Annotated in this window: 62 protein-coding genes (1 of these 62 running past the window's edge); 37 read left to right on the top strand and 25 right to left on the bottom strand. The window is 68.6% G+C overall.

The window, feature by feature from the left end:
* The 5 genes from VEC04_RS08025 to VEC04_RS08005 form a co-directional block, all read left to right on the top strand.
* A protein-coding gene (locus VEC04_RS08025; protein ID WP_324775618.1) for a sigma-54 dependent transcriptional regulator crosses the window boundary here: on the top strand, positions 1–801 show its 3' portion. The gene continues 618 nt to the left of window position 1, outside the view; only the last 801 of its 1419 coding nucleotides appear in the window; its start codon lies off the left edge, out of view; its stop codon occupies positions 799–801.
* Entirely contained in the window at positions 798–1661 is an 864-nt protein-coding gene (locus tag VEC04_RS08020) for a D-amino-acid transaminase (protein ID WP_324775616.1), read from the top strand. Before VEC04_RS08025 ends, VEC04_RS08020 begins: the two co-directional genes overlap by 4 nt.
* A gap of 85 nt (positions 1662–1746) precedes the next feature.
* On the top strand, positions 1747–1992 hold the full coding sequence (gene hfq, locus VEC04_RS08015) for an RNA chaperone Hfq (RefSeq protein WP_055830158.1): 246 nt from the start codon (positions 1747–1749) through the stop codon (positions 1990–1992).
* Positions 1993–2120: 128 nt separating this feature from the next.
* Complete coding sequence (gene hflX, locus VEC04_RS08010) at positions 2121–3422, top strand: GTPase HflX (RefSeq protein WP_324775610.1); 1302 nt, start codon at positions 2121–2123, stop codon at positions 3420–3422.
* A gap of 98 nt (positions 3423–3520) precedes the next feature.
* Positions 3521–4468, top strand: a complete 948-nt coding sequence (locus VEC04_RS08005; RefSeq protein ID WP_324775608.1) for an acyl-CoA thioester hydrolase/BAAT C-terminal domain-containing protein — start codon at positions 3521–3523, stop codon at positions 4466–4468.
* Here VEC04_RS08005 and VEC04_RS08000 read toward each other — a convergent pair.
* Genes VEC04_RS08000 through VEC04_RS07990 form a run of 3 tightly spaced genes read right to left on the bottom strand, consistent with a single transcriptional unit; the run spans position 4465 to position 7297 of the window.
* Complete coding sequence (locus tag VEC04_RS08000; RefSeq protein ID WP_324775606.1) at positions 4465–5142, bottom strand: HAD family phosphatase; 678 nt, start codon at positions 5140–5142, stop codon at positions 4465–4467. The two genes, VEC04_RS08005 and VEC04_RS08000, sit on opposite strands and share 4 nt — an antisense overlap.
* Positions 5139–5924 carry a nucleoside triphosphate pyrophosphohydrolase gene (gene mazG / locus VEC04_RS07995; RefSeq protein WP_324775604.1) on the bottom strand — a complete coding sequence of 262 codons (786 nt, stop codon included), beginning with the start codon at positions 5922–5924 and terminating at the stop codon, positions 5139–5141. Before mazG ends, VEC04_RS08000 begins: the two co-directional genes overlap by 4 nt.
* Positions 5921–7297 (bottom strand): MFS transporter, encoded by a 1377-nt coding sequence (locus VEC04_RS07990; protein WP_324775601.1) that lies wholly within the window; start codon positions 7295–7297, stop codon positions 5921–5923. Before VEC04_RS07990 ends, mazG begins: the two co-directional genes overlap by 4 nt.
* A 144-nt stretch (positions 7298–7441) precedes the next feature.
* Between VEC04_RS07990 and VEC04_RS07985 the strand changes: the two genes are divergently transcribed.
* From VEC04_RS07985 to ygiD, 3 genes are all read left to right on the top strand, one after another.
* Positions 7442–8347: a M15 family metallopeptidase gene (locus VEC04_RS07985; RefSeq protein WP_324775599.1), complete on the top strand. Its 906-nt coding sequence runs from the start codon at positions 7442–7444 to the stop codon at positions 8345–8347.
* Positions 8344–8811, top strand: coding sequence for a hypothetical protein (locus VEC04_RS07980; RefSeq protein WP_324775597.1), 468 nt, complete (start codon positions 8344–8346; stop codon positions 8809–8811). The genes VEC04_RS07985 and VEC04_RS07980 overlap by 4 nt, the downstream gene beginning before the upstream one ends.
* 70 nt (positions 8812–8881) lie before the next feature.
* A complete protein-coding gene (ygiD, locus tag VEC04_RS07975; RefSeq protein ID WP_324775596.1) occupies positions 8882–9640 on the top strand; it encodes a 4,5-DOPA dioxygenase extradiol in 759 nt (252 codons plus the stop codon).
* On the opposite strand, the gene VEC04_RS07970 is transcribed toward ygiD, so the two are convergent.
* Positions 9637–10032 carry a DoxX family protein gene (locus VEC04_RS07970; protein ID WP_324775594.1) on the bottom strand — a complete coding sequence of 132 codons (396 nt, stop codon included), beginning with the start codon at positions 10030–10032 and terminating at the stop codon, positions 9637–9639. The genes ygiD and VEC04_RS07970 overlap by 4 nt on opposite strands.
* Positions 10033–10108: 76 nt before the next feature.
* Positions 10109–11668 (bottom strand): AMP-binding protein, encoded by a 1560-nt coding sequence (locus tag VEC04_RS07965; RefSeq protein ID WP_324775592.1) that lies wholly within the window; start codon positions 11666–11668, stop codon positions 10109–10111.
* 162 nt (positions 11669–11830) lie between these two features.
* On the opposite strand from VEC04_RS07965, the gene lipA reads away from it, so the two are divergent.
* The 15 genes from lipA (at position 11831) to lpdA (ending at position 25162) form a co-directional block, all read left to right on the top strand.
* Complete coding sequence (gene lipA, locus VEC04_RS07960) at positions 11831–12793, top strand: lipoyl synthase (RefSeq protein ID WP_324775590.1); 963 nt, start codon at positions 11831–11833, stop codon at positions 12791–12793.
* Positions 12794–12800: 7 nt separating this feature from the next.
* Positions 12801–13271: a type II toxin-antitoxin system RatA family toxin gene (locus VEC04_RS07955; RefSeq protein ID WP_324775588.1), complete on the top strand. Its 471-nt coding sequence runs from the start codon at positions 12801–12803 to the stop codon at positions 13269–13271.
* Entirely contained in the window at positions 13268–14380 is a 1113-nt protein-coding gene (locus VEC04_RS07950) for an NAD(P)/FAD-dependent oxidoreductase (RefSeq protein ID WP_324775586.1), read from the top strand. Before VEC04_RS07955 ends, VEC04_RS07950 begins: the two co-directional genes overlap by 4 nt.
* A complete protein-coding gene (locus VEC04_RS07945) occupies positions 14373–14903 on the top strand; it encodes a GNAT family N-acetyltransferase (protein ID WP_324775583.1) in 531 nt (176 codons plus the stop codon). The genes VEC04_RS07950 and VEC04_RS07945 overlap by 8 nt, the downstream gene beginning before the upstream one ends.
* A 31-nt stretch (positions 14904–14934) precedes the next feature.
* The gene (locus VEC04_RS07940) at positions 14935–15450 is read left to right on the top strand and encodes a GNAT family N-acetyltransferase (RefSeq protein WP_324775581.1); all 516 of its coding nucleotides are present in this window, start codon (positions 14935–14937) and stop codon (positions 15448–15450) included.
* Positions 15451–15576: 126 nt separating this feature from the next.
* On the top strand, positions 15577–15759 hold the full coding sequence (rpmF, locus tag VEC04_RS07935) for a 50S ribosomal protein L32 (RefSeq protein ID WP_056449735.1): 183 nt from the start codon (positions 15577–15579) through the stop codon (positions 15757–15759).
* Positions 15760–15870: 111 nt separating this feature from the next.
* Positions 15871–16479, top strand: a complete 609-nt coding sequence (locus VEC04_RS07930; RefSeq protein ID WP_324775577.1) for a hypothetical protein — start codon at positions 15871–15873, stop codon at positions 16477–16479.
* An 11-nt stretch (positions 16480–16490) separates the two neighbouring features.
* The gene (locus tag VEC04_RS07925) at positions 16491–17870 is read left to right on the top strand and encodes an MFS transporter (protein ID WP_324775575.1); all 1380 of its coding nucleotides are present in this window, start codon (positions 16491–16493) and stop codon (positions 17868–17870) included.
* 38 nt (positions 17871–17908) lie between these two features.
* Positions 17909–19186: a phosphopyruvate hydratase gene (gene eno, locus VEC04_RS07920; RefSeq protein WP_324775573.1), complete on the top strand. Its 1278-nt coding sequence runs from the start codon at positions 17909–17911 to the stop codon at positions 19184–19186.
* 103 nt (positions 19187–19289) lie between these two features.
* Positions 19290–19607 carry an FtsB family cell division protein gene (locus tag VEC04_RS07915; RefSeq protein WP_414642662.1) on the top strand — a complete coding sequence of 106 codons (318 nt, stop codon included), beginning with the start codon at positions 19290–19292 and terminating at the stop codon, positions 19605–19607.
* 126 nt (positions 19608–19733) lie between these two features.
* Positions 19734–20762, top strand: a complete 1029-nt coding sequence (pdhA, locus tag VEC04_RS07910; protein WP_324775568.1) for a pyruvate dehydrogenase (acetyl-transferring) E1 component subunit alpha — start codon at positions 19734–19736, stop codon at positions 20760–20762.
* Positions 20763–20765: 3 nt separating this feature from the next.
* Positions 20766–22142, top strand: a complete 1377-nt coding sequence (locus VEC04_RS07905; protein ID WP_324775566.1) for a pyruvate dehydrogenase complex E1 component subunit beta — start codon at positions 20766–20768, stop codon at positions 22140–22142.
* Positions 22139–22456 carry a DUF5076 domain-containing protein gene (locus tag VEC04_RS07900; protein ID WP_324775565.1) on the top strand — a complete coding sequence of 106 codons (318 nt, stop codon included), beginning with the start codon at positions 22139–22141 and terminating at the stop codon, positions 22454–22456. The genes VEC04_RS07905 and VEC04_RS07900 overlap by 4 nt, the downstream gene beginning before the upstream one ends.
* The gene (locus tag VEC04_RS07895; RefSeq protein WP_324775563.1) at positions 22453–23748 is read left to right on the top strand and encodes a pyruvate dehydrogenase complex dihydrolipoamide acetyltransferase; all 1296 of its coding nucleotides are present in this window, start codon (positions 22453–22455) and stop codon (positions 23746–23748) included. The genes VEC04_RS07900 and VEC04_RS07895 overlap by 4 nt, the downstream gene beginning before the upstream one ends.
* A 10-nt stretch (positions 23749–23758) precedes the next feature.
* Entirely contained in the window at positions 23759–25162 is a 1404-nt protein-coding gene (gene lpdA, locus VEC04_RS07890) for a dihydrolipoyl dehydrogenase (RefSeq protein ID WP_324775561.1), read from the top strand.
* A 4-nt stretch (positions 25163–25166) separates the two neighbouring features.
* Here the strand turns inward: lpdA and VEC04_RS07885 are convergent, their stop codons facing one another.
* From VEC04_RS07885 to VEC04_RS07875, 3 genes are all read right to left on the bottom strand, one after another.
* Positions 25167–25505 carry a beta/gamma crystallin-related protein gene (locus VEC04_RS07885; RefSeq protein WP_324775559.1) on the bottom strand — a complete coding sequence of 113 codons (339 nt, stop codon included), beginning with the start codon at positions 25503–25505 and terminating at the stop codon, positions 25167–25169.
* A 122-nt stretch (positions 25506–25627) separates the two neighbouring features.
* Complete coding sequence (locus VEC04_RS07880) at positions 25628–26044, bottom strand: hypothetical protein (protein ID WP_324775557.1); 417 nt, start codon at positions 26042–26044, stop codon at positions 25628–25630.
* Positions 26045–26090: 46 nt separating this feature from the next.
* A complete protein-coding gene (locus tag VEC04_RS07875; RefSeq protein WP_324775555.1) occupies positions 26091–26522 on the bottom strand; it encodes a response regulator in 432 nt (143 codons plus the stop codon).
* 174 nt (positions 26523–26696) lie between these two features.
* Between VEC04_RS07875 and VEC04_RS07870 the strand changes: the two genes are divergently transcribed.
* The 3 genes from VEC04_RS07870 (at position 26697) to VEC04_RS07860 (ending at position 31852) form a co-directional block, all read left to right on the top strand.
* Positions 26697–30011: an EAL domain-containing protein gene (locus VEC04_RS07870; protein ID WP_324775553.1), complete on the top strand. Its 3315-nt coding sequence runs from the start codon at positions 26697–26699 to the stop codon at positions 30009–30011.
* 49 nt (positions 30012–30060) lie between these two features.
* On the top strand, positions 30061–30465 hold the full coding sequence (locus VEC04_RS07865; protein WP_324775551.1) for a response regulator: 405 nt from the start codon (positions 30061–30063) through the stop codon (positions 30463–30465).
* A 139-nt stretch (positions 30466–30604) separates the two neighbouring features.
* Complete coding sequence (locus VEC04_RS07860; RefSeq protein WP_324775549.1) at positions 30605–31852, top strand: pilus assembly protein TadG-related protein; 1248 nt, start codon at positions 30605–30607, stop codon at positions 31850–31852.
* Here the strand turns inward: VEC04_RS07860 and VEC04_RS07855 are convergent.
* The 3 genes from VEC04_RS07855 to VEC04_RS07845 are packed head-to-tail and all read right to left on the bottom strand — an operon-like array spanning position 31849 to position 33762.
* Positions 31849–32376, bottom strand: a complete 528-nt coding sequence (locus VEC04_RS07855) for a hypothetical protein (protein WP_324775547.1) — start codon at positions 32374–32376, stop codon at positions 31849–31851. The genes VEC04_RS07860 and VEC04_RS07855 overlap by 4 nt on opposite strands.
* Entirely contained in the window at positions 32373–33251 is an 879-nt protein-coding gene (locus tag VEC04_RS07850) for an NAD(P)-dependent oxidoreductase (RefSeq protein ID WP_324775545.1), read from the bottom strand. The genes VEC04_RS07855 and VEC04_RS07850 overlap by 4 nt, the downstream gene beginning before the upstream one ends.
* A gap of 10 nt (positions 33252–33261) precedes the next feature.
* Positions 33262–33762: a flavin reductase family protein gene (locus tag VEC04_RS07845; protein ID WP_324775543.1), complete on the bottom strand. Its 501-nt coding sequence runs from the start codon at positions 33760–33762 to the stop codon at positions 33262–33264.
* 141 nt (positions 33763–33903) lie between these two features.
* Between VEC04_RS07845 and VEC04_RS07840 the strand changes: the two genes are divergently transcribed.
* Positions 33904–34806 (top strand): flagellar motor protein MotB, encoded by a 903-nt coding sequence (locus VEC04_RS07840; protein WP_324775541.1) that lies wholly within the window; start codon positions 33904–33906, stop codon positions 34804–34806.
* 124 nt (positions 34807–34930) lie between these two features.
* The gene (locus tag VEC04_RS07835; RefSeq protein ID WP_324775539.1) at positions 34931–35665 is read left to right on the top strand and encodes an arginyltransferase; all 735 of its coding nucleotides are present in this window, start codon (positions 34931–34933) and stop codon (positions 35663–35665) included.
* Here the strand turns inward: VEC04_RS07835 and VEC04_RS07830 are convergent.
* The 4 genes from VEC04_RS07830 to recO all read right to left on the bottom strand — a co-directional run bounded on the left by VEC04_RS07830 (position 35662) and on the right by recO (position 40477).
* On the bottom strand, positions 35662–36681 hold the full coding sequence (locus VEC04_RS07830) for a M48 family metallopeptidase (RefSeq protein WP_324775536.1): 1020 nt from the start codon (positions 36679–36681) through the stop codon (positions 35662–35664). The genes VEC04_RS07835 and VEC04_RS07830 overlap by 4 nt on opposite strands.
* 3 nt (positions 36682–36684) lie before the next feature.
* Positions 36685–37263 carry a LemA family protein gene (locus tag VEC04_RS07825; RefSeq protein WP_324775535.1) on the bottom strand — a complete coding sequence of 193 codons (579 nt, stop codon included), beginning with the start codon at positions 37261–37263 and terminating at the stop codon, positions 36685–36687.
* Between the two features lie 241 nt (positions 37264–37504).
* Positions 37505–39706: a DNA topoisomerase IV subunit A gene (gene parC, locus VEC04_RS07820; RefSeq protein WP_324775533.1), complete on the bottom strand. Its 2202-nt coding sequence runs from the start codon at positions 39704–39706 to the stop codon at positions 37505–37507.
* A gap of 39 nt (positions 39707–39745) precedes the next feature.
* Positions 39746–40477: a DNA repair protein RecO gene (gene recO, locus VEC04_RS07815; RefSeq protein WP_324775531.1), complete on the bottom strand. Its 732-nt coding sequence runs from the start codon at positions 40475–40477 to the stop codon at positions 39746–39748.
* A gap of 105 nt (positions 40478–40582) precedes the next feature.
* On the opposite strand from recO, the gene VEC04_RS07810 reads away from it, so the two are divergent.
* On the top strand, positions 40583–41539 hold the full coding sequence (locus tag VEC04_RS07810) for a hypothetical protein (RefSeq protein ID WP_324775529.1): 957 nt from the start codon (positions 40583–40585) through the stop codon (positions 41537–41539).
* An 18-nt stretch (positions 41540–41557) separates the two neighbouring features.
* Here the strand turns inward: VEC04_RS07810 and VEC04_RS07805 are convergent, their stop codons facing one another.
* Positions 41558–42016, bottom strand: coding sequence for a nuclear transport factor 2 family protein (locus VEC04_RS07805; RefSeq protein WP_324775527.1), 459 nt, complete (start codon positions 42014–42016; stop codon positions 41558–41560).
* Positions 42017–42163: 147 nt separating this feature from the next.
* On the opposite strand from VEC04_RS07805, the gene VEC04_RS07800 reads away from it, so the two are divergent.
* From VEC04_RS07800 to VEC04_RS07765, 8 genes are all read left to right on the top strand, one after another.
* On the top strand, positions 42164–42511 hold the full coding sequence (locus VEC04_RS07800) for a metalloregulator ArsR/SmtB family transcription factor (protein WP_324775525.1): 348 nt from the start codon (positions 42164–42166) through the stop codon (positions 42509–42511).
* Entirely contained in the window at positions 42495–43001 is a 507-nt protein-coding gene (locus VEC04_RS07795) for an SRPBCC family protein (protein WP_324775523.1), read from the top strand. The genes VEC04_RS07800 and VEC04_RS07795 overlap by 17 nt, the downstream gene beginning before the upstream one ends.
* Positions 43002–43042: 41 nt before the next feature.
* The gene (locus VEC04_RS07790; protein ID WP_324775521.1) at positions 43043–43525 is read left to right on the top strand and encodes an SRPBCC domain-containing protein; all 483 of its coding nucleotides are present in this window, start codon (positions 43043–43045) and stop codon (positions 43523–43525) included.
* Between the two features lie 52 nt (positions 43526–43577).
* Positions 43578–44018, top strand: a complete 441-nt coding sequence (locus tag VEC04_RS07785) for a VOC family protein (protein ID WP_324775519.1) — start codon at positions 43578–43580, stop codon at positions 44016–44018.
* Positions 44015–44410, top strand: a complete 396-nt coding sequence (locus VEC04_RS07780; RefSeq protein WP_324775517.1) for a DoxX family protein — start codon at positions 44015–44017, stop codon at positions 44408–44410. Before VEC04_RS07785 ends, VEC04_RS07780 begins: the two co-directional genes overlap by 4 nt.
* Positions 44407–44892 (top strand): SRPBCC family protein, encoded by a 486-nt coding sequence (locus VEC04_RS07775; protein ID WP_324775515.1) that lies wholly within the window; start codon positions 44407–44409, stop codon positions 44890–44892. Before VEC04_RS07780 ends, VEC04_RS07775 begins: the two co-directional genes overlap by 4 nt.
* A gap of 62 nt (positions 44893–44954) precedes the next feature.
* Complete coding sequence (locus tag VEC04_RS07770; protein WP_324775513.1) at positions 44955–45914, top strand: alpha/beta hydrolase; 960 nt, start codon at positions 44955–44957, stop codon at positions 45912–45914.
* A gap of 8 nt (positions 45915–45922) precedes the next feature.
* The gene (locus tag VEC04_RS07765; RefSeq protein ID WP_324775511.1) at positions 45923–46582 is read left to right on the top strand and encodes a dihydrofolate reductase family protein; all 660 of its coding nucleotides are present in this window, start codon (positions 45923–45925) and stop codon (positions 46580–46582) included.
* A 4-nt stretch (positions 46583–46586) separates the two neighbouring features.
* Here VEC04_RS07765 and VEC04_RS07760 read toward each other — a convergent pair whose 3' ends face one another.
* The 9 genes from VEC04_RS07760 to VEC04_RS07720 form a co-directional block, all read right to left on the bottom strand.
* Positions 46587–47768, bottom strand: a complete 1182-nt coding sequence (locus VEC04_RS07760; RefSeq protein WP_324775509.1) for a serine hydrolase domain-containing protein — start codon at positions 47766–47768, stop codon at positions 46587–46589.
* A 49-nt stretch (positions 47769–47817) separates the two neighbouring features.
* Entirely contained in the window at positions 47818–48765 is a 948-nt protein-coding gene (gene era, locus VEC04_RS07755; protein ID WP_324775507.1) for a GTPase Era, read from the bottom strand.
* Entirely contained in the window at positions 48762–49478 is a 717-nt protein-coding gene (gene rnc, locus VEC04_RS07750; RefSeq protein ID WP_324775505.1) for a ribonuclease III, read from the bottom strand. The genes era and rnc overlap by 4 nt, the downstream gene beginning before the upstream one ends.
* Positions 49478–50383, bottom strand: a complete 906-nt coding sequence (lepB, locus tag VEC04_RS07745; protein ID WP_414642661.1) for a signal peptidase I — start codon at positions 50381–50383, stop codon at positions 49478–49480. Before lepB ends, rnc begins: the two co-directional genes overlap by 1 nt.
* 379 nt (positions 50384–50762) lie before the next feature.
* Positions 50763–51164 (bottom strand): holo-ACP synthase, encoded by a 402-nt coding sequence (gene acpS, locus VEC04_RS07740; protein WP_324775503.1) that lies wholly within the window; start codon positions 51162–51164, stop codon positions 50763–50765.
* Positions 51161–51910: a pyridoxine 5'-phosphate synthase gene (locus VEC04_RS07735; protein WP_324775502.1), complete on the bottom strand. Its 750-nt coding sequence runs from the start codon at positions 51908–51910 to the stop codon at positions 51161–51163. Before VEC04_RS07735 ends, acpS begins: the two co-directional genes overlap by 4 nt.
* Positions 51911–51921: 11 nt before the next feature.
* Positions 51922–52506, bottom strand: a complete 585-nt coding sequence (pyrE, locus tag VEC04_RS07730) for an orotate phosphoribosyltransferase (RefSeq protein ID WP_324775500.1) — start codon at positions 52504–52506, stop codon at positions 51922–51924.
* Positions 52493–52825 (bottom strand): hypothetical protein, encoded by a 333-nt coding sequence (locus tag VEC04_RS07725; RefSeq protein WP_324775498.1) that lies wholly within the window; start codon positions 52823–52825, stop codon positions 52493–52495. Before VEC04_RS07725 ends, pyrE begins: the two co-directional genes overlap by 14 nt.
* A gap of 5 nt (positions 52826–52830) precedes the next feature.
* The gene (locus tag VEC04_RS07720; protein WP_324775496.1) at positions 52831–54987 is read right to left on the bottom strand and encodes a bifunctional (p)ppGpp synthetase/guanosine-3',5'-bis(diphosphate) 3'-pyrophosphohydrolase; all 2157 of its coding nucleotides are present in this window, start codon (positions 54985–54987) and stop codon (positions 52831–52833) included.
* Positions 54988–55070: the final 83 nt, after the last annotated feature.

Genomic DNA, 55070 nt, shown 5'->3' with positions numbered 1-55070 from the left:
CCGGAGCGGCTCGACCTCGAGCTGTTCGGCGAGGAGGGCCACGACGGCCGCCCCAGCAAGATCGGCGTGTTCGAGCGGGCTCACAACGGCACCCTCTATCTGGACGACGTCGGCGACATGCCGCGCGAGAGCCAGAGCCGCATCCTGCGCGTGCTCGTCGAACAGCGCTTCCGCCGGGTCGGCGGCGAGCAGGATGTCCAGGTCGACGTACGGGTGATCACCTCGACCTCGCGCGACCTGAAGCAGGAGATCGCCGAGGGCCGGTTCCGCGAGGATCTGTTCCACCGGCTCAACGTGGTGCCCATCCGCGTGCCGGCCCTGTCGGAGCGGCGGGAGGATATCCAGGAACTGGTCGACTATTTCATCGAGACTCTGTCGACCTCGCAGGGCCTGCCCCGGCGGCGGCTCGGCGACGACGCCATCGCCGTGCTGCAGGTCCATCCGTGGCCGGGCAACGTGCGTCAACTGAGGAACAACGTCGAACGGCTGCTGATCCTCGCCACCGGCGATCCGAACGAGCCGATCGGCGCCGACGCCCTGCCGCAGGAGGCGACCAACGCCGGGACCAGCGGCTCGCTGGGAGCCGAACGGATCGTCGCCCTGCCGCTGCGCGAGGCCCGCGAGGTGTTCGAGCGTGAATATCTGGCGGCGCAGATCATGCGGTTCGGCGGCAACATCTCGCGCACCGCGGCCTTTATCGGCATGGAACGCTCGGCCCTGCACCGCAAGCTAAAGTCGCTCGGCGTCTCGCCGGCGCGCGGCGCGGTTGACGAGGAGGAAGAGGGGGGCGTCGAGGCATGAGCCGCGTCGCCTACGTCAACGGAACCTACCGGCCGCACGCCGACGCCACCGTCCATGTGGAGGACCGTGGCTTCCAGTTCGCCGACGGCGTCTACGAAGTCTGGTCGGTGTTCGACGGCCGGCTGGCCGACTTCGACGGCCACATGACCCGGCTGCACCGCAGTCTGAACGAGCTGCGCATCCCGATCCCGATGACCCGCGAGGCGCTGGCCCGGGTGCTGGCGGAGACTGTGCGGCGCAACCGCGTGCGCGAGGGGCTGGTCTACATCCAGGTCACTCGCGGCACGGCCCGGCGCGATCATCCGTTCCCGCCTGAGGGGACGCCGCCCAGCGTCATCGTCACCGCCCGCTCCCTGCCGCTGTCGAAGGGCAATGCGGCGGCCGAGAAGGGCGTGGCCGTGATCACCCAGCCGGACATCCGCTGGGGCCGTTGCGACATCAAGACCGTCGGCCTGCTCCCGAACGTGCTGGCCAAGCAGGCGGCGAAGGAACGCGGGGCGGCGGAGGCCTGGATGGTCGACGAGATGGGGCTGGTCACCGAAGGCTCCTCGACCAACGCCTGGATCGTCGACGAGACCGGCAAGCTGCGGACGCGCGACACCCAGTCGAACATCCTGCACGGGATCACCCGCGCGGCGGTGATGCGCATGGCCGCCGCCGAGGGGCTGGAGGTCGAGGAGCGCGCCTTCTCGGTGGACGAGGCGAAGCGGGCGAAGGAGGCCTTCTACACCTCCGCCAGCGGCTTCGTGATGCCGGCGGTGTCGATCGACGGGACGAAGATCGGCGACGGCGAACCGGGACCGGTCGCGACGAAGCTGCGGGCGCTCTATATCGAACAGGCGCGCCACGACGCCATCTAGGCGTTGCGACCGGCGCGGGGGCGTTTATGGTGCGGCGGCCGGCGCTGACCGGCCAGTGAAACAACAAGAACAGGCTGAACCTGCCATGTCGCAAGACAAGTCCAAGAACCTTCAGGACACCTTCCTCAACAGCGTCCGCAAGACCAAGACGCCGCTGACCATCTTCCTCGTCAACGGCGTCAAGCTGCAGGGCATCGTGACCTGGTTCGACAACTTCTGTGTGCTGCTGCGCCGGGACGGCCAGTCGCAACTGGTCTACAAGCACGCCATCTCGACCATCATGCCGTCGGCGCCGGTGCAGTTGTACGAGCCCGAGGCCGACGAGGACTGAGGCCGCTTCAAATCGGCTCCGGGCGCACTATCTCTGCACTCTGTCCGGCTCGCGCCGGATCGTATGACAGCGCCGGCGGTTGATCGTCCGGGCGCACGTTCCCGAACAAGAAAGCGAACTTCCCAGACTTGGCCAGCCAACTGATCGACCACGCCGTCCCGCTGATCCGGGCCATCGTCATCCACCCGGACGGCCGCAGCGAAAGCTCGCGGCTGGCTGAAGAACGGCTTGAGGAGGCCGTCGGCCTCGCCCGCGCGTTGGACCTCGACGTCCGCGCCGAGGAGATCGTGCGGGTCCGCAAGCCGACGCCGGCGACGCTGTTCGGCTCGGGCAAGGTGGACGAATTGGCGGCGCTGGTGCGCGCGGCCGAGGCCGAGGCCGTGGTCGTCGACGACGACCTGTCGCCAGTGCAGCAGCGCAATCTGGAGAAGGCCTGGGACTGCAAGGTCATCGACCGCACCGGGCTGATCCTCGAGATCTTCGGCCGCCGGGCGCGGACGAAGGAAGGCCGGCTGCAGGTCGAGCTGGCGCGGCTCGATTACGAGCGCTCGCGGCTGGTGCGGACCTGGACCCACCTGGAGCGGCAGCGCGGCGGCACCGGGAGCACGGGCGGCCCCGGCGAGACCCAGATCGAGCTCGACCGGCGCCTGATCGCCGACCGGATCGTCAAGCTGAAGACCGAGCTGGAGGAGGTGCGCCGCACCCGCGGCCTGCACCGCAAGCAGCGCCAGAAGGCACCGTTCCCGACGGTCGCGCTGGTCGGCTACACCAACGCCGGCAAGTCGACGCTGTTCAACCGGTTGACCGGCTCGGAGGTGCTGGCCAGGGACCTGCTGTTCGCCACCCTGGACACCACCCAGCGCACCATCCGCCTGCCGCAGGGCCGGCCGGCCATCGTGGCTGACACCGTCGGCTTCATCTCCGACCTGCCGCACGAACTGGTCGAGAGCTTCCGCGCCACGCTGGAGGAGGTGGGCGAGGCCGATCTGATCCTGCATGTCCGCGACATCGCCAGCCCGGACAGCGAGGCGCAGCGCAAGGACGTCGAGGCGGTGCTGAAACAGATCGCGACGCCGGAGGGCAAGACGCGCCGGGTGCTGGAGGTCTGGAACAAGATCGACCTGCTGGACGAGCAGGCTCGCGAGACGGTGCTGGGTCAGGCGGAGCGGCTGCGGAGGCAGGGTCAGGCGGTGGCGGTGTCGGCCTGGACCGGGGAGGGGATCGAGGCCTTGCGCGAGACGATCGCGGGTCTGATCGACGACGATCCGGAGACCGAGCTGGTGCTGGACCCATCGCAAGGCGAGGCGCTGGCGTGGCTGTACGAGAACGGCCGCGTCACCGGTCGGGAGACCGACGAAGAAGGCCGGACGCACATTGTGGTGCGGCTGCATCCGGCGGCGCTGGGGCGGTTCGAGCGGCAGTTTCAGTAACCGGACTTGCCGGGACGCCTGGGCTTCAGCGTCGCGTAACACCGGCTTGCCATGCCAGACACTTTACGCTCTAAAGTGCTTCGCATTGGAGCACGACGATGATCTTCGCCTCTCTCGCCGCCTCGGCCGCCCTGGCCGTGGCCGGCGGCCAGACAGCCGTCGCCCCGCCTCCGCCGCACCCACAGACGGCCCCGGTCCCGATACCTGCCACCGAGATCGTCCGTGAGGACGGACTGGTCGCCGAATATTTCGCGGCGAGGGGCGAGCCGGTCTCTCCCGGCGCTGTGGTCGTGCTCGGCGGATCCGAAGGCGGACTGCGGGGCGCCCGCAACCTGGCCCGGCGCCTGGCGGGCGAGGGATTCGCGAGCATCGCCGTCTCCTATTTCGGCGAAGAGGGGCAGCCGACCAAACTCGACGGGATTCCGATCGAGAGCGTCAGCCGCGCCATCGACTGGCTTCAGGCGCACGATGTGCGTGGCCCGGTGGCGGCCGTTGGCGTCTCCAAAGGCGCGGAACTGGCGCTCCTGTCGGCCAGCCGCGAGCCGCGCATCAAGGCCGTCGTCGCCGCCGTGCCCTCGCATCTCGTCTGGCAGGGGATCGACATGGCCGGTGGACAGACCGGTTCGTCGTGGAGTGCGGATGGTGCGCCGCTGGCCTACACGCCCTATGACCTGAGCAACGGCTTCACCAGCATCTTCAACCTGTACCGGGACAGTTTGCCTGGCGCCGTGCCGGATAGCGAAATCCCGGTCGAAGCCATCGCCGGACCCGTCATGCTGGTCTCCGGCGAAGCGGACGGCCTGTGGCCCTCGACCGAGATGGCGCAACGGATCGAACAGCGGCTGCGGGAGAAGCGTTTTGCTCATCCGGTCGTCAACCTGTCCTATCCGGATGCGGGACACGCCGTGTTCGGCCCTCCGGTGGCGGCGGACACGCCCGGACTGCAGAACATCCTGTCGCTGGGCGGCACGATCGACGGCCTGATCGCGGCCCGCGCCGACGGCTGGCCCCAAGTGCTGGCGTTCCCGAGGGAGGCGCTGGACTAGGGCTGCGGACCTTCGTCCAGCAACCTCCCGATCATGCGATAGTCGCCCACGACGTGATGAGCGCCCGCCTGCTGCAGGCGTTGCGCATGACCCTCGCGGATGTGCCCGCCGGCGCACAGGCCGACGACCGTCATGCCGGCCGCCACGCCGGCCCTCACCCCGGTGGGTGTGTCCTCGATCACCAGCGCCCGGCTGGGATCGACGCCCATTTTCGCGGCCGCATGGAGGAACAGATCCGGGTGCGGCTTGCCGCGCGTGACGTGGACGGCGGCGCTGAAGATCGAGCCGCCGAAGGAGGCCGCCGCGCCGAACCGTTCGAGCCCCATCTCGATCCACGAAACCGGACTGGAGGAGGCGATGCAGCGTCCCTCGCCACGACCTGCAAGAAAATCGAGAAACCCGGCGACCGGCTGGAGTTCAGAGGCCGCTCGCTCATGACAGCGCCGGGTCCATTCGCCATGGGTATGATCCGGGCAGGGGCCGCCCAGCCGTTCCTCGATCAGCGGCACACAGTCGAGCCAACGCCGCCCCATGTAGATCGACAGAGCGTCGTCGAGGCTGGTGGGGAGGCCGCACTCCGTCAGCAGTTCGGACAGGACCTGGTTGTTCAGTAACTCGCTGTCCGCGACCACGCCGTCGTAGTCGAAGATGATCAGGTCATAGGCGGGCTTCACGCTCGCTCCGCCGCCTTCGCCGCGTCCCACAGCCCGTCCATCTCGGCCAGATCCGACTGCTCCGGCGTTCGCCCGTCCTTCGCCAGTTCCGCCTCAATGAAGCCGAAGCGGCGGACGAATTTGGCGTTCGCGCCGCGGAGGGCGTCCTCCGGCTCCACTCCCAGTTTGCGCGCCAGGTTGGCAACCACGAACAGCAGGTCGCCCATTTCGTCGCGCGCCCTCTCCAGGTCGCCGGCGGTGATTTCGGCGCGCAGTTCGGCGACCTCCTCGTCCAGCTTGTCGAAGACCTCGTCGGTCGAGGGCCAGTCGAAGCCCACGCGGGCGGCGCGTTTGGTCAGCTTGGCGGCGCGGGCGAGGGCGGGGAGGCCGACAGGGACATCGTCGAGCACGCCGTGCTGCGCCCTCGACTTGCGCTCGTCGGCCTTGATGTCCTCCCAGCGGGCCTTCTGGGCGGCGCCGTCGGCCTTGGCGGCCTCGTCGCCGAACACGTGCGGGTGGCGGCGTTCCAGCTTGTCGGCGATGGCGTTCGCCACATCGTCGAAGGCGAACAGGCCCTGTTCCTCGGCCATGCGGGCATGGAAAACGACCTGGAACAGCAGGTCTCCAAGTTCACTCTTCAGATCGCCGAAATCGCCGCGCTCGATGGCGTCGGCAACCTCGTAGGCCTCTTCCAGCGTATAGGGGGCGATGGTTGCGAAGGTCTGCTCCACGTCCCACGGGCAGCCGCCGACCGGGTCGCGCAGCTTCGCCATGATGGCGTTGAGCCGGTCGATGGGACTCACACGGCCTCTCCATCGCGGGCGGCCAGCCGCGCCCGGATATCGGCGTGCTTCTCGGGCGTCAGCGGATAGATGCGCAGCACCAGCGCAGAGATCAGCAGCAGGACGACCGGAGCGGCGATGAACAGCCACTGCAGGCCGAGGATCACACCCGGATCGTTGACCGCGCCGGGCGCCGCGTCGAAGCCGATCCACTCCAGCACGGCGAAGGCGCCGACCGAGACCGCGTAGCCCAGCTTGGAGGTGGCGTTGAGGATCGAGAACAGCAGACCGGTCCGGTCCGCGCCCGTGTCTAGCCGGATGGCGTCGGATGCGTCCGCCATCATGGCCCTCAGCAGCAGGTCGGCGGCCCCGAAAGCCAGGCCCGTGCCGAACATGGCGCCGAGGGCGGCGGGGAAGGCGCCGGCCGGAACCAGCAGGGTCGCGGCGGCGAAACTGACCGCGAAATAGATGCTGCCGATGGCCAGCGCCCGGTGCTTGCCGATCCGGGTGGCGAGGACGGCCCAGATGGGCGCGCCGACGAGCCCGGCGACGAAATAGACCAGCAGCAGGAGCGAGGTCTGCTCGCGCTCGAAACCGCGCGCCTGCTCGAAGAAGTAAAAGAACAGAACCCCGATCAGGCCGCGGGCGGCGCCCAGCATCAGGTCCGACAGCAGCAGGCGGCGCAGCACGGGCCTGACGATCAGGGCCAGCGTTGCGCCCAAGCCGCCGTGCGGCGGCGGCGTGACGTTCTTCGGCTCGGGCGTGAAGACGAAGGTGATCAGCAGGGCGACCGGCAGAAGGGCGACGATGAAGCCTCCCTGCATCCGCACCGCCTCGATATAGGAATAGCCCATGGCCTGGGCGCCGACGGGGACCAGCAGCACCGCCAGCACGCCGATGATGTTGGCCACCTGCCAGAAGCCGTAGATGCGCGACCGCTGGTCGTAGTCGGGCGACAGCACCGAGGCCCAGCTCATCTGGCTGAGCAGGCTGATCGAATAGCCCAAATACATGACCACCAGCCAGACCGCGAGGTGGGTCGCGCCGGCTCCCCGGCCGACGAAGAACAGCATGGCGACCGAGCCCATCAGGATGGGCGCGCCGATGGCCATCCACACGCGATAGCGGCCCCATTTGGTCGAGGTCCGGTCGATGACCATGCCGAGGAACGGGTCCACGACGATGTCGGCCAGCCGGACGATCAGGAAGATCAGGCTGACCGCGGCCAGCGGCACGCCGACGTGGCTGGCGTAGAACTCGGGCAGGGTGACATAGACGGGCAGGCCGAGCGCCGCGTAAGGCAGGCAGCTGGCGGCGAAGGCTGCCAGCGTCATGTTGGACCGCCGGACGGGCGCCAGGGCGGGGCGGGCAGGCGAGGCAGGGGCGTCGGTCATGGACGAATCCGAAGCGCGGCGGATGAGTCGCCCGCAGCGTCACCATGCCGACTTTGAGCCTCGCGCGCGAGCCGCGCGGCCGTCCTGTCCTTCGGCGGGCGAAGGGCCTTGCCGTGGACACACGGCTAGGGCCACCATCGGGGCATGTCGAAGCGCGTCCTCCTGTCGATGCTGGCCACCCTGCCGCTCCTGCTCGGGGCGATGGCGGGCGCGGGCGAGGCGCGGGCGCAGGGCCGGCCCAACGCGGCCGAGGTCTGCGACGCCGGCCAGATCGAATGGGGCGCCCCTGCGCTGGCCAACGCCATCTCGCACTATTCGCTGGAATGGACGCCGTTCGGCGCCGCTGAATGGGGCTGGGAGACCTATCTGCCGCTGATCCAGAAGGAACTGGGCACGGCCTGCGCGCCGGGTTCGCCGCGTTTCGCCCGGGCGCTGGCGGAGTTCCAGTACGCCCATGGTCTGCCCGCGACCGGCTGGTTCGACCCGGCGACCTTCCAGGTCTTCCGCGGCGTCTGGCAGGAGCGGCGGCCATTCATCATGGCCCGGGTGCGCGAGGAGCCGTGCCCCGAGCCGCCGCCGCTGTACCAGCTGGGCTATCTGGTCGAATCGGAGGAGCACGCCGACCGCCTGACCCGCCTGTTGAGGCGCGACGTGCTCGACGCCTACCGGCGGATGGTGGCGGCCGCGCGCGCCGAGGTCCCGGAAGTGGCGGCGAACCCGGAACTGCTGCAGATCTTTTCCGGCTTCCGCGATCCCGAGGCGGACGCCGCCCGATGCGCCGCCCAAGGCAACTGCGACGGCCTTCGCCGAGCCGTCTGCTCGCCGCACCGCACCGGCACCGCCGTGGACCTGTATGTCGGCCAGATGGCCGATCTCGGCGTCGACAACACCTCGCCGGCGAGCCGGCTGCACATGACCCGAACCGCCACCTACCGCTGGCTGGTCGAGAACGCCGGGCGGTTCGGCTTCGTCCCTTATGTCTATGAGCCATGGCATTGGGAGTGGGTCAGCCCCACCGGCGGCTATGTGGCAGCCGTCGCCGCCCCGTGATCCGGCCGCTGACCGCCGGAGAGGCCGGTCTGGCGCGCGAGGCGTTCGGCGACGCCCTGCGTTGCGAGAGGGTGCGCTTCCTGGCGGCGCCGTGGCCGTTCAATCGCGCCTTCGTGCCGGGCCGCTGGTTCGGACGGGAGTGGATCGTCTGGCCCCGGCGGAGCCTGCCGGCCGACATCGCCTCGGCGCCGCTGAAGCTTCAGGCCGTGCTGGTCCATGAACTGACCCATGTCTGGCAGGCCCAGCAGGGGGTGAACCTGCTGACCGGCAAGCTCCGCGCCGGCGACCGGCCGGCGTCCTACGAATATCCGGTCGGCATGGACTGCAACTGGGGCGGCCTGAACATCGAACAGCAGGCGATGGTGGTGGAACATCGCTTCCGCCTGCTCCATGGCGGCGTGGCGCCCGCTCCGGCCGAGTTCTACGACCGGGTCTGCCCGCTGGGGCCGCGGATCGGACGCTGACGCCGGACGCTTGCCTCAGCGGCACTTGATCCTACATCTGACACACATGTTGTTACAGATGGAGAACGCCATGACCCGGCAGCCCGCCCTTTTCTTCGGCCACGGCTCGCCCATGAACGCCTTGGGCGGTTCCTATGCGGACGCCTGGCGCGAGCTCGGCCGCGCCATCGGCAGGCCGGAAGGCATGGTGATGGTCTCGGCCCATTGGGAAACGGACGGGCCCGCCGTGACGGCGCAGCCTGAGCCGGAAACTATCCACGATTTTGGCGGCTTCCCGGCAGAACTGCATGCGATGCAATATCCCGCGCCGGGTTCGCCCGAGCTGGCCTCGCGCGTCGCCGCACTGACCGGCGCCGCTCCGACGACCGAATGGGGACTGGATCACGGGACCTGGTCGGTGATGGCCCACGTATGGCCCGAGGCGGACGTGCCGATCATACAGCTTTCGCTCGACCGCCGGCTGGACGCCCGCGGCCATTTCGAACTCGCACGGCGGCTGACGGCGTTGCGGGACGAGGGTGTGGTGATCGCCGGCTCCGGCGACTTCGTGCACAATCTGCGCACCTGGAAGCGGGCCGGCGGCGAACCCTACGCTTGGGCGACGCAGTTCAATGAGGCCGTCAAGGCGGCGCTGGTCCGCGGCGACGACGACGCCCTGATCGACTGGGTCGGACTGGCCGAGGACGCGCAGCTGAGCGTGCCCACCGACGAACATTTCCTGCCGCTGCTGTACGTCGCCGCCCAGCGGCTGCCGGGCGACGACGTCAGCTTCTTCAACGACGTCATCGAGGGCGGCTCGATCTCGATGACGGGCGTGCGGATCGGCTAGCCCTTCTTGCGCATCGCCGCATCGACGCTCCAGGGACCGGCCCCGGCGGCGGCGAAATACAGGAAAACGAAGCAGTACAGCACGATGGTCTCACCGCCGTTCACAAGCGGGAACGGGCTCTGCATCCCGTGCACGGTCCAGTAGCCGACCGCGCAAAAGCCTGCGGCCAGGAAGGCGACGGGGCGGGTGAACAGGCCGATCAGGAACAGCGCGCCGAACAGCAGTTCCAGCGGTCCGGACAGACCGGCGAGGCTGAGACCGGGCGCAGGCAATCCGTCCATTGCGGGGAAGCCGAGCACCTTGGCCGTACCGTGGCTGACGAACAGCAGACCCGTAACGATGCGCAGCACGCTGAGCAGCTGCGGCTGGTAGCCGGAAAACCGGTCGAACATGGATTCCTCCCTCAGTGGGAAGGCCAGTCTGAAACCGAGTCGGTGCCAGTTACAACAAAATGTCCGCTGCCGGACCCTAGGCGGCCTTGTCGAGCTCGACCATCTGCTGGATCGCCACATAGTCGGTCTTGCCCGTGCCGAGGACCGGCACCTCGCCCACGCGCATGATCTTCTTGGGCACCGCGAGTTCCGGCGCGCCGTGGCTGCGGGCCCATTCAGCGAGGCGCGAAACGTCGGCGTCCTTGCGGTCGGTAACCAGCACGAGCTTCTCGCCCTTGCGGCTGTCGGGCACCGAGACCACCGCGTGGCGGGCCTCGGGCCAGACGGCGCTGGCGAGTCCCTCGACGGCGGTCAGCGAGACCATCTCGCCGCCGATCTTGGCGAACCGCTTCACCCGCCCGAGGATGCAGACGTAACCCTCGTCGTCGATCGAGACGATGTCGCCCGTGTCGTGCCAGCCGCCTTCCAGCGGCTCGATCTCCATCGGATCGTCGGGCGACAGATAGCCCTCCATGACATTGGGCCCGCGGAGGTAGAGACGGCCGCCCTCGTCGATACCGGGCACGGTTTCCAGGCGCCATTCCATGCCGGGCAGCATCTGGCCGACGGTGCCGGGGCGGTTGCGGTCCGGATGGTTCACCGCCACCACCGGCGCGGCCTCGGTGGCCCCGTAGCCCTCGAGCAGCTTCAGGCCGCGGAAGCGGGTGTTGAACAGATGGTGGGTCTCGTCGCGCACCCGCTCGGCCCCGGCCACTACGAACTCGAGGGTGGCGAAGTCATCGGGGCCGGCGACGCGGGCGTACTGGTTCAGGAAGGTGTCGGTGGCGAACAGGATCGACGCCTTCACCTGCGGCAGCAGCTCGACGATCTGCCGGGCGTGCAGCGGGGAGGGGTACTGGAACGCCTTCATGCCCTGCAGCAGCGGCAGCAACACGCCGCCGGTAAGGCCGAAGCAGTGGAAGGTCGGCAGGGGGTTGAACATCACCCATTCGGGCTTCAGCTCGATGTGCTGGGCCACCTGGCGGCAGTTGGCCACGAGATTCCACTGGCTGAGCACGACCCCCTTGGGCGCGCCGAAGCTGCCGGAGGTGAACAGCACCACGCCGGGCGACGACGGCTCGGTCTTCACCCGGAACCGCTTCGGCATCAGCCCGGCCATCAGGCCGTACAGCTTGTCCGGCAGACCGATCGACTTGCGTACGTCGTCCAGCCAGACGACCTCGGCGACGCTTTCGATATGGCCGATCAACTCCTCCAGCTTCGCCTGCTGGATGAAGCGTTTGGCGGTCAGGACCTTGCCGACGCCGGCCGCCTGGACGGCGGCTTTCACGTTGCGCTCGCCCGAGGTGAAGTTGAGCATCACCGGCACGCGGCCGTGCGCGTGCAGGCCGTAATAGGTGACCACCACCCCCATGCTGGACGGCAGCAGGATGCCGACCCGTTCGCCCGGTTCGGTCATGGCGGCGATCTTGCGGCCGAGCACGAAGGCCGCCCGGATCAGTCCGGTGTAGGTGAGAGGCTTGCGATCCTGGTCCTCCAGGATCTCCTTGTCGCCGTAGGTGTCGCGGGCCGCGATCAGGGCGTCGAAGACGGTTTCCTCGACGACCTTGGGGTCCAGGGGCAGGCGCAAATACATCCTCCGTGGCGCGTTGGCCGCGCCTTGGTCTGAGTGCGCAAACTAGAGCGGCGGTTCAGGGTTGAAAAGATGTGTTACCCGGCGTGAGCGCGGCGAGCGCCTTGCCTTCGCCACCCGGAAAGACGACATAGCGGTTTCGCCACGCCCGGAGCCCGCGCCGCCTTGGTCACGCTGATCGACACCCTGACGAAGACGCCGGCCGAACTGCGTCACCCGGAAAAGCAGAACCGGCCCGAGACGGCCGTGCTGAAGAAGCCCGACTGGCTGCGCGTCAAGGCGCCCGGCTCGGGTCAGTACAACGCCACCCGGGCGATCGTGAAGGAGAAGGGGCTCCACACGGTCTGCGAAGAGGCCGCGTGCCCGAACATCGGCGAATGCTGGAGCCAGAAGCACGCCACCCTGATGATCATGGGCGACACCTGCACGCGGGCCTGCGCCTTCTGCAACGTCAAGACCGGCCTGCCGCAACCGCTGGATCCGGAAGAGCCGGCCAAGGTGGGTCTGGCCGTGCAGCAGATGGGCCTGAACCACGTGGTCATCACCTCGGTGGACCGCGACGACCTGGCCGACGGCGGCGCCGCCCACTTCGCAGAGGTGGTGCGCCAGATCCGGCTGCAGGCGCCCGGCACGACGATCGAGATCCTGACCCCCGACTTCCTGCGCAAGGACGGGGCGGCCGAGGTGATGATCGACGCCACGCCCGACGTGTTCAACCACAACCTCGAAACCGTGCCGCGGCTGTACCTGAAGATCCGGCCGGGGGCGCGCTACTTCCACAGCCTGCGCCTGCTGCAGATGGTCAAGGAGCGCGACCCGAACCAGTTCACCAAGTCCGGCATCATGGTCGGCCTCGGCGAGACGAGGGAAGAAGTCATGCAGGTGATGGACGACATGCGGTCCGCCGGCGTCGACTTCATCACCATCGGCCAATACCTGCAGCCGACGCGCAAGCACGCCGCCATCGAGCGGTTCGTGACGCCGGAAGAGTTCAAGGCCTATGAGGCCATCGCCCGGGCCAAGGGCTTCCTGATGGTGTCGTCGTCGCCGCTGACCCGCTCGTCGCATCACGCCGGCGAGGACTTCGCGCGGCTAAAGGCGGCGCGGCTGGCGCAGACCGGCCGCTGAGCCGCCCTTGGCCGTCCACCGCGTCACTAAAATCCTGCCCTACCAGCCCGACCAGCTCGCCGCGCTGGTCGCCGACGTGCGCGCCTATCCGGAGTTCGTGCCGTGGGTGTCGTCGATGCGGGTCTGGGGCGAGCGAGAAGAGGCGCCGGGGGTGACGCTGGTCGACGCCGAGGCGGCGGTCGGGTTTTCCGTGCTCAAGGAACGGTTCTCGACCTGGGTCCGGCATGATCGCGCCGCGCCCAAGGTCGAAGTCGGCCTTCTGCGCGGGCCGTTCCACCACCTCAGGAACCGCTGGGAATTCTTCCCTGATCCGCAGGGGACGCGGGTCGAATTCTTCATCGACTTCGCCTTCAAGTCGCGGCTGCTCGACATGATGCTGCAGGCCAATTTCGACCGCGCCGTCGGCAAGCTGATGCATTGTTTCGAGGCCCGGGCAGCGCATCTCTACGGGCCCCGATCCTCCCGGGTCGTGGAGTGAGCTTCGACTTCGACGCCGTCGTGGTGGGAGCCGGGGCGGTCGGTCTGGCCTGCGGACGCTCGCTGGCGGCGCGCGGCCTGTCGGTGCTGGTGCTCGAGAAGGGGCCGCACATCGGCCAGGGCGTGTCGTCGCGCAACAGCGAGGTCATCCACGGCGGGCTCTACTACCCGACCGGCTCGCTCAAGGCGCGGTTCTGCGTGCAGGGCCGGCGGCTGCTGTACGCCTTCCTTGACAGCCACAAGGTCGACCACCGCCGCTGCGGCAAGCTGGTGGTGGCGACAGACGAGGCCGAAGTTCCGCGCATCGAGACCATCTTCGAACTGGCCACGGCCAATGAGGTCGAGGGGCTGGAGCATCTGACCGGCGCACAGGCGCGGGCGCTGGAGCCCGGGTTGAACGCCCATGCCGCCATCCTGTCGCCCGAGAGCGGCGTGTTCGACAGCCACGGCTACATGCTGGCGCTGCAGGCCGAGATCGAGGACGCCGGCGGCTCGGTTGTGGTCTCGACTCCGTTCGAGCGGGCCGAGCCGCTGCCGGGCGGCGGCTTCACCGTCGCGACCGGCGGGGAGGGCGGGACGACCCTGACCACCCGGCTGCTGGTCACCGCGGCCGGCCTTGGAGCGCAGGGTGTCGCGGCCAGGATCGAAGGCTATCCGGCAGACCGCATCCCGGCCGGCCATTTCGGCAAGGGCGTCTACTTCCGGTTGGCCGGAAAGGCCCCGTTCGAGCGGCTGATCTATCCGCCGCCCATTCCGGGCGCGCTCGGCACTCATTATCGTAAGGACCTCGGCGGGCAGGCGGTGTTCGGGCCGGATCTCGCCTACGTCGAGAGCGAGGACTATTCCGTCGATGCCGGCAAGGCGGCGGAGTTCGAGCGCTACATCCGCCGCTTCTGGCCCGGGTTGCCGGACGGCGCCCTGACTCCCGATTACGCCGGCATCCGGCCCAAACTGCACGGGCCGCGCGAGCCGCAGCCCGACTTCCAGCTGCGCGGCCGCGACGATCACGGAGTCGACGGACTCATGGCCCTGTTCGGAATCGAGAGCCCCGGCCTGACGAGCTCGCTGGCGATCGGCGAGGCCGTGGCGGACGATCTGCTCCATGACTGAGATCATCATCCGGGGCGCGGACCCATCCGACATTCCGGCGCTGCATCGCCTGATCGAGAGCGCCTACCGTGGCGAGGCGTCGCGGGCCGGCTGGACGACCGAGGCCGACCTGCTGGGCGGCCAGCGCACCGACCCCGAGGATCTGGCCTCGATTCTGGCCGATCCGGCGCAGGCGATGCTGACCGCCTGGCGCGGCGAGGAGCTGCTCGGCTGCGTCCTCATCGCCGACCGGGGAGAGGGGACCGGTTATTTCGGCATGCTGTCCGTCAGCCCGGTCGTGCAGGGCGGAGGCTTGGGCCGGCGGCTTGTCGAGGCGGCGCACGAGGCGCTGGCCGAGCGCTTCGGCGCGCGCCGGGTGCGCATCTCGGTGTTTCCACAGCGGGAGACGCTGATCGCCTGGTATCGGCGACTGGGGTACGAGCCCACCGGCGGGACCCTGCCGTTTCCCTATGGCGATCCGCGGTTCGGACTGCCGCTCCGGGATGACCTCCACTTCATCGTCATGGAGCGGCCGCTGGCTTGACCGTTCCCCTGTCTGGCCTCACTGGCCGGGGATGGAGATCGTCACGCCCCGACTGAGACTGCGCACCGCCAGGCCGGACGATCTGGCGGCGATGCACGCCGTGCTGTCGGACCCGCGCGCCACCCGCTGGTGGTCGACCCCGCCGCACGACAGCCTCGAGCAGACGCGGGACTGGCTGGACGGCATGATCGCCAACGGTCCGGACCATCCGGACTTCGTCATCGAGCGGGACGGCGTGGTGATCGGCAAGGCCGGCTTCTGGCGCCTGCCGGACGTCGGCTACATCCTGCATCCCGGGCATTGGGGACAGGGCATCGCCGGAGAGGCGGTGGCGGCGGCGATCGACCATGTCTTCGCCACGCGGGAGATCGACGACCTGACCGCCGACGTCGATCCGGAGAACGCTGCGTCGATTCGCCTGCTGGAGCGGCTCGGCTTCGTGAAGACGGGCTTCGCCGAGCGGACCTGGAACGTCGGCGGCGAGTGGAAGAACAGCCTGTTCTACGGGTTGTCGCGGGCCGACTGGAGCGCGCGTCTGCGGACTTGAACTCCCCGGCGGGTTCAGGCATAAGCCCGCGCTCACGTGGCGGCTCTTTCGAGGGCCGCCGCAATTGTTTTCGCGCTTTCGGTCTCCGGACCCGGGGCGCCCGACCCTAAGAAGATTGAGACGGACATGGCCGTTCCGAAGCGCAAAGTATCGCCCTCGCGTCGCAACATGCGCCGCGCCCACGACGCCCTGGGCACGAACGCCTACGTCGAGGACAAGGACACGGGCGAGCTGAAGCGCCCGCACCACATCGACCTGAAGACCGGCACCTACCGCGGTCGTCAGGTCCTGACGCCGAAGGAAGACTAGGTCTTTCGACCGGTCCGGGCCCTCGGCCCGACGAAGCTTTCACGGCGCGCGAGTAGCCTCGCGCGCCGTTTTCGTGCCTTGTGTCCGGCATCGCAACGCCGGAGATCTCCCATGATCCGCCTCGTCGCCCTCGCTTCCGTCGCCACCCTGTCTCTCGCCGCCTGCAGCGCCCCGCCGCCCGAGCCCGCTGACGCGCCGACCGAGCCCGTGGCCCCGACCAGTCCGGTGGAGCCCGGCGCGCCCGTTTCCACCGCCGAGAAATTGACCGCCCAGGGGTTCGGTCCGCTGCGCATCGGCATGACCCGCGCCGAGGTCGAGGCGGCGCTGGGAGCGGACTCCGATCCGGAGGCGGTGGGCGGTCCCGATCCCGAGTCCTGCGACATGTTCCGGCCGGCCCGCGCGCCGGAGGGCGTGCTGGTCATGATCGAGAACGGCGTATTGACCAGCGTCTGGGTCAGCCGCAACACGGCCGTCGAAACCGACCGGGCGCTGAATGTCGGCGACAGCGCCGCCGAGGTGAAACGCGTCTATGGCCCCGCCGCCGATGTCATTCCGCACAAATACGCCGAGGCGCCGGCCGAATACATCACCGTCTGGGCGACCACCGATCACGAGGGCGCCGCCGCGCGCGGCCTCACCTATGAGATCGGCCCCGACGGACGCGTCGAGTCCATCGCCGGCGGCGGACCCAGCATCCAGTATGTCGAGGGCTGCGCCTGAGGGTGGCGACGGTGTCGAGAACCTTTCATCACCTGCTGGCGAACAACCTCGTCGCCAACATCACCAATTTCACGGTGTGGTTCGCGGTGACCTTCTGGGTCTTTCTGGAGACCCGGTCCGTCTTCGCCACCGGCATGATCGCTGGCCTCTATCTGGTGCTCACGGCAGGACTGGGCTTCTGGCTCGGCAGCCTCGTCGACCACCATCGCAAGAAGCGCGTCATGCTCGGCTCGAGCCTGGTGTCCTTATTCTTCTATGGCGTGTCCCTGGCGGTCCACGAATCCGCGCCGGAGGGGGCTCTCTCCGAGGTGGCCGGCGTGCCGCTGTGGGCGTTCATCGGACTGGTGATGCTCGGCGTCATCGCTGGCAACGTGCGCAGCATCGCACTGCCCACGCTCGTCACCCTGCTGATTCCCGAGGACAGGCGCGACCGGGCCAACGGGCTCGTCGGCATGGTGACCGGTATCGGCTTCCTCGCCACTTCGGCGGTCAGCGGTTTCCTCGTGGCCTGGGGCGGGATGGTCTACACCCTGATCTTCGCCATGGTCCTCAGCGCCGTGGCCTTCCTGCACCTGCGGTTCGTGGGGGTGGAGGAGACGCGGCCCGAGACCACGCCGGGCAAGCCGGCCGAGTCGCGCCGGGTCGACATCAGGGGCACAGTCCGGGTGATCGCGGCCGTGCCCGGCCTGTTCGCCCTGATCCTGTTCGCCAGCTTCAACAACTTCCTCGGCGGGATCTTCATGGCGCTGATGGACGCCTACGGCCTGTCGCTGATGGAAGTGCAGGCCTGGGGCCTGCTGTGGGCCTTCGTCTCGTGCGCCTTCATCCTCAGCGGCATCGTCATCGCCCGGACTGGTCTGGGCCCCAATCCGCTGCGCACCCTGATGCTGGTGAATCTGATCCTGTGGTCGGTGGCGGCGGTCTTCACCGTCCAGTCCTCGATCCTGCTGCTGACCGCGGGCTGTTTCGTCTGGCTGTTCCTCAGCCCCTATGCCGAGGCGGCGGAGCACACGACGCTGCAGAAGGTCGTGCCCTACGAGCGTCAGGGCCGGGTCTTCGGTTTCGCCCAGTCGGTCGAGATGGCCGCATCGCCGCTGACCGCCTTTCTGATCGGCCCGCTGACCCAGTTCGTCTTCATCCCGTTCATGACCACGGGCGGCGGCGCGGACGCGATCGGCGACTGGTTCGGACGCGGGCCGGAGCGGGGCATCGCCCTGGTGTTCTGCCTCGCCGGCGTGCTCGGGGTGATGATGACGATCCTTGCCTTCAATTCGAAATACTACCGTCAGCTCTCCGCCGCCTACGCCCGCGGGCTGGCCTCAGACCCGGGTGAACGGCGGCCCCCATCACAGAGGCCGCCTTCCTTGCCAGGGGAGAGCCCCGGGGGCTAAACCCCGGCATCCGATCCCCTCCGTGACAGAGCCGCTCCATGACCGACATCGCCGACATCGCCGCCCGCATGATCCTCGACAGCCGGGGCAATCCGACGGTCGAGGTCGACGTTATCCTGGACGACGGCAGCTTCGGCCGCGCGGCCGTGCCGTCGGGCGCCTCGACCGGCGCGCATGAAGCGGTCGAGCTGCGCGACGGCGACAAGGACCTGTGGGGCGGCAAGGGCGTGAGCAAGGCCGTCGACGCGGTCAACGGCGAGATCTTCGACGCCCTCAGCGGCATGGACGCCGAGGACCAGCGCCGCATCGACGAAGCTCTGATCGGTCTCGACGGCACGGCCAACAAGAGCCGGCTGGGGGCCAACGCCATTCTCGGCGTCAGCCTGGCCTGCGCCAAGGCCAGCGCCATCTCCTCAGGCCTGCCGCTCTACCGTTATCTCGGCGGCGTCTCCGCCCGCATCCTGCCGACGCCGATGATGAACATCATCAACGGCGGGGCCCATGCCGACAATCCGATCGACATCCAGGAGTTCATGATCCTGCCGACCGGCGCGGACAGCTTCTCGGAGGGCCTGCGGATGGGCGCGGAGATCTTCCACGCCCTGCGCAAGCAGCTGAAGGACGCCGGCCACAACACCAACGTCGGCGACGAGGGCGGATTCGCGCCCAACCTGGCCTCGGCCGAAGAGGCTCTGAGCTTCATCACCCGCGCCGGACAGGCGGCGGGCTATCTGGCCGGGGAGGACTTCCACCTCGGGCTCGATGTCGCGGCGACCGAATTCTACAAGGACGGCAAATACATCATGGCCGGGGAAGGCAAGACGCTCGAGGCCGACGCCATGGTCGGCTATCTCGCCGACCTGTGCGAGCGCTTCCCGATCGTGTCGATCGAGGACGGCTGCGCCGAGGACGATTTCGACGGCTGGAAACTGTTGACCGACCGTCTGGGCGACCGTGTCCAGATCGTCGGCGACGACCTGTTCGTCACCAACCCGGCCCGCCTGGCCGCCGGCATCGGCGAGGGTCTGGCCAACTCGATCCTGATCAAGGTCAATCAGATCGGGACCTTGTCCGAGACTCTTGATGCGGTGGATATGGCACACCGGGCCGGCTACACCGCCGTGATGAGCCATCGCTCGGGCGAGACCGAGGACTCGACTATCGCCGACCTCGCCGTCGCCACCAGCTGCGGGCAGATCAAGACCGGCTCGCTGGCGCGCTCGGACCGCACGGCCAAATACAACCAGCTGCTCCGCATCGAGGAGATGCTGGGCGACCAGGGCGCCTACTACGGCGACGGCATGCTGCTGAAATAGCGTCAGCCGCTGCGGCCAAGCTACGGTTCGTTAGGCATTTTCGGTCAGGACTCGTTGATCACGAGTTCACGCTCAGAAGGAGCGTCCGTTAGTGCCCGAGCGGATGAAGCCGTATTTCCCGTCAGCCATGCTGCTGCTGCTGATCGTCTACCTCGGCGTTCAGGCCCTGACCGGGGAACGCGGCCTGCTGAGCGGCGGGGAACGCGACGCCATGCTGCTGCGTCGCGAGGCCCAGCTGGCCCAGATCCTCGAGCAGCGGCGCGATCTCGAAATCCGCGTCCGCTACCTGCGTACGGACAGTCTGTCGCGCGATCTGCTCGAAGAGCGGGCCCGCGCCGTGCTCGGTTTCGCCGACCCGCGCGACTATGTCATCCACGTCTCGGCGCCGGCTGCGACCGAAGGCCCCACGCCGGCCGCGTGAACTTTCGTTACATCGCCGTGAGGCGGCTTTGCCTTTCGGGAACGAAGGCTGCTAAAGCCCCTTTCCGTAACGAGAAGAGGCCCTGCATCTTGCCGATTTGGCGGGGGCCCAGCCGGGAGATGACGGATGGCGAAAGCCCCCGCCGCCAAAGCTGATTCCAGCAAGGCGACCAAGTTGCCCAATACGCCGACGGCCTCGAAGGAGGACCTGCTGCGCTTCTATCGCGAGATGGTGCTGATCCGCCGTTTCGAGGAGCGCGCGGGCCAGCTGTACGGCATGGGTCTGATCGGCGGCTTCTGCCACCTGTATATCGGCCAGGAGGCCGTCGCCGTCGGGGTGCAGGAAAGCGTCCGGCAAGGCCATGACAAGATCATCACCGGCTACCGCGACCACGGCCACATGCTGTGCGCCGGCATGGACCCGAAAGAGGTCATGGCCGAGCTGACCGGCCGCATCGGAGGCTCGTCCAAGGGCAAGGGCGGCTCGATGCACATGTTCGACACCGCCACCGGCTTCTACGGCGGCCACGGCATCGTCGGTGCGCAGGTGGCGCTCGGCACCGGCCTGGCCTTCGCCGGCCGCTACCGCGGCGACGACTCGGTCGCCTTCGTCTATTTCGGCGACGGCGCAGCCAACCAGGGCCAGGTCTACGAGAGCTTCAACATGGCCCAGCTGTGGAAGCTGCCGGCCATCTACATCATCGAAAACAACCAGTACGCCATGGGCACGAGCATCGAGCGCTCGTCATCGACGACCCAACTCAGCGAGCGCGGCGCCAGCTTCGGCATCCCGGGCGAGCAGGTCGACGGCATGGACGTGCTGGCGGTGCGCGACGCGGTGGCCCGCGCCGTGAAGCGGGCGAGGGAAGGGGGCGGCCCCTTCATCCTCGAGATGAAGACCTACCGCTACCGCGGCCATTCCATGTCGGATCCGGCCAAATACCGCACCAAGGAAGAGGTCGATCAGGTCAAGACGACCCGCGACCCGATCGATCACATCAAGACCCTGCTGGCCGCCGCGAAGGCGACCGAGGACGAGCTCAAGGCCATCGACAACGAGGTCAAGGCCATCGTCGCCGAGGCGGTGCAGTTCGCCCAGGAAAGCCCGGAGCCGGACCCGTCCGAGCTCTACACCGACGTCTACGTGGAGGCCTGATTCGTGACCGACATTCTCATGCCGGCGCTGTCGCCCACGATGGAAGAGGGCACGCTGACCAAGTGGCACATCAAGGCTGGCGACACGGTGTCGGCCGGCCAGGTGATCGCCGAGATCGAGACCGACAAGGCGACCATGGAGGTCGAGGCCGTCGACGAGGGCGAGGTGCTGGAAATCCTCGTCGCCGAGGGCTCGGAGAACGTGAAGGTCAATACGCCGATCGCGCGTCTGGCCGGCGAGGACGGCGCCGCCGCTCCGGCGCCGAAGGCTGACACGCCCGCCGCCAAGCCCGTGGCGGACGCTCCTGACGAGGACAAGTCCGGCGATCCGGAGAAGAAGGACGACACGGCGAAGGGTCCCAGGGTCGAGCTGCGCGATCCGGAAATCCCCGCCGACGCCAAACTGGTCAAGACCACCATCCGCGACGCCCTGCGCGACGCCATGGCCGAGGAGATGCGCCGCGACGAGGGCGTGTTTCTGATCGGCGAGGAAGTCGCCCAGTATCAGGGCGCCTACAAGGTCAGCCGCGAACTGCTGCAGGAGTTCGGCGACAAGCGCGTGGTCGACACCCCGATCACCGAGCACGGCTTCGCCGGCCTCGGCGTAGGCGCGGCCATGGCCGGGTTGAAGCCGATCGTCGAGTTCATGACCTTCAACTTCGCCATGCAGGCGATCGACCACATCATCAACTCGGCGGCCAAGACGCTGTACATGTCGGGCGGTCAGATCCGCGCCGGCATCGTCTTCCGCGGTCCCAACGGCGCCGCCAGCCGGGTCGGCGCCCAGCACAGCCAGGACTATTCGGCCTGGTACGCCCAGGTGCCGGGCCTCAAGGTCATCGCGCCCTATGATGCGGCCGACGCCAAGGGCCTGCTGAAGGCCGCCATCCGCGACCCTAACCCTGTCGTCTTCCTCGAGCACGAAATGATGTACGGGCTGGAGTTCGACGTGCCCGAGGTCGAGGACTACGTCCTGCCGATCGGCAAGGCCAAGGTCCGGCGCGAGGGGACCGACGTCACCATCACCGCCCACAGCCGCATGATCGGCTTCGCCCTGCAGGCGGCCGAACAGCTGGCCGGGGAGGGGATCTCCTGCGAGGTCGTCGACCTGCGCACCCTGCGGCCGCTGGATCATGAGACCATCGTCGAGAGCGTGAAGAAGACCAGCCGCCTGGTCTCGGCCGAAGAGGGCTGGGGTCCGATGGGCGTCGGCGCGGAAGTCGTCGCCCGGGTGATCGAGCACGCCTTCGACTACCTCGACGCCCCGCCGCTGCGGGTGCATCAGGAGGATGTGCCGCTGCCCTACGCCGCCAACCTCGAGGCCCTGTCGCTACCGGGCGTCGACAAGATCGTCGCGGCCGTGAAGCAGGTGATGGCATGACCGAGCCCGCAGACCACCAGTTGAAGACGCCCGCCAGCGTCGCCGCCGATCCGGATGCCATCGAGGTCCTGCGCATGTGGTGGTCGAACAGGGAGCCGGTCATGTCGATCAAGCCGGCCTTCAGCGACCCGGCCATGTTCGGCCGCATGCTGGCCTATGCCGCCACCCACATGGCCCACGGCTACAAGGTGCGGCACGGGATGGACGAGCGCGCCGCCTACAACCAGATCCTGACCGGCATGAGCGACGCGCTGAAGGCGCAGAACGTCCAGACCGTCGTCGAGACCGCGGACGAGACAGGGAGCGTCCAATGACCGACATCCTGATGCCCGCCCTGTCGCCCACCATGGAAGAGGGCGTGCTGGCCAAGTGGCACGTCAAGGTCGGCGACGTGGTCAAGGCCGGCGACGTCATCGCCGAGATCGAGACCGACAAGGCGACCATGGAGGTCGAGGCCGTCGACGAGGGCGAGGTCACCGACATCCTCGTGGCCGAAGGGACCGAGGGCGTGAAGGTCAATACGCCGATCGCCCGCCTGAAGGACGAGGGCGGCGCGGCCGCCCCGGCCGCCAAGGTCGAGGCTCCGAAGACCGACACCGCAAAGCCGGCGCCGGCTGGCCACGAGAGCGGTCAGGCCGTGGCGACGCCGCAAGGCGTGAAGGCGGTCGAAGCGACGCTGCCGAAGCCCGGCGCCTCCGGCCAACGCGTCTTCGCCTCGCCGCTGGCGCGCCGCATCGCCGCCCAGACCGGCGTCGACCTGAATACCGTCAAGGGCACAGGCCCGCACGGCCGCATCGTCAGGCGCGACGTCGAGGGCGCAGGCAAGGGCGGCGTCCAGCCGTCGGCCGCCGGCGCCCCGGCTCCGGCCGGCGAGGCTCGCAAGGTCCAGTCGCTGGCCCAGATGGGCATCCCCGACGGCACCTACGACCTCGTGCCGCTGGATGGCATGCGCAAGGCCATCGCCCGGCGCATGACCGACAGCTTCCGCGACGTGCCGCACTTCCCGCTGACCATCGACTGCGAGATCGACGGCCTGCTGGCGGCGCGCGCCAAGGTCAACGCCCTGCTCGAGAAGGACGGGATCAAGGTCTCGGTCAATGACTTCGTCATCAAGGCCTCCGCCATGGCCCTGAAGGCCGTGCCGGAAGCCAACGCCAGCTACTCGCCCGAAGGCCTGGCCATGCACCACAACGCCGACGTGGCCATGGCCGTGGCCATCGAAGGCGGCCTGATCACCCCGATCATCCGCAAGGCCGAAACCAAAACCCTGTCGCAGATCGCAACGGAGTCGAAGGACCTCGCCAAGCGCGCCCGCGACCGCAAGCTGAAGCCCGAGGAGTTCCAGGGCGGCACCTTCAGCGTGTCCAACCTGGGCATGTTCGGAATCAAGTCGTTCGCCTCGATCATCAACGAGCCGCAGGGCGCGATCATGAGCGTCGGGGCAGGGGAGCAGCGTCCCGTGGTGAAGAACGGCCAGTTGGCCGTCGCCACCGTCATGTCGGTCACCCTGACCTGCGATCACCGCGTCGTCGACGGGGCTACGGGAGCGAAATTCCTGCAGGCCTTCAAGGCCATGATCGAAGATCCTGTGACGATGCTGGCGTAGGGAATGAGCCGTGGCTGAATTCGATCTCATCGTCATCGGCTCCGGCCCCGGCGGCTACGTCGCGGCGATCCGCGCCAGCCAGCTGGGCCTGAAGACCGCCATCGTCGAGCGTGAGGCGCTGGGCGGCATCTGCCTGAACTGGGGCTGCATCCCGACCAAGGCGCTGCTCAAGTCGGGCGAGAAGTACGAGAGCCTGTCGCACCTCAAGGACTACGGCCTCTCCGCCGACAAGGTCGGTTTCGATTTCGACGCCATCATCCAGCGCTCGCGCGGGGTGGCCGCCCAGATGAACAAGGGCGTCACCTTCCTGATGAAAAAGCACAAGATCGAGGTGATCGAGGGCACGGCGAAGCTGGAGAAGGGGACCGCGGCGCCGAAGGTGGTCGTCGCTCTCAAGGCCGGAGGTTCACGTACGATCGAGGCTAGGGCGGTCATGCTGGCGGTGGGGGCCCGCGCCAGGGCCCTCCCGCAGATCGGCCTCGAAGCCGACGGCGACCGCATCTGGGCCTATCGCGAGGCCATGGCTCCGAAGAAGATGCCGGCCTCGATCGTGGTCATCGGCTCGGGCGCGATCGGAGTGGAATTCGGAAGCTTCTACAGAGCCTTGGGCGCGGAAGTTACTGTCGTGGAAGCGGTCGACCGGATCATGCCGGTCGAGGACGAGGAGGTCTCAAAGGCCGCGCAGAAAGCCTTCGAGAAGCGCGGCATGAAGTTCCGCACCGGCTGCAAGGTCACCAGGGTGTCCAAGGGCGGGAAGGGCGTGCAGGTCGCCATCGAGGCCGGCGGCAAGGCCGAGACGCTGGAGGCCGAGGTGTGCATCTCGGCGGTCGGCATCACCGCCAACACCGACGGCATCGGCCTCGAAGCGCTCGGCGTGGCCATGGACCGCGGTCACATCACCATCGACGGCCACTGCCAGACCAATGTGAAGGGGTTGTACGCCATCGGCGACTGCGCCGGCGCGCCCTGGCTGGCCCACAAGGCGTCGCATGAGGGCATCCACGCTGCGGAGCACATCGCCGGCTTCAAGACGCCCAACGTCCATTCGCCGATCGCCGGCTGCACCTACGCCCAGCCGCAGGTCGCCTCGGTCGGGATCACGGAGCAGGGCGCCCGGGAGGCGAAGCGCGAGGTGAAGATCGGCCGCTTCCCGTTCCGGGTGAACGGCAAGGCCGTCGCCGCCGGCGAGATCGAGGGCTTCGTCAAGACGATCTTCGACGCGAAAACCGGCGCGCTCATCGGAGCCCATATGATCGGAGCCGAGGTCACGGAGATGATCCAGGGCTATGTCACCGCCATCGCCATGGAGGCGACGGAAGAGGACATTCACGGCATCGTCTATCCGCACCCGACCATGTCAGAGGCGATGCACGAGGCCGCGCTCGACGCCTACCAGCGGGTTCTGCACATCTGACGGATCAACCCGACCGGACCGGCGTCGCGGGACGGGCGCTCTGCGTGTACTCGCGCGCGGACGGGATCGAGCTGTCGCTGGAGTCGTAGCGCGTACAGCGGCCCCGGAAGTTGGCCCGCTGGCAAAGCTCCCAGACGCCGCTCTGAATCCGGATCGACCGGACCGGCCAGGGGAGATTCAAATCCGGGCGGCTGCCCGTGACCGTGATAGACGGACCGCGATAGCCGACGTCGCGGTAGAGGGTCGCGGCGGCCGGTCCGGCGCCGGACGCCTGCACTGGCGGACTCTCGCCCGGCGGCGCGACCAGCGAGAGGAAGGCGAGGAGCAGAACGGAGGGGGTCATGCATGATCTCCCTTGAGCGGGCGATATCGACGCAACCCGGCCAGCCTATACCCATCCGGCCTGTCCGGCCACCGACGAGTGTCTCGCCTAAGATATATTATGCGAAATGTTACGCGGCCCGGTCACTCGCCGGCTGCCGCACCGCGTCGCGGACCCTGGCGCCGATCGTCGCCCTGTCGACGGCCGCCGTTCAGCATCATCAGCTCAAGCCGGATTTCGGTCAGGCGTTGCTCGACGCAGCCGATGGCGACCACGATCGTGGCGACGGCCATCGCGCCCGCCTGGAACGCCAGGGTCACATAGGGCAATGAGACACCGGCGATCTGGCTGTAGAGGACGGTGATGACCATGACCGTGCCGACGACACCGACGGCGCTGAGACCAACGGCCTGAAGCGTGGACCGCATGGGCGCCCGCTGATTGACCCGGCTGCCGGGCTTGCGCCGGTCGCGGCCCCGGCGTTCCGTCCGGGCGCGTCGCTCAGTGATCAGCGTGGGGTCTTCGTGCTTCTCAGCCAGGATATCGGCTTCGATGGCCATCACTCACTCCTGTTCGATACTGCCGCCGGACGATCGGCCAGAGCGGTCATGCCGCCGCCCTCCTGCTGGAGACCTCGCGTTCGGCGCGGAGCACATAGCGGATCTGATAGGCGAGCAGCCGCCAGTTCAGCGGCTTCATCACGAAGGACGTGGCGCCGAGATGGAAGCAGCGGTCGATCGCCTCGACGTCCTCGCGGCCGGTCTGAACGATGACCGCGGGATCTTTCAGGGACGGATCGTTGCGGATGCGGGACAGAACTTCGAAGCCGTCGATCCCGGGCATCTCCAGATCGAGAAGGACGAGATCGTAGCGGCCCGTTTTCAGGCTATCGAGCGCCGCGGCGCCGTCGGCGGCCAGATCGACTTGGGTGGTCGGCGTGGCGAGATTGACCTGGGCGAAGGCTCTCAGGATCGGATCGTCGTCGACGAAGAGGATCCGAGCCTCGTCCTGCAGGACGTAAAAGAAGCCGCCACTCATTGGGATCTCCCCGGAAGGGCCCTCCGCCCTCCCCTTATCCCCGACACTTCATATTAAGGCTCGAGTCATTAAGGGACAGTATAAGCCACAGTATCCGTGGGACTTTGGGTGGCCGTGTTGGGGAGTTCTTCTCGCAGAAGCGGCAGTTCCATCAGCCGGAAACTGGTCGGTCTCGTGCTGGCCGCCCTTGCCACCACCTGCGTCGTGGTCGCCACGCTCATGGGCTGGACCGACGCCCGCCGGCAGACCGCCCTGGAAGCGCACCGCTTCACCCAGACGGCCACCGTCATCGGCTCCCTCGCGGCGAACGCCGTGCACGCGGAGGACCGGGTGGGAACCTTCGCCTCCCTCCGCGCCATCGCCCAGATGCCGGAAGTCACCTACGGCCGTATTGAAGGCCACTCCGGCCGTCTGCTGGCCGAGACGGGCGGCGGCGTCCGACTGGCCTCCGACGCCCGCGTGACCAGCGGCGACCGGCTGTCAGTCTGGTCGGTGCTGACCACAGGAACCCTGCAGGTCAGCGCTCCCGTGGTGCACCAGGGCGAACAGGTCGGCCGGATCACCCTGCTGGCCAAGACGCCGGGACTGCGCGAGCGGGTTCTCGGATCGGTGCTGGTCGCCCTGCTCGGCACGGCCATCGCCGCCCTCGCCGGCCTGCTGATCGCACTCCGCCTGGCCCGCCGGATCAGCGAGCCGATCGTGCGACTTGCCGCCTTCGCCAATCAGGTGCGGGATTCCGATGACTTCTCCGCCGACCCGGACATCGCGGCTGACGGCGAGGTCGGCGACCTCGTCAGCGGTCTGCGCTCCATGCTTCAGGGCCTGCGCGAGCGGGACCGGCGGATCGCGGACCACGTCGCCGGGCTAGAAGACACGGTGGCCACGCGGACCGCCGAACTCAGCGAGGCCAAGCTGGCGGCCGAGGCGGCCAACGCGGCCAAGTCCGACTTCCTCGCGGTGATGAGCCATGAGATCAGGACCCCGATGAACGGCATTCTCGCGCTCAGCGAGCTGCTCGCCACGTCCGACCTGTCGGCGCGTCAGAGGCGGCAGGCGGACGTCATCGCCAAGTCCGGGCGGTCGCTGATCACCATCATCAACGACATTCTCGACTTCTCGAAGATCGAGGCCGGCAAGCTGGAGCTGGAAACGCTGCCGGTGGACCTGTCGGAGCTGGCGGAGGATGTGGCCAGCCTGTTCGCCGAACGGGCGGCGGAGAAGGCGCTCGATCTGGCGGTCTTCGTCGATCCCGGCATCAGTTCGGTGTCGGCCGATCCCACACGGCTGCGGCAGATCCTCGGCAACCTGGCCAACAACGCGATCAAGTTCACCGAGACCGGCGGGGTGATGATCAGGGTCACGGCGGGCGACGCTCCGGACGAGATCCGCTTCGCCGTTGTCGACACCGGGCCCGGGATTCCCGCCGACAAGCTGCCGCGCCTGTTCGAGGCCTTTTCGCAGGCGGACCAGAGCACCACCCGCAAGCACGGCGGCACGGGCCTGGGGCTGACGATCTGCGACCGTCTGGTGCGCGCCATGGACGGCCAATGGAATCTCGAGAGCACCGAGGGGGTGGGCTCCAGCTTCGGCTTCACCGTCGCCCTCCCGGCCGCTGGCGAGGCGCCGGTCCTCCCCACGTTCGGCCCGGACTGGACCATCAGCATCACCGGCCCCGCGAAACAGACCGCCGGCGCGGTGCGGCTTTACGCCGGGGCGCTCGGCGTGCGGGTCGCTGAGTCGGATCAGCCGTGCGCCGCCCGTATCGTCGCCAGGGGCGGCGACGGCGTCGGACTGTCGTTCGCTGACGCCGATCGCAATGCGACCGAATACATGCTGGCGGCCCCGATGCGCCGCGCCGACCTGATCCATGCGCTGACCCGGATGCACGCCGGCGAGGCGCCGGTCGCGGAGGGCGCGGTCTTGGGCGGCTTTCAGGGGGCATCTTTCCCGGGCGCCAGGGTGCTGGTGGTCGACGATGCCGAGGTCAACCGCGAGGTGGCCGCGCAGGCGCTGGAGCGGCTGGGCGTCGAGGTCGGCTTCGCCGGGGATGGCTTGGAAGCCGTCGAAGCCTTGCGGAGCGCCGTCTATGACCTGGTGCTGATGGACGGATCGATGCCGCGCCTCGACGGCTTCCAGGCCACGATCCGCATCCGCGAGGAAGAACAGGAGTCCGGCCGGCCGCGGGCGACCATCCTCGCCCTGACCGCCCACGTCATCGGCACCGCGGCCGACGCCTGGCGGCACGCCGGTATGGACGGGGTCGTCCATAAGCCCTTCACGCTGCAGGACCTGTCGCGCGCGCTCCAGCTTCACTGCGGCCAGTTCATGGCCGAGCACCAGCCTGACACCGCGCCGGCCGCCGAAGCTCCGGCAGCAGCGGCGGCGGCCGACAGCCTGTTCGATCCGGCCGTTCGGGAAGATCTCGCGACAATGGCCGCCACCGGCAAGGTCGATTTCGTCGCCCGAATTCAGGCCCTGTATCGGGAGCACGCCCCCCAGCGAACGGCCGAACTCGTCAGCGCATGGAAGGATGACAATGCCGAGGGAGTCGCCCGCGCCGCCCACGCCCTGAAGTCAATGAGCCTCAGTCTCGGGGCCCGGGCCGTCGCGGAAGCCTCAGGCGCGATCGAGGCGTCCGCCCGCGCCGGCGTTCTGGCGCCGGGGGCTCTGGAACGTCTGGCGGTCCTGCTGAGCGAGACGTTGGCGGTTCTGGGGTCCGGCGACGGCCTCGTGGCGGCGGTGCAGGACCCCGGCGAGACGCTTCGCCTGGCGATCCAGAGCGGCGAGATCGACCTCGCCTACCAGCCGATGATGGACCGGACGGGCGAGTTCGCCGGCAAGGTCGAGGCGCTGGTGCGGTGGACCCGGGCGGACGGCAGCACCCGCGCGCCGGACGAGTTCGTGGTCGAACTGGAAGCCGCGGGCGCCATCGAGCAACTCACCGACTTCGTGCTCGATAGGGCCATGCAGGTCGTCGGCCAGCGGCCCGACATCAAGGTGTCGATCAACGCCTCGGCGGGAGAGTTCCAGCGCCGGGACTTCGCCGCACGACTCCAGACCGCCGCCGGTCGCAACGGCTTCCCGCTGGAACGGCTCGAGATTGAGGTCACCGAGACCGCCATTCTCGACATCGACGCGGCCCGTCCGACGATCGAGAGTCTGACCGCGCTGGGCGTCGGCGTCGCCCTCGACGATTTCGGGTCCGGCTACACCAGCCTTCGCGCACTGCGCGAACTGAAATTCACCACCCTGAAGATCGACCGCAGCTTCGTGGAACGCTGCCAGGAAGATACGGCGTCAGCCGCCATCATTCACGCCATCATCTCGGTCGGCCGCTCGCTGGGCATGCAGATCGTGTGCGAGGGCGTCGAGACCGAAGAACAGTCGAAATTCCTCCGGACGGCCGGCGTTCATATTATCCAAGGCTATATCTACAGTCGCCCCCTCCCCTTCGCGCAGCTTCCCCCGTCCCGGGAGGAAGCCGCCTGATGTCTCGCGCGTTCACCATCTCGTACAGGTTCCACCGGTAGTCTCTTTCATGGCCAACATCCTCATCGTCGACGACGACCCGACCATCCAGCTGATCGCGGGCGAACTGCTCAAGGCGGAGGGCCACGCCGTGGTCCACGCCGGAGACGGCGTCGAGGCGCTCAGGGCGCTGGTGACCATCCCGGCCGACCTCGTGGTGCTGGACATGCTGATGCCCAACATGGACGGGCTCGAGACGATCATCGAAATGCGGAAGAGCCATCCAGCGGTGAAAATCCTCGCGATCTCGTCCGGAGGACCGATGGGGCCCCACGATCTGCTGCGCACAGCCAAGCTGTTCGGGGCGGACGACACCCTCGTCAAGCCGCTCACATTCTCCACCTTCGGGGCAACCGTCGAACGCCTGCTCGACCAGCCCGACAGGGCCCAGAGCCCTTTTGCGCAGAACGCCTAGGAACGGCGTCCGCCGCTGCTCAACCTGACCCGCCGCAAGGCAAGAATACTTAACCTCTTGATTGTATAAGGGACATCCAGTCTCGGACCAACGACCGCAATGTTGAGAGCAGGCGGTGTACAGGGTAGGCGGAAGAGTCGTGCGATACATCTCCTGGGCCAGACGGTTCGGCAGGGATAGCCGGGGGTCGATCGCGCTGAAGGCGGCGCTGATCCTGCCGGCCGTTCTGATGATGGGCGCGGGGGCTTTCGACCTCACCCAGGTGCAGGCCTCCAAGGTTCGCCTTCAGGATATCGCCGACAGCGCCGCCCTTGCCGCAGCCAATGACCTGTCGCTGGCGACCGACGGCTCGAACGCGAAGGAGCGCGCCCGAGCGTATGTCGACGCCCAGCTTGGCGAGTGGGGTGACCATGCGCCGACCGTCGCACCCACCTATGAGGTCGTGGAGATCGATGGCCAACGCGCCATTCAGGTTCGGCTGGAGGGACACCGGCCTTCCTTCTTCGCCAGCCTGCTGCCGCCGGGGGGCTGGCATTTCAACGCCCGGTCGACGGCCACCACCATGGGTATGGTGCCGCTGTGCGTGCTGGTCACCGGCGACACCGGAACCAGGGTCCTCCACCTTCAGGACAGCGGCCGTATGAACGCCCCCGCCTGTCTCGTCCACTCGAACCGCGACATCGTCGTCGACGGCGGCTCCATCACGGCCGCCGCGGCCCAGGCGGTGACCTCCGCCAGCGGATTCATCAGTCCGACGGCGGGCACCGGCGCCGCCTCCATCGCCGACCCGTTCGCCAACCTCGACCTCGGCCGGCAGCACAACCTGCTGTGCAGCGTCGCCGACCTGCTCCGCCCGGTCATCGTCAACTCGGGGACCCACTATATCGACCCCGGCAAGCACTGCGGCGGCATCTGGGCCTCCGGCACGGCGCGGATCGTGCTGAGGACGGGCGATCACTTCTTCCTCGGCGGGCACCTGATCATCAGCCAGAACGCGCGGCTTGAGGGACAGGATGTGGCGCTGTTCTTCGACAGGGCCTCCAGATTCGAGTTCAAGGATCGGGCCCTGGTGAATCTCGACGGCCGCAAGTCGGGACAGTTCGCCGGCCTCGTCGTCGGCGGCACCCGCGACAACACACAGGACTTCATCATCTCCGCGGACCACGTCGAGGCTCTGCTCGGCGTCATCTACGTTCCTTCGGCCAGGCTGGTCGTTCAGGGCTCGGCGGACATCGCCCGCGACAGCGCCTGGACGGTGATCGTCGCGAAAGCGGTCAAGATGCAGGGCTCGCCGTCCCTGTTCATCAACGCCAACTACGACGCCAGCGGCGTCCCCGTGCCCGACGGCGTCGGCCCGCGGACCGGCGGATCACGCCTGATCGACTAGGCCGCGTCGGCCTCGTGGCACGCGATCAGGCGCTCGATCCGCCACAGCTCCAGCACCGCGACCAGCTGCCGCGCCCGCCAGACCCCGATCAGATAGACGCCGACGGCCAAGGTCATGGCGGCGGCCAGTTGCCAGACCAGGGCCTGGTGCTCCCGGAACAGGGCGATCAGGCCATCCGGCATCACCTCGGCCAGACCGAGCACGATGGTCAGCGGAATGCTGATGTAGAGCAGCGCCACGAGCTGGAACATGTGCTCGTGCCGCTTCAGGTTCAGGGCCGCCAGGGCGACGATGGCGTCGATCTGGTCCGGCGCGGCGTCCAGCAGGCCGAAGGCCCGGGTCGTCGAGGCGTTGCGGCGCAGGCCTGTGACGACGTCGTTGCCGAAATACGTCCACGAGCCGGGCGTGCCCAGCCAGCTCGCCGGCGCCGTCCAGATCGAGAACTCACGCTTCAGGGCCCACCACACCTCCCAGACCGGATGAGGCGGGTCGCCGGCTCGCCAGAATCGTTTCCGGTCGTTCACGGCCGCGCCGGCGGCGCCGGCCGCGCCTGCAGCCGCGCCGCCAGACTCGACGTATCCCATCGCGATCCCCCCATGGATTGCACCTCGGAATAGAACTGATCGACGAGCGCCGTCAGCGCCAGATGCGCGCCGTTGGCGCGGGCTTCGTCCAGCACCAGTCCCAGATCCTTACGCATCCAGTCGACCGCGAAGCCGAACTCGAACTGGCCCGCCGCCGCGGTCGTCCAGCGGTTGTCCATCTGCCAGGACTGGGCGGCGCCCCTGGAGATCGCGTCATAGACGGCGTCGGTGTCGAGCCCGACGGTCTGGGCGAAGTGGACGGCTTCGGCGAGGCCCTGGACGACGCCGGCGATGGCGATCTGGTTGACCATCTTGGTGAGCTGCCCCGATCCCGAGTGACCCATGTGCTTCACGGCCTTCGCGTAGTGCATCAGCACCGGTTCGATCCGCGCCAGCGCCGCCGCATCGCCACCGGCCATGACGCTGAGCTGGCCGTTCTCGGCCCCCGCCTGCCCGCCCGAAACCGGCGCGTCGATGAAGAAGGCCCCCTGCCCCGCGGCCCGTTCCGCCATCTCGCGGGCCACCTTGGCGGACGTCGTGGTGTGATCGACGATGACCGCGCCGGGCGCGAGCGTCGGCAGGGCGATTTCGACTACTTCGCGAACATTTTGGTCATTGCCAACGCACAGGATGAACAGTTCGACCCCTGCCGCCGCGTCCTCCACCGTTCCGGCGAAGCGGCCGCCCGTCGCCTCCGCCCAGGCCCGGGCCTTGTCCGGCGAGCGGTTGAAGCCGGCGACGTCGTGGCCGGCCTCGACAAGGTGGCGCGCCATCGGGCCGCCCATCACGCCCAGTCCCGCGAAGCCGATCTTCATGCCGTGTTCCTCAGCTGTCCGGTTGGGCGGCGGCGCCGTAGCGGCCGCGGTAGTAGGTCAGGGCGTCGCCCGGCCGGGTCTCGAAGCGCCGGACCTCGCCGACGATGGTCAGGTGATCGCCCATGACGATGCGGTCGCGGGCCACGCAGTCCAGCCGGGTCAGAGCGTTCTTGAGCCGCGGCGGCTCGGGGCTGGAGCTGTCGAACTCGTCCGACGACAGGCGGCAGACCCCCCAGGCGAAGCGGTCCGACATCTCGCGGTCCTCGACCGGCAACATGTGCACGGCGAAGCGCTCCGCCCGGGCGAAGGCGTCGTGCCGCCACGAGGCTCGGTCGAGACACCACAGGATCAGCGGCGGGCGCAGCGAGACCGAGGTGAAGGAGTTGACCGTGATGCCGAACGGCCCCTCGTCGGTGTGTGCCGTGACGACGCAGACGCCGGTCGCGAACCCGCCCAAGGCCTGCCGGAAGGCCGCGACATCGAACGCGTCAGGGGTGTCTGGAAAGGTCACATGGCACGACTAGGCGAGCCCCGTCAGACCGGCAAGTTCAGATTCCACACCGGCGGCCGACGTGGTGAGCGGTTATCGCAAACGGCTTCTTAACGCCGACCCGGGACTGTGGGGCGAACTGGATGTGTTGCGAGTCCCCCGATGTCCATGAGCGATCGTCCGATCCTCATCAAGAAGGTCAAGAAGGTCGCAGGCCACGGGCACCATGGCGGCGCCTGGAAAGTGGCCTATGCGGACTTCGTGACGGCCATGATGGCCTTCTTCCTGCTGATGTGGCTGATCAACACGACCGATCCGGAGCAGAAGCGCGGCATCGCGGAGTATTTCGCCCCGGCCAGCGTTTCGGCGACCACGTCGGGCTCGGGCGGCATCCTCGGCGGCACTTCGCTCGGCGACGACGGCTCCAAGGGGGCCGGCTCGCAGTCGGTGATCAGCCAGCTGGCCCCGGAGGCCCCGCCGGACGCGCCGCAGGACGCCGGCCAGAGCCAGAACCTCGCCGCGGCCAGCGAAGCGGCCCTGCGCGAGGAAATCGCCCGGCGCGAGGCGGCGGAGTTCGCCTCGGCCGCGGAATCCCTGCGCCAGGCCATGCAGTCCATGCCGGAACTGGCGGAGCTGTCGAAACAGCTGATCATCGACCAGACCCCGGAAGGTCTGCGCATCCAGCTGGTCGACCAGGAGGGCCGCTCGATGTTCGAGCAGAATTCGGCCCGACCGAACCCGCGCGCCCAGCTGCTGCTGCGGGCCATCTCGCGGGTCATCAACCAGCTACCCAATCGCATCTCGGTGACCGGCCATACGTCGGCCGCGCCAGGCTCCAACCGCGCCACCGGGCCGAACGACTGGACCCTGTCGGCGGCGCGCGCCAATGCTTCGCGGCTGATCCTGCAGAGCGCCGGCGTCGATCCCGACCGCGTCTATCAGGTGTCGGGCAAGGCCGGCTCGGACCCGCTCTATCCGGACGACCCGACACTCGCCGGCAACCGCCGCATCGCCATCGTGCTGCTGCGGGAGGCCCCGGTGCTGCCCACGGACACCAGCCTGTGACCGCCCGCCCGCCGCTCAGGCGTCGGGCGAAGGGCCTTGCCGCGCAGGCCGGAGCGGCGCCAAATCAGCGGATGCCGAAGCGGGCGCCAAACTGTCGTCGGAATTGGGTGGGGAGCTGTCGCCCGTGACCCAGTTCGTACCCACGCGTCAGCTTCGCTTCTACATGACCTCGGTGGCCCCCTGCCCCTATCTGCCGGGCCAGACCGAGCGGAAGGTGTTCGCCAACCTGCCCTTCAGCGAGGGAGCCCACGTCAACGACGAACTGACCCAGGCCGGCTTCCGGCGCAGCCAGAACATCGCCTACCGTCCCGCCTGCGAAGGCTGCGACGCCTGCGTGTCGGTCCGGCTGCCGGTGCCCGAATTCAGCTTCTCAAGGTCCGAGCGCAAGGTCCTCAAGCGCAACGATGATTTGACCCGGGACCTGGTCGAGGCCGAGGCGACCATGGAGCAGTTCGACCTGCTGCGCCGCTATCTGCACGGCCGGCACCCCGGCGGCGGCATGAGCACCATGGGCTGGCTCGACTATGTGGCCATGGTCGAGGACACGGCGGTGCGGACCCATCTGATCGAATACCGGCGGCCGTCCGACGACGGCGGGCCCGGCGATCTGGTCGGGGTGTGCCTGACCGACCTGCTCTCCGACGGGCTGTCGATGGTCTACAGCTTCTTCGATCCGGCGCTCGAGGCGCGCAGCCTCGGCCGGTTCGCCATCCTCGATCACGTGCGCCAGGCGGCCATGGTAGGGCTGCCCTTCGTCTATCTGGGCTACTGGGTCCGGGGCTCGAAGAAGATGGACTACAAGGCCGGTTTCCGGCCGCTGGAGCAGCTGACCCGGCTGGGCTGGGAGCGTCTGCCCTAACCCGTCACCGGCGTCGAGGTCTCGTACTCCGACAGCCCATCCCCCTGCCAGGGACCCGGATCGCGCCCTCCGCCGAACTTCACCAGCGCGTCGATCCGCTTCTGGATGGGTGGATGGCTGGCGAACAGGCCTTCCAAACCCACGCCGTCGGGCTGGTTGTCGAGGAACAACTGCTGCACTTCGTCGGGCCCCTTAATCGACGACCGGCCCTCGATCTTGCGCAGGGCCGAGATCATCGCGTCGGGGTTTTTGGTCAGCTCGACCGCGCCGGCGTCGGCGACGAACTCGCGGGTGCGCGACAGCATCATGCGGATGACGAAGGCGAGCACGAAGCCGATCACGGCGAAGGCCAGGCCGATCAGGATCAGCGGCATGGCGTTCTTGTTGTCGCGCCGGCCGCCGCGGGAATAGACGAGGCCGCGGAACACCAGCTCGGCGATGACGCTGATGATGCCGGCGAAGATCGAGGCGATCACCATGGTCCGCACGTCCTTGTTGATGACGTGGGTCAGCTCGTGGGCGAGCACCGCCTCCAGCTCGTCGCGGGTCAGGGTGTTCAGCAGCCCCCGTGTAACGGTCACGCTGTAACGGCCCTCATGCAGGCCGGTGGCGAAGGCGTTGAGGCTGTCGGTCTCGATGATGCGCAGCGTCGGGGTGCGCAGGCCGCGAGAGATGGCGAGGTTTTCCAGCAGGTTGTAGAGTTCCGGCTGGGTCCGGCGCTCGACCTTTCGGGCGCCGGTAAAGGCGTCGATCATGGCCTGGTTGCCGAAATAGGCGATGGCGAACCAGATGCCGGCGATGACAAGCGCCGTCGGCACGGTCCAGCCCAGCCATGACGCGGCCAGCGCCATGTCGTCGCCCAGTCCCCGCCCGGTTCCCGGGAGATAGCCGAGACCCATCAGGATCAGCTGGACGCCATAGAGGATGGCGACCATCAGCACCGGAAAGGCGACGAGCAGCAGGATCGAGCGGGTGTTGTTCGCCCAGATGTGGGTCTGGAGCCCGACGGCGCCCATGGATCAGGCCTGGAAATTCACCGTCGGCGGCGCCGCGCTCAACGTGGCCCGGTCGGCCTCGCCGAGATCGAAGAATGGCTTGTCGGCGCCGAAGCCGACCATGCCGGCGAACAGGACGGTCGGGAACTGGCGGCGCACGGCGTTGAACTCGCTGACGGCGTTGTTGAAGAAACGGCGGGCGGCGGCGAGCTTGTTCTCGATGTCCGACAACTCCGACTGGAGCTGCTGGAAATTGGTGTTGGCCTTGAGGTCCGGATAGGCCTCGGCGACGGCGAACAGTCGACCCAAGGTGGCGGTCAGCATGTTCTCGGCCTGGACCTTGTCGTTGACCGAGGTGGCTCCGGCGGCGGCGGCGCGGGCCTGGGTGACGGCGTCGAGGGTGCCGCGCTCGTGGGTGGCGTAGCCCTTCACCGTCTCGACGAGATTGGGGATCAGGTCCTGGCGCTGCTTTAGCTGGACGTCGATATCGGCGAACGACTGGTCCGCCCGCTGATCCAGCGCGACCAGCTTGTTGTAGCCGCCGACGACGACGAACAGCACCACGGCGACGATGACGCCGATGACGATCAGGGTCGTGAGCATGTCGATCTCCCATCCCGGCCGGATGTCGGCCACGCTTGAATATGGTGCGGATAGCGGGCGGCTGATAGTGAAATCGGTGAAACCTCCTTCTCGCCGTCACCCTCGGGCTTGACCCGAGGGTCGGAGGCGAAGCGGGGCTGTGCGAAGGGGGCGGCCCGGCGATCCGTCAGCAAGCGCCCATCGACGAGCACCGGCCAATCTGATCCTCGGGTCAAGCCCGAGGATGACGGATGAGGGGTGGTCAGCGGAATCTCCTGAGCCCCCGCGGGCCCTGCCGTCCCGCTCCGGCCCGCTTGCCGAGCCAGTCCTTCCAGTCGGGCCAGTTGCGGCGGCGGCCGCCCCCGTCGGTCCATTCCGGGCCGTGGGCGCTGTCGAAGACTGTCACGTCGGCCAGGCCGCCCTGCTTGTAGGACTGCAGCTTGACGCCCTTGCCGCGGCCCATCTCGGGCAGTTCGGCAAGCGGGAAGATCAGCGCCTTGATGTTGTCGCCCACCGTCGCGACGTGATCGCCCGTGACGCGGATGGCCGCGCGCATCTCGCCGTTCAGCACCTGTTTGCCGCCTCGCTTCTGGGCCAGCAGTTCGTCCTCGGGGGCGATGAAGCCGTAGCCGGCCTTCGAGGCGACCAGCAGCCTGCCCCCCGGCTGGTGCGCCAGGAGGTTGACGATGTCGGCCTTCTCGTCGAGGTCGATCATCAGACGCAGCGGCTCGCCGTGCCCGCGGCCCGAGGCCAGCTTGTCGGCGCCCACGGTGAAGATGCGGCCGTCCGAGGCCGCGACCAGGAGCTTGTCTGTCGTATACGCCGGCACCAGGAAGGCGAGGCTGTCGCCCTCCTTGAACTTCAGCTCGGAGGGATCGTCGACCTTGCCCCTGGCGGCCCGGATCCAGCCGCGCTCGGACAGGATGACGGTGATCGCCTCGCGCGGGATGAAGGCCTCGATCGAGGCGATGGCGGAGGTGTCGACAGCCTCGGCGATGGTCGTGCGGCGCGGCGAGACCAGCGCCTTGCGGGTGGCCTCGAGGTCCTTGCCGATCTGCTTCCACTGTTTGGCGGGCGAGGACGACAGTGACTGCAGGGCGGCAAGTTCGTCCGCCAGCTCCTTGTATTCGTTCTCGATCGCCATCTCCTCGATCCGCGCCAGCTGGCGCAGCCGGGTGTCGAGGATGTAGTCGGCCTGGGCCTCGGTCAGGCCGAAGCGGGCGATCAGCACAGCCTTGGGCTGCTCCTCCTCGCGGACGATGCGGATGACCTCGTCGAGGTTGAGGAAGACGATCCGCAGGCCTTCCAGCAGGTGCAGCCGCTTCTCGACGCGCTCGATGCGCCACTGGGCGCGGCGGATCAGCACCTCGCGACGGTGATCGAGGAAGGCCTGCAGACAGGCCTTCAGCCCCATGACCCGCGGCGTGCCGGTGGCGTCCAGCACGTTCATGTTGATCGGGAAACGGACCTCGAGGTCGGAGAGCTTGAACAGGCTCTCCATCAGCACCTCGGGTTCGATTGTGCGCGACTTCGGCTCCAGCACCAGCCGGATGTCCTCGGCCGACTCGTCGCGGACGTCGGCCAGCAGCGGCGCCTTCTTGTTCTCGATCAGGTCGGCGAGGTCGGCGATCAGCTTCGACTTCTGCACCTGATACGGCATCTCGGTGACGACGATGCGCCAGACGCCGCGGCCCAGATCCTCGGTCTCCCAGCGGGCGCGGAGGCGCACCCCGCCCCGGCCGGTCTCATAGGCGTCGAGGATCGAGCCGTGGCCCTCGACGGCGACGCCGCCGGTGGGGAAGTCGGGGCCGGGGACGATCTGGGCCAGTTCCTCGGTGGTCGCCTCGGGCCGCTCGAGGAGCAGATGGCAGGCGTCGATCAGTTCGCCGACGTTGTGCGGCGGGATCGAGGTGGCCATGCCGACGGCGATGCCCGACGAGCCGTTGGCCAGCAGGTTGGGGAAGCCGGCGGGCAGAACGACCGGCTCCTCGTCCTGGTCGTCATAGGTGGGGCGGAAATCGACGGCGTGCTGGTCGATGCCGTCCATCAGCAGCACGGCGGCCGGCGTCAGCTTGCACTCGGTGTAGCGCATGGCCGCGGCGCTATCGCCGTCGATGTTGCCGAAATTGCCCTGACCGTCGACCAGCGGATAGCGCTGCGAGAAGTCCTGCGCCAGACGCACCAGGGCGTCGTAGATCGAGGCGTCGCCGTGCGGGTGATAGCCGCCCATGACCTCGCCGACGACCTTGGCGCATTTCCGCGCCGCCGCCTGCGGGTTCAGCCGCATCTGGTGCATGGCGTACATGATGCGCCGGTGCACCGGCTTGAAGCCGTCACGTACGTCCGGAAGAGCCCGGTTGGTGATGGTCGACAGCGCATAGGCGAGGTAGCGCCGCGACAGCGCCTCGCTCATGGGTTCGTCGATGATGCGTCCGCCCTCGGGCGGCGGGGTGTGAACGGTCATGGGGTCCGAATCGGCAATCTGAACCCCGGAGTCTAGCGCCTAAAGCCGCCCCGCCTCGCGCAGCTTGTCGATCATCCACACCCGCGCGGGCGGCAGCGGTCGGTCGAGCGGGTGGAAGACGAACTGCTCGAGGAAATGACCCGTCAGGCCGAGCCCCGCGCCGACGTCGCCCTCCCCCAGTCCGGCCTGGGCGCCGAGCATGAAGGGCGGCAGATCCAGCAGCTTGTCGGCATAGGGCTGGCCCGCCTGCCGGCTGACGGCGCGGCCGGTGCGCGGGCTGACCCAGACGAGATCGTCCATGGTCCCGGTGACGGCGCAGCGCGACAGGTCGAGGCCGAAGCCGAGATCTTCCAGCAGGCCGGCCTCGAAGCGCACGAAGATGGCCGGCCAGACATCGGGAAGGGCGAAGGCGGCCATCAGCGCCTCGAAGGCGTGAAAGGCGCCAGGATGCGGCTCCCGCTCGGGCAGGGCGCCCTGCGCCACCGCGGCGGCGGCCGCGAGGCCGGTCAGGGCCAGCGGGTCGTCGAAGAGGGCGCTGGGCCCCTCCCCCACCGGCTCCAGACGCGCCGAACCGAGATGGTCCGAGGTCCGGGCGCGATAGTCGGCGACGACGCGGGCGCCGGGCTGCAGGAAGGGCTTCATCTTGCGCGACGCCCCGCCGGCGACATAGGCGGCGCGCCGGCCGTGCCCCTCGGTCAGCAGCTCGACGACCACGCCGGTGTCGCCGTGCGCACGGGCCGAGAGGACGAAGGCGTCGTCGGTGAATTCCATCGGGCAGACCTAGAACGCAGGGAGCAGCCACGCCAGCGGCTTGCGCCCCAGGCAACCTCTGCGTTAGCGTTCGGCATCGTTCGCGTGTCGCGCCGGGGGGCGTTCATGGATAAATTCACCAGCCGGCGCCGCGCCACCTGGCAGTCGAAGGCGCCGCTCTGGCCCTTCCTCGCCGCCGCCCTGGCCATCGCGGTCGCGGGTGGCGCGCTGGTCAGCCTCTACGCCAGCGGCGTGCTGCTCGGCGACGGCACCTCGGGCGGACGGGCGGTGGTCTGGGTCAAGACCGCGTCGAACATCATCATCCCGGCGCTGGCCATCGGCGCCGGGGTCGGCGCACTGCTGAACGGGGTCTTCCTGTCGCCGGCCGGACGTGACGGCGCCCTGAAGTGGAGCGGCTGGCTGATGCTGGCGGCGGCGCTGGGCGCGGCCCCGATGAGCGTGGCCAACGGCATGGAAGCCGATCGGGCCGGCTACGAGATGCGGCTCAAGGAGGCGGTGTCGGATGCGCGGATCGCGGCCCGCCGCTCCGAGACGGACTTCTATCGCCGGATGCATCTGCTCGCCCGGCACCAGGGCTTCGGCATCGAGGCGCTCCGCTCCTCCGGGGGTCTGGAGCAGGCGCGCAAGGCCATCGCCGGGCACAAGGACCTGCTGGCCGCCGCTCGCGGCGACTACGACAAGGGCCAGGCCGAGGCGCGCGCCGCGCTGGCGGACGTCATCGCCGACGAGGCCGACCGCGAAGCCGTCCTCGTCCGTTTCGACACGGCCCAGGTGAAGCGCAAGGCCCTGATGGAGAAGGTCTGGGCGGTGCACGACCGGCTGGTCGCCCTCAGCGAGGAGGAGGTGAACCTGCTTTACGCCAACCGCGGCCGCTGGCGGCCGAACGGCTACGGCGGCGGGACGGTGTCCAGCATGCCCCTGCTCAACCAGCTGAACCGGATCGGCCGCGACCGCAGGGCGGCCTCGAGCGAGCACGACCAGCTCTATGCCGAGATCGCCACCCTGGACCAGGCGACCAATGCGGGCATCGACCGCGTCATCGAGGCGGCCATCCGGGACTGAGGCGGACAGAGCCGGCGATCATTCCGCGGCGATCGTCTCCACCACCGCGCGCGCCCGCTCGTTGGGCACGGCGAAGCTGAGGACGTACTGCTCGATCTTCCAGCCCGAGCGGGTCTTGCGCAGCACGCCTGAGCCACGCGTGACGCCGTAGCTCCGGCTGTCCAGCACCTCGTCGAACCAGGCGATGCAGCCGCACTGGATCGGCGCCACCGTCACCGTCCGCTCGACCGGGGTGTAGGTCCAGCCCTGCCCGCGTGCGAAATACGGCTCGGCGTAGGCGCGGAACTCCGTCAGCGTCCACCGCTCCGTGGCGTCGGTGCCGATGAAGCGGGCGTCCGGCGTGAACAGGTCGAAATAGGCCGGCCCGTCGGCGCGCGAGGCGGCCGCGTGCAGGGCGTCGATGGTGGCCGCGGCCTCCTCCTCGGGCGTTTCGATGGGCGCGGCGACCAGGGCCAGCGCGGCGACGAGTGCGAGCATTGCGGCGTCCTCCCGATGTGACGGACCAGTGCTAGACCAGCCCCGGGCGGGGCGGAAGCGACGGCCGCTGGATTTTATTTAACCAGACGGTTGACAACACGATACGGCGGGTTCATTTAACCTGTCAGTTAGATACGAAGCGTGACCATGGAAACCGATCCCCTCAGCGCCAAGTTCGCCGCCCTCGCCGATCCGACCCGTCGGGCCATTCTGGCGCGGCTGTGCGAGGGCGAGGCCAGCGTCAACGATCTGGCCGAACCGTTCGACATGAGCCTGCCGGCCGTGTCGAAGCATCTGAAGGTGCTGGAAAAGGCCGGGCTGATCAGCCGGGGCCGCGAGGCGCAATGGCGCCCCGCCCGGCTCGAACCCATGGGCCTCAAGGGCATCGCCGAGTGGCTGGAGCACTACCGCCGCTACTGGGACGCCAGCTTCGACCGCCTCGACGCCTACCTGAAGAAAATCCAGAAAGGGGACCCCAATGGCCCAAGAAACTGAAACCAATCCCTGCAACACCGACGGCGTGGCCCACCAGCACGCCCTCGTCCTGCGCCGCGTCATCGACGCCACGCCGGAGCAGATCTGGAAGGCGTGGATGACGCCGGAACTGCTGCAGCAGTGGTTCGCGCCCAGGCCGTGGACGATCTCGGACGTGCAGGTCGATCCGCGTCCCGGCGGCGTGTTCAACTTCGTAATGCACGGACCGGACGGCGAGCGCTTCCCCAACAGCGGAATCTTTCTCGCGGTCGAGCCGAACCGCCGCTGGATCACGACCGACGCCCTGACGCCCGACTGGGAGCCGGCCGGACAGCCTTTCATGGTGGCCACGGTCGAGCTGACGCCGCGCGAGGACGGCAAGACCGACTACGTCGCCACGGCGCGCCACTGGAACGCCGAGACGATGAAGCAGCACGAGGCCATGGGTTTCCATGAAGGCTGGGGCCAGTGCGCCGACCAGCTGGCCGAGCTGCTGAAGAAGCCCAACTGACCCTCCCCGGCCGCGACCGGACCCGCTGAAGAGCCCGCCCGATGACCCTGGTAGAAGATCTGGCCATCCGTCCCACCCTGCAGATGCAGCGCTTCTTCGACGCGCCGCGGGCGCTGGTGTGGCGGGCCTGGACCAACCCCGAGGTCATGGTGCTCTGGCTGGGTCCGGTCGAATGGCCGGCGGTCAGCGCCTCGCAGGACCTCAGGGTCGGTGGCGCATGGCGGGCCTGCCTGCGCTCGCCGCAGACCGGACAGGACCTTTGGCAGGGCGGCGTCTACCGGGAGATCGTGCCCGAGGAGCGGCTGGTCTTCACCTTCAAGTGGGACGAGTCCCACGAGGACGGCCCTCCCGTCGAAACCCTCGTCACGGTTCAGCTCAGCGACGCGCCGGGCGGCGGCACCCTGATGGACTTCACCCACGAAGGCCTGAAGTCGGAACAGAGCCTCGTCGGCCACAGGCATGGCTGGACCAGCACCTTCGAGCGGCTGGAAGCCTTCCTGGCGGCCGGAGGCGCGGATCAGTAACGGCGCCGACGGCGTCACGCGTTCAGTTCAACCTGCTCACGGAGCGAAGACCATGAAGATCGTGACCAGCCTCAGCTTCCGCGGCCAGTGCCGCGAGGCCTTCGAGTTCTACGCCAAAGTGCTGGGCGGCGAGATCACCGCCGCCATGCCCTACGGCGACGGCCCGCCCGACATGCCGGTGGGCGAGCAGTACAAGGACTGGCTGATGCACTGCTGGCTGCAGGTCGGCGACCAGGCGATCATGGGCGCGGATATGGACGTCGAATGGGCGCCCAACGTCGACAAGCCCAAGAACGGTTTCGACGTCACCCTGCACGCCGACAACACGACCGACGCCCGGCGCTGGTTCGATGCCCTGTCCGAGGGCGGCCGGGTCGGCATGCCCTTCGCCGAGACCTTCTGGTCTCCGGGCTTCGGATCGTTGACGGACAAGTTTGGCGTGCCGTGGATGGTCAACACCATGCCGTCGGCCGACTGGAAGCCCGCGTCGTGAAGGCCTCGCCCATGATCTGGACCGGCCGCGTTCTGACAGGCCTGTTCGCCCTGTTCATCCTCGGCGCCTCGGCCTTTCCGAAACTGAGCGGCATGCCGATCGCCGAGGAGACCATGGCCCAGCTGGGCTGGCCCTCCGGCCATGTGCTGATGATCGGGCTGATGGAGCTGGGCTTCCTGATCCTCTACCTGATCCCGCGCACCAGCCTGCTCGGTGCCGTGCTGTTCACCGGCCTGCTCGGCGGGGCGATGGCGACGCAGATCCGGGCCGAAAGCCCGCTGTTCAGCCACGTGCTGTTCTCGATCTACCTCGGCCTGTTCATGTGGGGCGGCCTGTGGCTGCGGGATGCGTCGCTTCGGGCCGTGTTTCCGATCCGACGGAGCCAATCATGACCGTCGCCGCCGCCATTCCCGACCATCTGCGCCGATTGCAGATCGTCCGCACCTTCGACGCCCCGCGCGCCCTCGTCTGGAAAATGTGGACCGACCCCGCCCACGTCGCCGCCTGGTGGGGGCCCGAGCATTTCACCACGCCGGTGGTGAAAATGGACGTAAGCCCCGGCGGGGCCATCCATATGGTCATGCGCGCCCCGAACGGCGCCGACATGCCCTTCGACGGCCGCTTCGTCGAAGTCGAGGAACCGGAGCGGCTGGTGATGCGAACCTGGGTCCAGCACCCCGACGGGACGACATGGTTCGAGGTCGAGAACACGATCACCTTCGACGAGGCCGGCGGCCGCACGGTCCAGACCCTCGACGCGCGGGTGCTCACCGCCGACGAATCCGCTCTCGGCCCGCTCGCCGGGATGGAGGCAGGCTGGTCGCAGAGCCTCGACAAGCTCGAACGCGAGGTCGTCGCAGAGACCGCGAACTGAGACCCGTCGCAGGCCCCGGGCCGTCCCACACGGCCCGGGGCCTCACAAGGAAGGAGCCAGGTATGAAACGATCCCTGTTGACCGCCGCCGCCGCCGCCCTGACGCTGGCAACAGCCCTGCCCGCAATGGCGCAGAGCGCACCGGCCGCCGCCGCGGCGAGTGCGCAGACCCCAGCCCCCCGCGCGGATTCTGCCGTCGTCGAGGGCGGCGAGGTGCGCTACTTCGTCCACGGCGACCTGACCTCCGGCAAGAGGCCGGTGCTGATCCTGCATGGCGCCTTCATGTCGTCGGACTCGATGAAGCCGCTGACCGACCTGATGACGGACCGGCCCCTGATCGTCGTCGACCAGCGCGGCCACGCCCGGACCGGCGACCTGCCCGGCCCGATCACCTATGAGAATCTGGCGGACGACGCCGCGGCCGTGCTGGCCGACGCCGGCGTGCAGAAGGCCGATGTGGTCGGCTATTCCATGGGCGCAGGCGCGGCCCTGCAACTGGCGCTGCGTCACCCGGAGAGGGTCGACCACCTGGTGGTCGCCTCCGTCAGCTTCAACGAGGCGGGCAACCTGCCCGGCTTCACCCAGATGATGGCCGGCATTACGCCCGAGATCTTCGCCGGCACGCCGATGGAGGCCGAGTTCAAGCGTCTGTCGCCCAACCCGGACGCCTTCGCCTCGGTGGTGAACAAGATCAAGGTCATGGATCAGGGCCAGGACTGGCCGGCGGAGCAGATCCGCACCCTGACCTCGCCCACCTTCATCATTATCGGCGACCACGACATCGTGCGGCCGGAACATGCGGTCGAGCTGTACCGTCTGCGCGGCGGCGGCGACACGGCGCGGGCCTCCCAGCCCTTCCTGACCGAGGCGCCCCCGGCGCGCCTCGCCATCCTGCCGGCGAGTTCGCACGTCGACGTGTTCGGCGACCCGGCCCTGCTGGCGGCGATGATCCTGCCCTTCCTCGACGACCAGACCCGCCCGTCGCCGGGCGGCTTGTTCGACGACATCCCCGGAAGCGAGTGAGGCCGGCGATGCGCAAGATCAGAACCGCCACCTTCGTCTCTCTGGACGGCGTCATGCAGGCGCCCGGCGGTCCCGAGGAGGATCCGGGCGGCGGGTTCAGGTTCGGCGGCTGGGTCTTCCCCCACTTCGACGAGAGGTTGGGCGAGTTGATGGGTCAGGCGATGGGCGAGGACTACGACCTGCTCCTCGGCCGTCGCACCTATGAGATCTTCGCCGCCCACTGGCCGCATCAGGACGACGAGATCGGCCGCACATTCAACGCCGTCAACAAATACGTCGCCGCCGGTCCCGAAACGCCGCTGAACTGGGCCCACAGCCACAGGCTGGAAGGCGATCTGGCCGCGTCGGTGCGGGCGTTGAAGGCGACCGCGGGGCGCGACCTGCTGATCCAGGGCTCGAGCGAGGTCATTCACACGCTGCTGGCCCACGACCTGATCGACCAGCTGACGATCCTGACCTTCCCCATCGTGCTGGGCCGGGGCAAGCGGCTGTTCGACGAGGGTTCGCTCCCGCACGCCTGGACGCTGGTGAACAGCGAGGCGACGGCCGCCGGCGTCATCGTCGGCACGTACCGCCGCGACGGGGACGTGCCCACCGGATCGTTCGGCGACGACAATCCGGGTCAGGCCGAGCTGGCACGGCGCGAACGCTGGGCGCGGGAGAGCTGAGGCGTCAGCGCGCCATGGCGGTCGGGAACGGCCGCCCCAGCGCCTCGGCCATGCCCTGCTGCGAGAGCAGGAAGACCGCCTCGCGCTGGTGGTAGTTGTTGGACAGCACGATCACGGTGACGTCCTCGTCCGGCTGGTATGCGACCAGGTTGCGGAACCCCGACCAGCTGCCGGTGTGGTAGATCTGGCGATCGAGGAAGTCGGGGCGGACGCGGCGGCCGAGGCTGTTGGCGAACAGGCCGTAGCCCCAGTCGCGCCGCGGGCGGCCGCGCTCGTCCGGCGTGTCGGCCGGCGCATGGTCTGCGATCATCTGCGCATAGCTCTCGGCGCTCAGCAGCGTCCCGCCGTGCAGGGCGCGCTGCCAGACCAGCAGGTCGTCCAGCGTCGAATACAGGGCGCCGGCTCCGAAGATGATGCTGACGTTGTGGTTCGGCTGCGGCGTCGGCCCGCCCGCGAGATTGGCGTAGCCCATGACCACGCCCGACATGTCGTCCTCGTAGCCGGTGTCGGCCATGCCCAGCGGCACGAAGAAGGCGTCGCGCAGATAGTCCCGCAGCGGCAGGCCGCTGGCCCTCTGGACCACGTAGCCGAGCAGGTTGTAGCCGGCGTTGTTGTAGCGAACCTTCGTACCCGGCGGGAACTGGAGGCCATACCGGGCTGAATCATCTGTCAATTCCTCTGGCGTGGCGAGCGCGGTCCGGCGGACGCCCCAGCCGGGGCGGGCCATCAGATCCGGGATGCCCGAGGTGTGGGACAGCAGGTGGTGCAGCCGGATCGGCGCCCAGGCGGCGGGGCACGGATCGATCCATCGGCACACCGGATCGTCGACCGACAGAACCCCCTCGTCCTGCAGGCGCAGAATGGCGGCGGCCGTGAACTGCTTGCTGACCGAGGCCAGGCGGAAGCGGGAGTCCAGCTCCAGCGGTTTACCCAGGCTGCGGTCGGCGTAACCGTAGACCTGGCGGAACAGCACCTGATCGCCCTTCGCGACCAGCACCCCGCCCGTGAAGGCGCCCGAACCGCCCCAGCGCTCGAGCTGTTCGGTCAGCTGCGGCAGGTCCCGCACCACGACCAGCGGCGGCCGGGGCGGCATCGGCTCGGGCGGAGCGGCTTCGGGCAGCGGCCGCACTGTCGCCCAGGCGATCAGGCCGGCGGCGACGACGAACAGCACAGCCAGGAAGGCCATCGCCAGCCGGGGATGACCGCCGCTGTGTCGGGGAACGTGGAACAACGGCCTAGACGTCGTATTCCAGCCCGAACTGGGCGTAGAGGGCGCGGCTGTCCTGCCATTTCGGGTCGACCTTGACCGTCAGGAACAGGTGGACCGGGCGGTCGAGAAGCTCGGTCAGCTCCTCGCGGGCCTTCTGGCCGATCCATTTCAGGGTCTGGCCGCCCTTGCCGAGCACGATCGGCCGCTGGCTCTCGCGCTCGACGTAGATGGTCTGCTCGATGCGGGCCGAGCCGTCGGGCCGGTCCTCGGACGAGGTCGTCTCGACCGCCGCCGAATAGGGCAGTTCCTCGTGGACGCGCAGATAGACCTTCTCGCGCGTGATCTCGGCCGCCAGGACCCGCATCGGAACGTCGGCGGACTGGTCCTCGGGATAGAGCCAGGGGCCTTCCGGCATCGAGCGGGCGAGGCGCTTCTTGAGGTCGTCGACGCCGTCGCCGCTGAGCGCCGAGATCATATAGACCTCGGAATAGGCGCCGGTCTCGAACAGGCGCTGCGACAGGGCCAGCAGGGTGTCGCGGCGCATGCCGTCGATCTTGTTCAGGGCCAGGATGACCTGTTTTCCCGCGGCCTTCAGGGCGGCGATGATGGTTTCGGTGTCCTCGGCCGAGCGGCGGTCCGCGGCGGTCCCTTCCTTGCCCTCAGCGGCGATGTGGGAGGCCGCGTCGACCAGATGGACCACCACGTCGGCGTCGTCCGCCCCGCCCCAGGCCGAGGCGACCATGGCCCGGTCCAGACGACGGCGCGGCGTGAAGATCCCGGGCGTGTCGACCAGCACGATCTGGGCGTCGCCCTCCATGGCGATGCCGCGCACGGGGAAGCGGGTGGTCTGGACCTTCTGGGTGACGATCGAGACCTTGGTCCCGGTCAGGCGGTTGACCAGCGTGGACTTGCCCGCGTTGGGCGCGCCGATGATGGCGGCGAAGCCGGCTCGCTGGTTCTGTTGATCGGTCAAATCACGCCTTCACGCTGCAGCAGGCCGATGGCGGCCGCCTTCTCCGCGTCCTGACGCGAACGGCCCTGTGCGGTCAAGGGCGGATATCCGGCTACGCTGGCTTCGACGGTGAATGTCGGGGCGTGATCGGAGCCGGTGCGGTCGACGATGCGGTAGGTCGGCAGCGGCTTTCCCTGACCCAGCGCCCACTCCTGCAGGGCCGATTTCGGATTGGTCAGCGACTTGCACGGCGGAGCGGCCAGTTCGGCGGCCCAGACACGCTCGAACAGGGAGCGGGCGGCCTCCATGCCTCCGTCCAGCCAGACGGCGGCCAGGATCGCCTCCATGGCGTCGCCGAGCATGCCTTCGCGGCGGCGGCCGCCCTGCTTCGCCTCGCCGGGCGACAGCCGCATGGCGTCGCCGACTCCCAGCGCCTCCGCGATGCGGGCGCAGGTCGCCTTGTCGACGAGGGCGTGGAGGCGGGACGACATCTCGCCCTCGTCGGCGGCCGGCAGGTCCCGCATCAGCCGGTCGGCGACCAGCAGGCCGAGCACCCGGTCGCCGAGGAACTCCATGCGCTGGTTGTCGAGGAACAGCCGGCCGCGGGCGTCGCGCCCGGCCCCCTCCCCCACGCTGGCGTGCGTCAGGGCCTGATCGAGCAGGGACGGATCGCGGAAGTCGTGACCGAGGTTGCGCGCCAGCGCCGCGACCGCTTCGGCCCGCCGGTCGCCCATCAGTTCAGGACGGTGAAGAACCGGCTCGGACGCACCTTCGAGAACCAGCTGACCGGATTCCACAGCGAGGCGCCGGGCGACCACGAGAACAGGATGATCTCGGCCTTGCCGATCAGGTTCTCGGCCGGCACCAGGCCGACGCCGCCGGCAGGCTCGTCGAAGCGGCTGTCGACCGAGTTGTCGCGGTTGTCGCCCATCATGAAATAGTGGCCTTCGGGCACCTGGAACACCGGGGTGTCGTCGGCGGCGTTGCCGGGGCCGTAATCCTGAATGGTGAAGGTCTTGCCCTCGGGCAGGGTCTCGCGCGCCTTGATGATCGGCATGCCGTACATGTTGGTCGCGTCCGCCTCGCTGATGACCACGTCGCGCACCGGCTGGCCGTTGATGTGCAGGACGTTGTTGACCATCTGAACCTCGTCGCCGGGCAGGCCGATGAGGCGCTTGATGTAGTCGGTGCGGTTGTCGCGCGGCAGCTTGAAGACGACGATGTCGCCGCGCTTCGGCTCCTGCGCGAAGATGCGGCCCTCGAACACCGGCGGGCTGAACGGGATGGCGTGCTTCGAATAGCCGTAGCTCCACTTGGAGACGACGATGTAGTCGCCTTCGTAGAGGTTGGGCTCCATCGAGGCGGACGGGATGGTGAAGGGCTGGAACAGCAGCACCCGCAGAACGAAGGCGATCAGCAGGGCGAAGAAGATCGTCTTGACGATCTCGAAGGTCTCGTTGCCGCCTGACCGGCCCTTGCGGCGGCCCTTCTTGCCGCGCGCATAGACGGGCGTGGCGTCGATGTCCTCGAACGGGGCGTCGCCGGCGTCGCTCCACACCGGCTGTTTCGATGAGGCCGCGGCCGCGGCTCCGGCGGCTCCGGCGGCGCCGGCCGCGACGGTGGCGTCGGCGGCCGTCAGATGCGCGTCGTGCGCGGCGTGGTCTTCATGGCCGTGATCGCCATGCGCGGTCGCATCGGCGTCAGCGGCGGGATGGCTGTCGTGCGCGGGCTCGTCATGGGCGTGCGGAACGGCCCCGGCGTCATGATCGTCGTGATGGGCCGCATCCGCGTGGCCGTGTTCTTCGTGCCCGTGCTCGTCATGGCCATGGGCGTCCGCGGCCGGCGCATGCGCATCGTCATGCGCGTCGGGCGCCGCGTGGGCGGGCTCAGGGGGCGACTCGTGGCCATGACCGGCGTCGTGGCCATGCTCGTCGTGCGGCTTGTTCTCGTCGCTCATATGGACCCTGTCCCCCAGCCGCTGTCCGCGGTCTTTCAGCGGCAAAAGCGGTATAACGTGATTAAGCCCTCGGCAAGGCTTCGATCACCACGAAGGCGAGTGCGTACGGGTGTTCGTCGCTCAGCGTCAGGTGGATCCGCGCCTCATGGCCGGCCGGCGTCAGACGCGCCAGGTGTTCGGCGGCGTGGCCGGTCAGGTGCAGGGTCGGCTGGCCCGAGGGCAGATTCGCCACACCCATGTCGCGCCAGTACACGTCCCGTCTCATCCCGGTGCCCAGCGCCTTGGCGCAGGCTTCCTTGGCCGCGAACCGCTTGGCGTAGCTCCACGCCGCGTCCGGCTTGCGGTCCGAACGGGTCCGCTCCAGTTCGGTGAAGCAGCGCTGTTTGAAGCGGTCGCCATAGCGATCCAGCGACTTCTGGATGCGCCGGATGTCGCACAGGTCGGCGCCGACGCCGACGATCACCGGGGAAAGTCCTGGGCCGCGTCCATCGCCGCGCGCATGCGGCGGATGGCCGTGGTCAGGCCGACGAACACGGCTTCCCCTACCAGGAAATGGCCTATGTTCAGTTCGCGGACCTCCGGAATGGCCAGCATGTCGGCCGCCGTCCCGTAGTCCAGCCCATGGCCGGCGTGGACCTCGAGGCCGAGGTCGGCGGCGCGGCTCGCGGCGGCCTGCAGCCTGGCGAACTCGACCGCGCGCGCGTCGCCCGACAGATGGCAGTAGCGGCCGGTGTGGAATTCGACGACCTGGGCGCCGACGGCGCGGGCGGCCTCGACCTGCTCCAGCGCCGGCTCGATGAACAGGGAGACCCGCACGCCCGTTCCGGTCAGGGCCTTCGCCACCGGCGCGATCCGCGCCTCGTGACCGGCGACGGCGAGACCGCCCTCCGTGGTCACCTCCTCGCGACGCTCCGGCACCAGGCAGGCGGCGTGCGGGCGGTGGCGCAGGGCGATGGTCAGCATCTCGTCGGTGACGGCCATCTCGAGGTTCAGCGGCCGGCCCGCGACGGCGCAGAGTTCGCTCAGCGCCTCGATATCGGTGTCGGTAATGTGCCGCCGGTCCTCGCGCAGGTGGGCGGTGATGCCGTCGGCCCCGGCGGCGAGCGCCTCGCGGGCGGCCCGGACCGGGTCGGGATGGACGCCGCCGCGCGCGTTCCGCACCGTCGCCACGTGGTCGATGTTGACGCCGAGCCGGACGGGCGAGACCACCGCGCGCCTCCTTATTTCGCCAGTCGCCGGCTGCCGGGATCTTCGACCGGCAGGGCGGCGAGTTCCAGTGGCAGGGCGTCGGCGGCGTAGGCGGGGACGTCCAGCGTAGCCAGCGCCACCAACGGCACGCCGACATCGGCCCGGCCGCCCGAGCGATCGACGATGCAGGCCGCCGCGACGACGTCGCCGCCCGCCGCGCGGATCGCCGCGATGCACTCGCGCGAGCTCAGGCCGGTGGTGACGATGTCCTCGACCATGACCACCTTCTGGCCCGGCTCGACGTGGAAGCCGCGGCGCAGCCGGAACTCGCCGCCCTCGCGCTCGACGTACATCGACGGCACGCCCAGCCAGCGGGCGGTCTCATAGCCAGGGATGATGCCGCCGACCGCCGGCGAAATGGCCACGTCCACGGGGCCGGCGACCGCTGTGATCTTCTCCGCCAGCGCCTTGCACAGGCGGGCGCAGCGCGCCGCGTCCATGAACACGAGGTTCTTCTGCAGGAAGACGGGGCTGTGCAGGCCCGAGGACAGCACGAAATGCCCCTCGCGCAGGGCGCCCGCGTCGCGGAACTCGGTCAGGACGTCATTCGAATTCATCGGCGGGCTCGACTCGCTTCCATCCAAGCCGCTCGTACTTACGGATGCGGAGCCTCGGGATAAAGCCGCCATAGACCATTACGACGATCCAGCCGGGCACATAGGTCATCAGGTAGTTGGGATCGCCCTCGCGCAGGCCTGTGGCGAACTCGGTCGCAAAGCCGATCGCGATGGAGGCGATCGCCGCGATGAGGGCGTGCAGCCAGAGACCGGCGAACAGCATGGCGGGAACGCCGAACAGGACGCCCCAGACCCGCCAGCGGCCGCTGACGTAGCGCCGCCTGCCGTCGGACGGCCTGACGAAATGGACCGTCGCCAACCGGATCAGCCCCGCGCCCGCTCGACCGTATCGACCGACGGGTTCGTGCGCAGGGCGGCCATGATGGCGGTGGCGTGCTTGGCGTCCTCGACCTCCATGTCGATGTCGACGTCGAAGAAATCCTGCTGGCGGTGGCTCATCACCAGGTTGAGGATGTTGCCGCCGGCCTCGCCGATGATGGTCGCCACCTGGCCGAGCACGCCCGGCGCGTTCTTGATCGTGGCCCGGATGCGGGCCGAGGCGACGGCCCCCTGCTCGGCCTGTGGAGTCCACTGCAGGTCTTGCCAGACCGAGTCGTCGTCGGCGAACTCCTCCAGCCGCTGGCAGTCGATAGTATGCACGGTCAGGCCGGACTCGGGCTCGAGGATGCCGACGATGCGGTCGCCCGGCACCGGCGAGCAGCAGTGGCCGAAGTGAACGCTGACGCCCGGGGTGAGTCCGCCTCCGCGCACGAACAGGCGGCCCTGCTCGTCGCCGATCCGCTTGCGGTCCGGCCCCGCCTTAAGCCGTCCCTTCAGGGCCGGGAACAGGATTTCACCGACCTTGGCCGCCGACACCCGGCCGCGTCCCACAGCCTCGTACAGGTCGTCGTCGTGGGCGAAGCCGAGCTGCTCCAGAGCCGGGCGCAGGGTGACCTCGGCGTCGGCCTTGCCGGCGCGGGTCAGGGTCTGCTCGAGGGTGGCGCGGCCCAGCTTCTGGAACTCGCCCCGCTCGGAGGTGCGGATGTGGCGTCGGATGGCCGATCGGGCCCGGCCGGTGACGGTCAGCGAGCGCCAGTCGACGGGGATTTCCCGCTTGGCGCCGCGCACGATCTCGACCACGTCGCCGTTCTGAAGCTGGGTCCGCATCGGCTTCAGCTCGCCGTTGATCTTGGCCCCGACGGCGGTGTCCCCGACCTCGGTGTGCACGGCGTAGGCGAAGTCCAGCGGCATGCCGCCGCGCGGCAGGGTGATCAGCGCCCCCTTGGGCGTGAACACGAACACCTGGTCCAGATACATCTCGAGCTTGGCGTGCTCGACCCAGTCCTCGCCGCCCTCGCCGTGCTCGATCACCTGTACGAGGTGGCGCAGGTTCTGCAGCGGGTCGCGCCCGCCGTCCTTCTGCATGGCCTCCTTGTCGAAACCGTAGGACTGGTTCTTGTAGGCCCAGTGCGCCGCCACCCCGTCCTCGGCCACGCGGTCCATGGCGTCGGTGCGGATCTGCATCTCGATGCGCAGCCCTGACGGGCCGACCACCGTCGTATGCAGGGAGCGGTAGTTGTTCGACTTCGGCGTCGAGATGAAGTCCTTGAACCGCTCCGGCACCATCGGCCAGGCGCGGTGGATCACGCCCAGGGCGCGGTAGCAGTCGTCCTCGGCGTCGACGATGACGCGGAAGCCGTAGATGTCCGACAGGGACGAGAAGCCGACCGACTTGCGCTGCAGCTTGCGCCAGATCGAATACGGCGTCTTCTGGCGGCCGAACACGCGGGCGTGGACGCCGGCCTCCTCCAGCACCCGCTCGACCTCGCGGGCGACGCCGTCGATGGCCCGGCCGTGCTCGAGCTTCAGCGCCTCCAGCCGGCGCTCGATGGCGGTGCGCGCGGTCGGGTTCAGGTGTTCGAAGGCCAGTTCTTCCAGTTCGGATGCGATCGAGTGGATGCCGATCGACCGGCCCAGCGGCGCATAGACCTCGAGCGTCTCGCGGCTGATCCGCTCGCGCTTCTCCGGCTTCACATGCTTCAGCGTCCGCATGTTGTGCAGACGGTCGGCCAGCTTGACCAGCAGCACCCGCACGTCCCGCGAGATGGCGAGGATGAATTTGCGCAGGTTCTCGGCCTGGCGCGTGTGCTCGGCCTGGAGCTCCAGCCGCGACAGCTTGGTGACGCCCTCGACCAGCGAGGCGATCTCCTCGCCGAACATGTCGGCGATATCGTCCCGGGTGGCCGAGGTGTCCTCGACCACGTCGTGCAGCAGGGCGGTGACGATGGTGGCGGTGTCGAGCCGGTAGTCGGTCAGGATGCCGGCGACCTGGATCGGATGCGCGAAATAGGGGTCGCCCGAGGCCCGCAGCTGCGAGCCGTGCATCTTCATCGCATAGACGTAGGCGCGGTTCAGAAGCCCCTCGTCGGCGGTCGGGTCATAGGCCCGGACGGCCTCGACCAGCTCGAATTGCCGCAGCACCCGGGCGCGCGAGGGCTCGGGCGCTTCGGCCGCGGAGCGGTCGTTCTCCGGGTCGTTGAGATTGGCAGCTTTGAGAGACGGCG

This window comes from Brevundimonas sp. (assembly GCF_035626535.1).
Taxonomy (GTDB): Bacteria; Pseudomonadota; Alphaproteobacteria; order Caulobacterales; family Caulobacteraceae; genus Brevundimonas.
Note: the sequence above shows the minus strand (reverse complement) of the source record. Positions and strands in the feature narration are given on the sequence as shown.

Coding starts and splice junctions, on each gene's coding strand:
- VEC04_RS08020 (WP_324775616.1), top strand. CDS start 798: ATGAGCCGCGTCGCCTACGTCAACGGAACCTACCGGCCGCACGCCGAC.
- hfq (WP_055830158.1), top strand. CDS start 1,747: ATGTCGCAAGACAAGTCCAAGAACCTTCAGGACACCTTCCTCAACAGC.
- VEC04_RS08005 (WP_324775608.1), top strand. CDS start 3,521: ATGATCTTCGCCTCTCTCGCCGCCTCGGCCGCCCTGGCCGTGGCCGGC.
- VEC04_RS07990 (WP_324775601.1), bottom strand. CDS start 7,297: ATGACCGACGCCCCTGCCTCGCCTGCCCGCCCCGCCCTGGCGCCCGTC.
- VEC04_RS07985 (WP_324775599.1), top strand. CDS start 7,442: ATGTCGAAGCGCGTCCTCCTGTCGATGCTGGCCACCCTGCCGCTCCTG.
- ygiD (WP_324775596.1), top strand. CDS start 8,882: ATGACCCGGCAGCCCGCCCTTTTCTTCGGCCACGGCTCGCCCATGAAC.
- VEC04_RS07970 (WP_324775594.1), bottom strand. CDS start 10,032: ATGTTCGACCGGTTTTCCGGCTACCAGCCGCAGCTGCTCAGCGTGCTG.
- VEC04_RS07965 (WP_324775592.1), bottom strand. CDS start 11,668: ATGTATTTGCGCCTGCCCCTGGACCCCAAGGTCGTCGAGGAAACCGTC.
- VEC04_RS07945 (WP_324775583.1), top strand. CDS start 14,373: ATGACTGAGATCATCATCCGGGGCGCGGACCCATCCGACATTCCGGCG.
- VEC04_RS07940 (WP_324775581.1), top strand. CDS start 14,935: ATGGAGATCGTCACGCCCCGACTGAGACTGCGCACCGCCAGGCCGGAC.
- rpmF (WP_056449735.1), top strand. CDS start 15,577: ATGGCCGTTCCGAAGCGCAAAGTATCGCCCTCGCGTCGCAACATGCGC.
- VEC04_RS07930 (WP_324775577.1), top strand. CDS start 15,871: ATGATCCGCCTCGTCGCCCTCGCTTCCGTCGCCACCCTGTCTCTCGCC.
- eno (WP_324775573.1), top strand. CDS start 17,909: ATGACCGACATCGCCGACATCGCCGCCCGCATGATCCTCGACAGCCGG.
- VEC04_RS07915 (WP_414642662.1), top strand. CDS start 19,290: ATGAAGCCGTATTTCCCGTCAGCCATGCTGCTGCTGCTGATCGTCTAC.
- pdhA (WP_324775568.1), top strand. CDS start 19,734: ATGGCGAAAGCCCCCGCCGCCAAAGCTGATTCCAGCAAGGCGACCAAG.
- VEC04_RS07900 (WP_324775565.1), top strand. CDS start 22,139: ATGACCGAGCCCGCAGACCACCAGTTGAAGACGCCCGCCAGCGTCGCC.
- VEC04_RS07895 (WP_324775563.1), top strand. CDS start 22,453: ATGACCGACATCCTGATGCCCGCCCTGTCGCCCACCATGGAAGAGGGC.
- VEC04_RS07885 (WP_324775559.1), bottom strand. CDS start 25,505: ATGACCCCCTCCGTTCTGCTCCTCGCCTTCCTCTCGCTGGTCGCGCCG.
- VEC04_RS07880 (WP_324775557.1), bottom strand. CDS start 26,044: ATGGCCATCGAAGCCGATATCCTGGCTGAGAAGCACGAAGACCCCACG.
- VEC04_RS07875 (WP_324775555.1), bottom strand. CDS start 26,522: ATGAGTGGCGGCTTCTTTTACGTCCTGCAGGACGAGGCTCGGATCCTC.
- VEC04_RS07865 (WP_324775551.1), top strand. CDS start 30,061: ATGGCCAACATCCTCATCGTCGACGACGACCCGACCATCCAGCTGATC.
- VEC04_RS07850 (WP_324775545.1), bottom strand. CDS start 33,251: ATGAAGATCGGCTTCGCGGGACTGGGCGTGATGGGCGGCCCGATGGCG.
- VEC04_RS07840 (WP_324775541.1), top strand. CDS start 33,904: ATGTCCATGAGCGATCGTCCGATCCTCATCAAGAAGGTCAAGAAGGTC.
- VEC04_RS07830 (WP_324775536.1), bottom strand. CDS start 36,681: ATGGGCGCCGTCGGGCTCCAGACCCACATCTGGGCGAACAACACCCGC.
- VEC04_RS07825 (WP_324775535.1), bottom strand. CDS start 37,263: ATGCTCACGACCCTGATCGTCATCGGCGTCATCGTCGCCGTGGTGCTG.
- parC (WP_324775533.1), bottom strand. CDS start 39,706: ATGACCGTTCACACCCCGCCGCCCGAGGGCGGACGCATCATCGACGAA.
- recO (WP_324775531.1), bottom strand. CDS start 40,477: ATGGAATTCACCGACGACGCCTTCGTCCTCTCGGCCCGTGCGCACGGC.
- VEC04_RS07810 (WP_324775529.1), top strand. CDS start 40,583: ATGGATAAATTCACCAGCCGGCGCCGCGCCACCTGGCAGTCGAAGGCG.
- VEC04_RS07805 (WP_324775527.1), bottom strand. CDS start 42,016: ATGCTCGCACTCGTCGCCGCGCTGGCCCTGGTCGCCGCGCCCATCGAA.
- VEC04_RS07800 (WP_324775525.1), top strand. CDS start 42,164: ATGGAAACCGATCCCCTCAGCGCCAAGTTCGCCGCCCTCGCCGATCCG.
- VEC04_RS07795 (WP_324775523.1), top strand. CDS start 42,495: ATGGCCCAAGAAACTGAAACCAATCCCTGCAACACCGACGGCGTGGCC.
- VEC04_RS07790 (WP_324775521.1), top strand. CDS start 43,043: ATGACCCTGGTAGAAGATCTGGCCATCCGTCCCACCCTGCAGATGCAG.
- VEC04_RS07785 (WP_324775519.1), top strand. CDS start 43,578: ATGAAGATCGTGACCAGCCTCAGCTTCCGCGGCCAGTGCCGCGAGGCC.
- VEC04_RS07775 (WP_324775515.1), top strand. CDS start 44,407: ATGACCGTCGCCGCCGCCATTCCCGACCATCTGCGCCGATTGCAGATC.
- VEC04_RS07770 (WP_324775513.1), top strand. CDS start 44,955: ATGAAACGATCCCTGTTGACCGCCGCCGCCGCCGCCCTGACGCTGGCA.
- VEC04_RS07765 (WP_324775511.1), top strand. CDS start 45,923: ATGCGCAAGATCAGAACCGCCACCTTCGTCTCTCTGGACGGCGTCATG.
- VEC04_RS07760 (WP_324775509.1), bottom strand. CDS start 47,768: ATGGCCTTCCTGGCTGTGCTGTTCGTCGTCGCCGCCGGCCTGATCGCC.
- rnc (WP_324775505.1), bottom strand. CDS start 49,478: ATGGGCGACCGGCGGGCCGAAGCGGTCGCGGCGCTGGCGCGCAACCTC.
- pyrE (WP_324775500.1), bottom strand. CDS start 52,506: ATGAATTCGAATGACGTCCTGACCGAGTTCCGCGACGCGGGCGCCCTG.